Annotated in this window: 45 protein-coding genes (2 of these 45 cut by a window edge); 21 read left to right on the forward strand and 24 right to left on the reverse strand. The window is 40.5% G+C overall.

The window, feature by feature from the left end; all coding sequences use genetic code 11:
* Positions 1-1,210, reverse strand: the 5' portion of a protein-coding gene (gene tkt, locus HMPREF3216_RS01775) for a transketolase (RefSeq protein ID WP_060786666.1). The gene continues 890 nt to the left of window position 1, outside the view; the window shows 1,210 of its 2,100 coding nt (coding positions 1-1,210); it begins with the start codon at positions 1,208-1,210; its stop codon lies beyond the left edge, outside the window.
* Between the two features lie 324 nt (positions 1,211-1,534).
* On the opposite strand from tkt, the gene hrcA reads away from it, so the two are divergent.
* The 3 genes from hrcA to fmt all read left to right on the forward strand — a co-directional run bounded on the left by hrcA (position 1,535) and on the right by fmt (position 4,813).
* A complete protein-coding gene (gene hrcA / locus HMPREF3216_RS01780) occupies positions 1,535-2,551 on the forward strand; it encodes a heat-inducible transcriptional repressor HrcA (protein ID WP_060786667.1) in 1,017 nt (338 codons plus the stop codon).
* Between the two features lie 71 nt (positions 2,552-2,622).
* Positions 2,623-3,780 carry a DnaJ C-terminal domain-containing protein gene (locus HMPREF3216_RS01785; protein ID WP_060786668.1) on the forward strand — a complete coding sequence of 386 codons (1,158 nt, stop codon included), beginning with the start codon at positions 2,623-2,625 and terminating at the stop codon, positions 3,778-3,780.
* Positions 3,781-3,832: 52 nt separating this feature from the next.
* Positions 3,833-4,813: a methionyl-tRNA formyltransferase gene (gene fmt / locus HMPREF3216_RS01790; protein WP_060786669.1), complete on the forward strand. Its 981-nt coding sequence runs from the start codon at positions 3,833-3,835 to the stop codon at positions 4,811-4,813.
* Positions 4,814-4,830: 17 nt separating this feature from the next.
* On the opposite strand, the gene serB is transcribed toward fmt, so the two are convergent.
* Entirely contained in the window at positions 4,831-5,514 is a 684-nt protein-coding gene (gene serB, locus HMPREF3216_RS01795; RefSeq protein WP_060786670.1) for a phosphoserine phosphatase SerB, read from the reverse strand.
* 270 nt (positions 5,515-5,784) lie between these two features.
* Here serB and HMPREF3216_RS01800 point away from each other — a divergent pair, with 270 nt between their 5' ends.
* From HMPREF3216_RS01800 to HMPREF3216_RS01810, 3 genes are all read left to right on the forward strand, one after another.
* A complete protein-coding gene (locus HMPREF3216_RS01800; RefSeq protein ID WP_081090907.1) occupies positions 5,785-6,627 on the forward strand; it encodes an inositol monophosphatase family protein in 843 nt (280 codons plus the stop codon).
* A 180-nt stretch (positions 6,628-6,807) separates the two neighbouring features.
* Entirely contained in the window at positions 6,808-7,578 is a 771-nt protein-coding gene (ppgK, locus tag HMPREF3216_RS01805) for a polyphosphate--glucose phosphotransferase (RefSeq protein WP_060786671.1), read from the forward strand.
* Between the two features lie 135 nt (positions 7,579-7,713).
* Entirely contained in the window at positions 7,714-8,940 is a 1,227-nt protein-coding gene (locus HMPREF3216_RS01810) for a pyridoxal phosphate-dependent aminotransferase (protein ID WP_060786672.1), read from the forward strand.
* Positions 8,941-9,009: 69 nt separating this feature from the next.
* On the opposite strand, the gene HMPREF3216_RS01815 is transcribed toward HMPREF3216_RS01810, so the two are convergent.
* Both HMPREF3216_RS01815 and HMPREF3216_RS01820 read right to left on the reverse strand, forming a co-directional pair.
* Entirely contained in the window at positions 9,010-11,238 is a 2,229-nt protein-coding gene (locus HMPREF3216_RS01815) for a hypothetical protein (protein ID WP_060786673.1), read from the reverse strand.
* Between the two features lie 14 nt (positions 11,239-11,252).
* Entirely contained in the window at positions 11,253-12,854 is a 1,602-nt protein-coding gene (locus HMPREF3216_RS01820; protein WP_060786674.1) for an ABC-F family ATP-binding cassette domain-containing protein, read from the reverse strand.
* Between the two features lie 258 nt (positions 12,855-13,112).
* Between HMPREF3216_RS01820 and uvrA the strand changes: the two genes are divergently transcribed.
* From uvrA to HMPREF3216_RS01890, 14 genes are all read left to right on the forward strand, one after another.
* Entirely contained in the window at positions 13,113-16,031 is a 2,919-nt protein-coding gene (uvrA, locus tag HMPREF3216_RS01825; protein WP_060786675.1) for an excinuclease ABC subunit UvrA, read from the forward strand.
* Positions 16,032-16,115: 84 nt separating this feature from the next.
* Positions 16,116-18,398 carry an excinuclease ABC subunit UvrC gene (gene uvrC / locus HMPREF3216_RS01830; protein WP_060786676.1) on the forward strand — a complete coding sequence of 761 codons (2,283 nt, stop codon included), beginning with the start codon at positions 16,116-16,118 and terminating at the stop codon, positions 18,396-18,398.
* A 51-nt stretch (positions 18,399-18,449) separates the two neighbouring features.
* Positions 18,450-19,580 carry a GuaB3 family IMP dehydrogenase-related protein gene (locus HMPREF3216_RS01835; protein ID WP_060786677.1) on the forward strand — a complete coding sequence of 377 codons (1,131 nt, stop codon included), beginning with the start codon at positions 18,450-18,452 and terminating at the stop codon, positions 19,578-19,580.
* Positions 19,581-19,879: 299 nt separating this feature from the next.
* On the forward strand, positions 19,880-20,461 hold the full coding sequence (locus HMPREF3216_RS01840) for a hypothetical protein (RefSeq protein ID WP_060786678.1): 582 nt from the start codon (positions 19,880-19,882) through the stop codon (positions 20,459-20,461).
* A 218-nt stretch (positions 20,462-20,679) separates the two neighbouring features.
* Positions 20,680-22,734: an AMP-dependent synthetase/ligase gene (locus HMPREF3216_RS01845; protein WP_060786679.1), complete on the forward strand. Its 2,055-nt coding sequence runs from the start codon at positions 20,680-20,682 to the stop codon at positions 22,732-22,734.
* A gap of 124 nt (positions 22,735-22,858) precedes the next feature.
* Positions 22,859-23,347: a peptide deformylase gene (locus tag HMPREF3216_RS01850; protein ID WP_060786680.1), complete on the forward strand. Its 489-nt coding sequence runs from the start codon at positions 22,859-22,861 to the stop codon at positions 23,345-23,347.
* A gap of 295 nt (positions 23,348-23,642) precedes the next feature.
* The gene (rpsB, locus tag HMPREF3216_RS01855) at positions 23,643-24,443 is read left to right on the forward strand and encodes a 30S ribosomal protein S2 (RefSeq protein ID WP_060786681.1); all 801 of its coding nucleotides are present in this window, start codon (positions 23,643-23,645) and stop codon (positions 24,441-24,443) included.
* A 30-nt stretch (positions 24,444-24,473) separates the two neighbouring features.
* On the forward strand, positions 24,474-25,325 hold the full coding sequence (gene tsf / locus HMPREF3216_RS01860) for a translation elongation factor Ts (RefSeq protein WP_060786682.1): 852 nt from the start codon (positions 24,474-24,476) through the stop codon (positions 25,323-25,325).
* 154 nt (positions 25,326-25,479) lie between these two features.
* On the forward strand, positions 25,480-26,907 hold the full coding sequence (locus HMPREF3216_RS01865) for a UTP--glucose-1-phosphate uridylyltransferase (protein WP_060786683.1): 1,428 nt from the start codon (positions 25,480-25,482) through the stop codon (positions 26,905-26,907).
* A 285-nt stretch (positions 26,908-27,192) separates the two neighbouring features.
* The gene (locus tag HMPREF3216_RS01870) at positions 27,193-29,121 is read left to right on the forward strand and encodes a helix-turn-helix transcriptional regulator (protein WP_060786684.1); all 1,929 of its coding nucleotides are present in this window, start codon (positions 27,193-27,195) and stop codon (positions 29,119-29,121) included.
* A gap of 1 nt (position 29,122) precedes the next feature.
* Positions 29,123-29,485: a hypothetical protein gene (locus tag HMPREF3216_RS01875; RefSeq protein ID WP_060786685.1), complete on the forward strand. Its 363-nt coding sequence runs from the start codon at positions 29,123-29,125 to the stop codon at positions 29,483-29,485.
* A 3-nt stretch (positions 29,486-29,488) separates the two neighbouring features.
* Positions 29,489-32,071 carry a DEAD/DEAH box helicase gene (locus HMPREF3216_RS01880; RefSeq protein ID WP_230953848.1) on the forward strand — a complete coding sequence of 861 codons (2,583 nt, stop codon included), beginning with the start codon at positions 29,489-29,491 and terminating at the stop codon, positions 32,069-32,071.
* A gap of 74 nt (positions 32,072-32,145) precedes the next feature.
* Positions 32,146-32,493, forward strand: coding sequence for an RNA polymerase-binding protein RbpA (locus tag HMPREF3216_RS01885; protein ID WP_060786687.1), 348 nt, complete (start codon positions 32,146-32,148; stop codon positions 32,491-32,493).
* 63 nt (positions 32,494-32,556) lie between these two features.
* A complete protein-coding gene (locus tag HMPREF3216_RS01890; RefSeq protein ID WP_060786688.1) occupies positions 32,557-33,270 on the forward strand; it encodes an HAD hydrolase-like protein in 714 nt (237 codons plus the stop codon).
* A 109-nt stretch (positions 33,271-33,379) separates the two neighbouring features.
* On the opposite strand, the gene HMPREF3216_RS01895 is transcribed toward HMPREF3216_RS01890, so the two are convergent.
* The 17 genes from HMPREF3216_RS01895 to hisS all read right to left on the reverse strand — a co-directional run bounded on the left by HMPREF3216_RS01895 (position 33,380) and on the right by hisS (position 48,829).
* Positions 33,380-33,928 (reverse strand): MerR family transcriptional regulator, encoded by a 549-nt coding sequence (locus HMPREF3216_RS01895; protein ID WP_060786689.1) that lies wholly within the window; start codon positions 33,926-33,928, stop codon positions 33,380-33,382.
* 28 nt (positions 33,929-33,956) lie between these two features.
* Positions 33,957-34,397: an FHA domain-containing protein gene (locus HMPREF3216_RS01900; protein WP_060786690.1), complete on the reverse strand. Its 441-nt coding sequence runs from the start codon at positions 34,395-34,397 to the stop codon at positions 33,957-33,959.
* Between the two features lie 18 nt (positions 34,398-34,415).
* Positions 34,416-35,297: a DUF881 domain-containing protein gene (locus HMPREF3216_RS01905; RefSeq protein ID WP_081090908.1), complete on the reverse strand. Its 882-nt coding sequence runs from the start codon at positions 35,295-35,297 to the stop codon at positions 34,416-34,418.
* A 1-nt stretch (position 35,298) separates the two neighbouring features.
* A complete protein-coding gene (locus HMPREF3216_RS01910) occupies positions 35,299-35,631 on the reverse strand; it encodes a small basic family protein (protein ID WP_060786691.1) in 333 nt (110 codons plus the stop codon).
* Between the two features lie 19 nt (positions 35,632-35,650).
* Entirely contained in the window at positions 35,651-36,682 is a 1,032-nt protein-coding gene (locus tag HMPREF3216_RS01915; RefSeq protein WP_060786692.1) for a DUF881 domain-containing protein, read from the reverse strand.
* 42 nt (positions 36,683-36,724) lie between these two features.
* Positions 36,725-37,327 (reverse strand): CDP-alcohol phosphatidyltransferase family protein, encoded by a 603-nt coding sequence (locus HMPREF3216_RS01920; protein ID WP_060786693.1) that lies wholly within the window; start codon positions 37,325-37,327, stop codon positions 36,725-36,727.
* Positions 37,328-37,433: 106 nt separating this feature from the next.
* Positions 37,434-38,099: a ribulose-phosphate 3-epimerase gene (rpe, locus tag HMPREF3216_RS01925; protein ID WP_060786694.1), complete on the reverse strand. Its 666-nt coding sequence runs from the start codon at positions 38,097-38,099 to the stop codon at positions 37,434-37,436.
* 41 nt (positions 38,100-38,140) lie between these two features.
* Positions 38,141-39,100 carry a prolipoprotein diacylglyceryl transferase gene (lgt, locus tag HMPREF3216_RS01930; RefSeq protein WP_060786695.1) on the reverse strand — a complete coding sequence of 320 codons (960 nt, stop codon included), beginning with the start codon at positions 39,098-39,100 and terminating at the stop codon, positions 38,141-38,143.
* Between the two features lie 93 nt (positions 39,101-39,193).
* Complete coding sequence (locus HMPREF3216_RS01935; protein WP_060786696.1) at positions 39,194-40,135, reverse strand: phosphatidate cytidylyltransferase; 942 nt, start codon at positions 40,133-40,135, stop codon at positions 39,194-39,196.
* 4 nt (positions 40,136-40,139) lie between these two features.
* Positions 40,140-40,694, reverse strand: coding sequence for a ribosome recycling factor (gene frr, locus HMPREF3216_RS01940; protein WP_060786697.1), 555 nt, complete (start codon positions 40,692-40,694; stop codon positions 40,140-40,142).
* A 109-nt stretch (positions 40,695-40,803) separates the two neighbouring features.
* Positions 40,804-41,553, reverse strand: coding sequence for a UMP kinase (pyrH, locus tag HMPREF3216_RS01945; RefSeq protein WP_060786698.1), 750 nt, complete (start codon positions 41,551-41,553; stop codon positions 40,804-40,806).
* A 277-nt stretch (positions 41,554-41,830) separates the two neighbouring features.
* The gene (locus HMPREF3216_RS01950) at positions 41,831-42,934 is read right to left on the reverse strand and encodes an amino acid ABC transporter permease (RefSeq protein WP_060786699.1); all 1,104 of its coding nucleotides are present in this window, start codon (positions 42,932-42,934) and stop codon (positions 41,831-41,833) included.
* A gap of 5 nt (positions 42,935-42,939) precedes the next feature.
* Positions 42,940-43,617 (reverse strand): amino acid ABC transporter permease, encoded by a 678-nt coding sequence (locus tag HMPREF3216_RS01955; protein ID WP_060786700.1) that lies wholly within the window; start codon positions 43,615-43,617, stop codon positions 42,940-42,942.
* A 1-nt stretch (position 43,618) separates the two neighbouring features.
* Positions 43,619-44,491 carry a glutamate ABC transporter substrate-binding protein gene (locus tag HMPREF3216_RS01960; RefSeq protein ID WP_060786701.1) on the reverse strand — a complete coding sequence of 291 codons (873 nt, stop codon included), beginning with the start codon at positions 44,489-44,491 and terminating at the stop codon, positions 43,619-43,621.
* 43 nt (positions 44,492-44,534) lie between these two features.
* Entirely contained in the window at positions 44,535-45,305 is a 771-nt protein-coding gene (locus HMPREF3216_RS01965) for an amino acid ABC transporter ATP-binding protein (protein WP_060786702.1), read from the reverse strand.
* Positions 45,306-45,507: 202 nt separating this feature from the next.
* A complete protein-coding gene (gene aspS, locus HMPREF3216_RS01970; RefSeq protein WP_060786703.1) occupies positions 45,508-47,304 on the reverse strand; it encodes an aspartate--tRNA ligase in 1,797 nt (598 codons plus the stop codon).
* A 124-nt stretch (positions 47,305-47,428) separates the two neighbouring features.
* Complete coding sequence (gene hisS / locus HMPREF3216_RS01975) at positions 47,429-48,829, reverse strand: histidine--tRNA ligase (RefSeq protein WP_060786704.1); 1,401 nt, start codon at positions 48,827-48,829, stop codon at positions 47,429-47,431.
* Between the two features lie 96 nt (positions 48,830-48,925).
* Here hisS and HMPREF3216_RS01980 point away from each other — a divergent pair, with 96 nt between their 5' ends.
* Positions 48,926-50,293, forward strand: a complete 1,368-nt coding sequence (locus tag HMPREF3216_RS01980; protein WP_060786705.1) for a DUF349 domain-containing protein — start codon at positions 48,926-48,928, stop codon at positions 50,291-50,293.
* An 86-nt stretch (positions 50,294-50,379) separates the two neighbouring features.
* Here HMPREF3216_RS01980 and HMPREF3216_RS01985 read toward each other — a convergent pair whose 3' ends face one another.
* The 3 genes in view from HMPREF3216_RS01985 to HMPREF3216_RS01995 are tightly spaced (at most 57 nt apart) and all read right to left on the reverse strand, a layout consistent with a single transcriptional unit that may run on beyond the window.
* Positions 50,380-51,501: an Mrp/NBP35 family ATP-binding protein gene (locus HMPREF3216_RS01985; RefSeq protein ID WP_060786799.1), complete on the reverse strand. Its 1,122-nt coding sequence runs from the start codon at positions 51,499-51,501 to the stop codon at positions 50,380-50,382.
* 8 nt (positions 51,502-51,509) lie between these two features.
* Positions 51,510-54,359: an NAD-dependent DNA ligase LigA gene (gene ligA / locus HMPREF3216_RS01990; protein ID WP_060786706.1), complete on the reverse strand. Its 2,850-nt coding sequence runs from the start codon at positions 54,357-54,359 to the stop codon at positions 51,510-51,512.
* Positions 54,360-54,416: 57 nt separating this feature from the next.
* Positions 54,417-57,671, reverse strand: partial view of a tetratricopeptide repeat protein gene (locus HMPREF3216_RS01995; protein WP_060786707.1) — the 3' portion only. The gene runs 9 nt beyond the window's last position; the window shows 3,255 of its 3,264 coding nt (coding positions 10-3,264); its start codon lies beyond the right edge, outside the window; the stop codon is at positions 54,417-54,419.

Raw genomic sequence — 57,671 nt, forward strand, 5'->3', positions numbered from 1 at the left:
TGGAGCCGCCCAAATCAGCGGAACCGCCCCAAAGTTCTGGCATAACAGCAGCAATTGCGTTAAGAACTGCGCCAGAAGCCTTACGGGTAGCAACCTTGGATCCAACTTCGAAGCCAGCAACCAAGTCGTCAATGGCCTTGTCGAAGCCTTCTGGAAGCTTGCCAGCCTTAAGACGATCGTAGAGAGCAGCCTTATCTGGGTTTGCAGCAGCCCACTTTGCAAGAGCTTCATCCCAAGCCTTGTGAGCAGCCAAACCGCGCTCGGCAACCTTGCGAGCGTGAGCCAAAGCTTCTTCGTCGATTGGGAACGAAACTTCTGGATCGAAACCGCAAAGTTCCTTCAAGCCCTTAACAGCTTCTTCTCCAAGCTTAGAGCCGTGGGAAGCTTCGTTGTCGGTCTTACCTGGGGTTGGCCAAGCAATCAAAGTATTAACCTTAATGAAGTGAGGCTTATCGGTAACTTCCTGAGCCTTTTCAATAGCAGCAGCCAAAGCCTGAACGTCTTCCTTGTAGGAGCCGTCTGGCTGAATGAAGCTAACTTCATCGGTGTACCAACCGTATGCACGGTAGCGAGCAAGAATATCTTCAGAGAAGGTAAGCTTTGTATCGCCTTCAATCTGAATGTGGTTTGCATCGAAAATAACAGTCAAATTGCCAAGCTTCTGGTTTCCAGCCAAAGAAGCAGCTTCGGAAGAAACGCCTTCCTCAACGTCGCCTTCACCGCAAATAACCCAAACCTTGTGGTCAAATGGGGAAGTGCCAGCTGGAGCTTCTGGGTCAAGAAGACCGCGCTCAAAGCGCTGACCATAAGCAAAGCCAACAGCAGAAGCAAGACCCTGACCAAGTGGGCCAGTAGTCATTTCGATACCTGGAGTTAAGCCATATTCTGGGTGGCCTGGAGTACGCGTGTCTGCACCGCCACGGAAATACTTGAGATCGTCAAGAGTCAAGCCGTAACCAGAGAAGAACAATTGCACGTATTGCGTAAGCGAAGCGTGACCGCCAGAAAGAATAAAGCGATCGCGGCCAGCCCACTTTGGGTCGGCAGGATCGTGCTTAATAAAGTGCTGGTACAAGGTGTACGCAATTGGTGCCAATGAAACAGGGGAGCCAGGATGTCCGTGTCCTGCTCGCTCAACAGCATCAGCCGAGAGAACCTTCGCCATCTTTACGGCGCGCTCGTCTAATGCAGACCAGTTGAAATCGGTCATGTGATCTACTTTCCTTCCAATAATTCGGGTTTTTGCGCACAGCTTGCGCTGGCCATTACCCTCACATTGCCCTTTAATCCTATCTTTTATATCAGACGAACTTTTAACAAAGTGTGTCAAAAGTTAACAAAAGTTTATATTTATAGTTAGCTGTTGTTCTGTAAAAGTGACTTATTAAAAGTGACTGATTAAAAAATACTTAATAATACTTAATCACATATTATTTTGACATATATAATGGTTAGCAGTGAATTAATAAACGATTAGTGTTGTTTAATCGGGTTTAAAGGTTTTAATAAAGGAGAATCAATGCAATCACGGCGCATGATGATACTGCGTGCGGTTGTTGAAGATTATATTCGTTCACATGAGCCTGTTGGTTCTGCGTCTTTGGCTAAAAATCACAAATTGGGCGTCAGCTCTGCAACGATTCGCAACGATATGTCTCTTCTAGAAGAAGAAGGCTACTTGATTCAGCCGCATACTTCTGCTGGCAGGATTCCTACAGAAAAAGGATACAGGTATTTTGTTGATGGCCTAGCCGCACTAATTCCACTTTCTAATGCGCAAAGACGAGGGATTCGCACGTTTTTAAGTGGATCTGTTAGTTTACAAGACACTCTACAACGCTCAGCGCGACTTCTTGCAAGCATAACTGGTCAGGTTGCGCTAGTGGCATCTCCTGCGTTGTCGAAGTCAAAAGTAAAAAGAATTGAGATTGTTCAAGTATCGTCTTCAACTCTTCTAGTTGTTGTAATTACAGACGCTGGAGGCGTTGCGCAACATATAATTCAAGCGTCAAACATAAATTCAGATGATTTATTGCATCTAACTAATATGGTTAACGATGCTTGCATTGGATTATCTCTTCTTGATGCTGCAAAACGTGTTTATTCTCTAGCAAATCGCCAGGATTTGGCTTCTGCTTTGCAAATTATTAGTCAACTTGCTAACGCGTTAGAAGATATGCATAATGGCGAGCATTCTCACGATTTGTACATGGCTGGAGCTTCTCAACTTGCGCATAGACAAAATATTGGCGATTTTGCGTCTCTTTTCGATGCTCTAGAAGAGCAAGCTGTTATTATGCGACTTATGACTTCTCTAAGCGAAGAAGCAAACGATTGCGCAAGCGGCGTTAGTGTTGCAATAGGCTCGGAGACTCACACGCCTGGTCTTTTAAATGCTTCTGTTGTAACAAGCGCTTATGGCTACAATTCGGATTCCGATTCTGCGTTTATTGGGTCAATCGGCCCTACTCACATGGATTACGCGGCAACAATGACGGCTGTTAAAGCTGTAGCAAAGTATCTTAATGCGTTTATATCTGAAAATTCATAAAAACAAATTCATAAAAATTGGCTGGCTGTGCCTTATGCAAAAATGATTTTAGAACATAAAAGGGGAGTTAAGTGACTGACTATTACAAGATTTTAGGTGTTGACTCTAACGCTAGCGACGACGAGATTCGCAAGGCCTATAGAAAGTTAAGTAGAAAATATCATCCAGATATTGCAGGACCTGAGTTTGAAGACAAGTTTAAGGAAGTTAATGCTGCCTACGACGTTTTATCTAATCCAGAAAAACGCAAAATGGTAGATATGGGCGTGGATCCAAACAATCTATCGGCATCGGGCGCGGGTGCTGGCGCTGGCGCGTACGCCAATATGAATATGGATATGGGAGATATTCTAAACCAGTTCTTCTCTGGGTCTTTTGGTGCTAATGCTGGATCTCCTATTCCGCGCGTTAATCGTGGTGAAGATTCTCTAACAGAAGTTAAGGTTGATCTTAAAACTGTTGTTTTTGGCGGAAATGCTAAGGTTCATGTTGTTACTTTTGGTCTTTGCCAAGATTGTGCAGGAAAAGGTTCGGCAGATAAAACAGATCCTACACCTTGCCCAGAGTGTAAGGGCGCTGGCTTTGTACAGCGAGTTACGCACACAATGTTTGGTCAAATGATGTCTTCGGAGCCTTGCCGCGCGTGCGAAGGGCACGGAACAATCATTAAAAATGTTTGCCCAAATTGCCACGGTCACGGTCGCGTTCGTACTTCTAGAGAAGTTGGTATTAATATTCCTGCTGGAATTAAAGACAATTCTCGCTTGCGACTTGCATCTCAAGGAGCAATAGGCGAATGTGGCGGCCCTGCTGGCGATTTATATGTTGACGTTCGAGTTCGAAAAGATGAGCAATTTACCAGGGATCTGAACGATTTACACTGCTGGATTAATGTTCCTATGAGCTGGGCTTGCCTTGGCCACAATGTGGATATTGATACTTTTGACGGAAAAAAGAGCGTTGAAATTCCTGCTGGAACTCAAAACGAAGACACGATTCCTCTTTACGATTTGGGTGTTACTGTTTTTGGAAGCAAAGATCGCGGTAATCTTATTGTTCACGTTCTTGTTGATATTCCAACAAAGCTTAGCGAAGAAGAGCGTAGTTTGATTGAAAAGTTTGCAAACTTGCACGATGGAAAAGTTAGTGAAGTAAAGCAACATGCTATTGCAGAGTCAGCTAGTAATAAAAAAGGATTCTTTAGCAAACTAAAAGATGCTTTTTGCTAGGATTTTAAAGGTTGCTAGATTTTAGGATTTTAGGATTTTAAGGGGTTAGCTTATGGTATTGCCTATTTTATTTGCTGGAACTCCAGATGTTGCTGTTGCTCCGTTGCGCGCTTTGGCTCAAGACAAAGAGCATTTTGATGTTCGAGCTGTTTTAACGCGTCCAGACGCTCCAACTGGTAGAGGCAGAAAGCTTGTTCCTAGTGCTGTTAAAAAAGCTGCGATTGAGCTTGGTATTCCTGTTTTAGAGGTTAATCCTAGTAACGAGCAAGAATGCATTAGTGCCCTAAAAGCTACTGGCGCAAGGGTTGCGGCCGTTGTTGCTTATGGAAAGATTCTTCGCCAATCTGTTTTAGATGCTCTTGATCTTGGATGGTACAACTTGCATTTTTCGATTCTTCCGCAATGGCGAGGGGCTGCTCCTGTTCAGCGCGCAATATGGGCTGGAGATGACATTACTGGTGCTACGGTTTTTAAGATTACGCGCGGAATGGATGAAGGTCCTATTCTTGCACAAATGACTACCGAGATTGGCGAGCGCGAAACTGCTGGCGATTTGCTAACTAGATTAAGCAATGATGGTGCAAATCTTCTTTGTTCTGCTCTTATTGGAATGGAATCTGGCCAAATCGTTCCTGTTGAGCAAGATCCTACACCTTGCCAAATCGCGCAAAAAATCACCGTTGAAGATGCTCATATTCGTTTTGATATTCCAGCATTTGCAATCGATAGGCAGATTCGTGCTTGCACGCCAAATCCTGGAGCTTGGTGCAATCTTCATGTTGATTCTGACGATTTAAAAACAAGCAGTTTGCACGTTCTTTCTTGCGCATTAGCAAAAGATGAAGATATTGAATTGCATAGTCTAAATGAGCTTAAACCTGGGCAGATTCTTGCAAAAAAGCACAATGTTTGGGTTGGATGTTTAAGCGGAGCTATTGAGCTTTTAGAAGTTAAAGCGCAAGGTAAAAAAGCTATGAAGGCGGCGGACTGGGCAAGAGGAGCGCATTTAAATAGCGAATCCTACTTAAACTAAATGTTAGTGACTAAATGCTAGTTTAGTAAATCTAAAACTAGGCTTAGGTCTCGCGTATCTATACTAGCTTTAGCTTGACTTTTTAATAACTGTTTTGCGCAAAATGCAACACCTAGCCTTGCCGTTTTAATCATGTCAATGTCGTTAGCGCCGTCTCCGATTGCAACGCTTTGGCTAATGTCAATATTGTTTTTGTGTGCCCAATTAATTAATGCTTTTGCTTTATATTGACGATTTACTATTGGATCAATAACTTTTCCGCTTAGTTTAGAATCCACGATTTCTAGATTGTTTGCAACCCAAAAGTCTATGTTTAATTTTGGCAGAAAATCGTCTAAAACTTGCTTAAATCCGCCACTAACAGCTCCTACTTTCCACCCAAAAGAATGTAGTGTATCTATAAGTTTTTTAGCTCCATTTGTTGTGTGAATATTTTGCGCAACTTGTTTAACGCAAGAATAGTCAAGACCTTTAAGCATAGAAACTCTTAGCTTTAGGGAAGTGTTAAAGTCCATTTTTCCTTGCATTGCTCTAGACGTTATGTATGCTAAATCAGAGCCGACGCCAGCAATATCTCCTAATAAATCTATAACCTCTTCTTCTATAAGAGTTGCGTCTACATCTAAAACAAGAATCCCTGGTTTTTTTAGCAAAGGAGCGTTAATTACGTTTTGTTTTTTTAAGTCTGGTACTTTAGTCATGTTATAGTCTTCTAAGAGAGATGTTAGGTTTATTAATTAATTTTAAGGCTGGTTTAAGAATTTAGAAATTTGTTTTGCTATGCGTTTTTGCATGTGAATCTTTTCTATAAAACTTATATTAAATATTAAATGTGAAAGTTTATTGATTTTATTGGAATATTTCGTGTAGAAGTTTGGTTTAATTAGATTAGTTGAGTAAAATAGTTGCAGATTTTATGAATATGTTAAAGAACGTAAATACTGTGGAAAAAGCAAAGAGGTGAGAAAAGTATGGCAGGTATGAATTTACGCGATGTTGCTCTTGAAGTCGCTAGAATTTTGGAAGATGTTGGCAAGCACGCGTATCAAGACCAATTAAATCCTAGAGATATGGCAAGCATGATGGTTTTGGGGGATCCTAATCAGGCTGATTCAGGTTTTGGAGATAAACTTGTGCGATTCATTGAAAATCGTCTTACTTACATAAACCCCTTCCAAGGATTCTGGCGTAATCGTCCAGATGAATGTAATGTGGGAGACCGTTTTTGGTGCGTTGGCAATATTGACGGCGCTATTAACTTTAATAGAGATATGGCAGAGTGGACTCTAACTGTTTCGCTTTTTGAGTTTAACGATCAAGGCTCTGCAAGGCCAGTTCTTGGAGTTGTTCATGCTCCTGCTCTTGGCCTTACCTATTTGGCTGCTAAGGGTCAGGGTGCTATTCGTATTCGCAAAACTCCTAATGGAGAAAAGCGAGAGAAAATTACACCTTCTACAACATCAACTTTGCACGGTTCGGTTGTTTGCTATGGAATGTCTTATATTCCAGGCGAATCTAAAAGAGCTTTGGATGTTGTCTCTTCGCTCGAAGAAGAATGTCCAGCAGATATTAAGCGCATTGGACCAGCTTCTCTTGACTTGTGCAAGGTTGCGGATGGCACTTATGACGCTTATTTTGAGCCACATCTTCACGAGTGGGATATTCCAGGAGTTTCTGCTGGTGCTGTTGTTGTTAAAGAAGCTCAGGGTCATGTTCGTCAATGGAATGGTGATTCAATCCACTGGAGGCGTGAAAACGACGTTATTGCTTCAAATGGTTTAATAAACAAGGAGCTTCAAAACTATTTGCGATAGATTAGAGTTAAAAATCTTAGCAATTGTTTGCATGATTTTTAATATTAAAGCTTTAATTTTGAGAAAAACATTTATGCAATCGTTATCATTAAATAGTTAATATATAAGCGTGTCGCTTTAACAATATTGTAGAATGAACGTGATATCCCATTGTCCGACATTCAGAGGGGAGTGTTAACGATGATTGACACTGCACAAGCATTTGGCGTAGATATTGGTGGTTCTGGCATTAAAGCTGCACCAGTAAATTTGGAAAAAGGCGAATTTGCAGAACCTCGTTACAAGATTCTCACTCCAGCAGTTTCCACACCTCAAGCTGTTGCAGATATTGTTCGTCAGCAGCTCGAGCATTTTGAAGTGCCTGCAGATGTTCCTGTTGGCATTGCTTTCCCAGCTCCTATTAAGCCTGGCAAGAAGCTTGAGTTTATGGCAAATCTTGATCAGTCTTGGATTGGTGTGGATGTTACAGAAGTGTTCAGCGAAGCTTGCGGTCGCCCTGTTACCGTTGTTAACGATGCTGATGCTGCTGGTCTTGCGGAACAGCATTTTGGAGCCGCAAAAGATAAAGATGGTTTAGTTATTGCTACCACTCTTGGTACTGGAATTGGCACCGCGTTAATTTACAATGGCGTTCTTATTCCAAACACAGAACTTGGTCATATTCAGCTAGAAAAAGGCAAGGGAGACGCAGAAAAGTATGCTGCTTCTTCTGTGCGTGAAAAGTTGGATATGGGCTATAAAAAGTGGGCTAAGCGCTTAACTAAGTATTATGGCTTAATGGAAAAGTACTTTAACCCAGACTTGTTTGTTGTTGGCGGTGGCGTTAGTCGCGTTAGCGAGAAGTTCTTGCCGCATATCGACATTAAGACTCCTATTGTTGTTGCATCTTTGCATAACGAAGCTGGCATTATTGGTGCAGCATATTATGCAATGCAGCAAAAGAATAACTAAGATTTTATTCTGATTTGCGCTGGATGCTTTATTTGTATCCAGCGCTTTTCTATACCATTTACGAATTTTGTGCATATTTGTATGACTATTTGTTTATTGCTTTAGTTGGTTTATGCAATGCGCTAGTGTAGTCAAGTGCGATTTTCTTCTAGAGTTGATGTAAGTGAGCCAAATCCGATTATTCTGGCTCAGCGTGCCGCCGCATCTAAAGGCATTAAACTAACAAAACTTAACGATTCAAATCCAACTGTTCATGGGCTTGCTCCAAAATGTTTAAGCTCCAAATATACTGCGGATCCTAGAGGGTCAATCGAAGTTAGACGCATTCTTGCAAACTTTATAAATACTAGAGATAATCGAGTAAGTCAAAATATTGAAAGCCAGAATATAGCAAGCCAAAAATGCAATTCGGCTAATGCTCTTAATCCAAATAATCTATACGTATTATCGTCCACTTCTCAAGCATATGCATGGCTTATGATGCTAATGTGCGATTGTGGTGATTCTGTTTTAGCGCCTACTCCTGGGTATCCTCTTATTGAATCTATTGCAAGGCTTCAGGGCGTAAAATCAATACCTTATCCACTTGTTTACGACGGTTCTTGGACTATAGATGTTGCAAAGGTTAAAGAGCTTTTAGAGAACGCAGATAATCGCATTCGTGCTCTTGTTTTAATAAATCCAAATAATCCCACGGGCTCTTACATTAAGCCAGAAGAAAGAGTGCAATTGTTGAGTTTATGCAATAAAAACAACGTTGCGATTATTGCGGATGAGGTTTTCTACGACTACTCTTTAGAGCCTTTTAATGGAAATTCAAGGCTTGCTGGTGATTGCTCCACGCTTATTTTTGCTTTAGATGGATTCTCCAAAATGCTTGCAGCTCCACATGCAAAAGTTGGTTGGATTGAGGTTTCTGGACCAATCGAAGATGTGCAAGAAGCAATGAAACGACTTGACGTTATTGCAGATGATTTTCTTCCGATTGGTGCAACTGTTTCGGAAAGAATTCCAGAATTATTGCAATGCGCTAAAGAGCAAACTGCGATTGTTCAAAATAGAGTTAGGTCTAATCTTAAAACGCTTAGAAAAATGTTGGAAAACTATCCAAATTGTTGCGTTAGCGCATTGCGCGCAGAAGGCGGGTGGAATATTTTATTGCGCGTTCCGTCTTGCCTAGATGATGACTTGTTAGCTTTGCGCTTAATTAAAGACTATAAGCTTGTTTCGCAGCCTGGTTACTACTTTGATATGCCAAATAATGGCTATTTAGCGCTGTCTTTGCTTCCTAAAGAAGATCAGTTTAAAAATGGTGTTACTTTATTGCTTAACACTGTTCATAAGATGTTGGGTGAGATTTAATAATCTAACAATCTAACAGTTAACAGTTAACAGTTAACAGTTAACAGTATCAAGAGGCTTAAAGCTAAATTAGATTAGCATAAACCAGCATCTAACGTAATGCCACAGCCCCGGGTTGAATCGCAAAACTGAGTCTTCTCTTCCAGGAACGAACCATCCTAAGAATGCTATTGCAATAGAGAACAGTAGTAGAGCAAAGATTATAAATCGCAGTAAGTAACATATTGTTTTGGTTTTCCAAGAATCACAATTTGATATTATAGAGCATTTTTCTATCAAAACATTAAGTCCAACTATTGCACTTAGCGAAAATGCCCAACCAAAGTCAGCAATATAACGCCATCCAATCCCTGCTTTTAAGCTGTTAAAAACAACAACAATCATTGCAAGAATAAAGGCAAATAGTGCGAATCTTGCGGCGAATTTGCTCAGTTTTTTAAGCATTAGCAGAGAGCAAACTACACCAACAAATGCCAATGGAGAAAGAGTAAACATTCCTCCAATCATTGGCTCTGCGTATTGCCATTTGTCAAAAGCAATAGGCGTAATCGAAATCCAAGGGAAAACGTGTGTAAAACGTAGTGGAAGAGCTAAATAGCTTAAAATCGAAGGAATAATGTTTTGCAAAGGAAGACGCATAGTGGTCATGTCTGTAATCGTAATTTGATATTCATTACCAAAGTTAAAAGGAGACCCAAATCTTAGAGCGTTATACAATCCAATTGGTATTGCAACGATTACAAACGGAATAATCACACTTAAAACCAGTTTTATTATGTGCTTTAAGTCTTCTAATGGAATTTTTTTGCTAATGATTAAATACTTAAAATAAAAGTAAATGTAGTCATAAAAAAGTGGTATTGCAAATAAAAATGCGATTATAAATGTTGGTCTGCATCCAAGATTTAGCGATATAAACAAGGACCCTAAAGCAATATGCTTGGCAGATATTTTATGAATGGAATTGCAAGATTTATTGGATTCTTGCTCTGAATTTTCATCTTGCGCAATGCCATCTTTAACAGCGCCGAGATAAAACCATAATCCTAAAGACGTAAAGAACAGAGAAGCCGCCATTGGAACACTATAGAATGATGTTCTAAACCACAGGTAAACGGTGTTAGATGTAATAAAGAACAACGCTAAGCAAATCGATGCAAACGCAACAGATGCGCGTTTGTTTATTCGCTCAATAAGTCTAATCACTAAAAGAGAGCCAGAAATCAAAAATCCAACTAAACATATAAGAGTGGCAATTGTTGTTGGAAGCATTGCTCCGCCGTCAACCCATAAATTCGATATAAGCCTATATGGAATAAAGAATAAAACAGCTGGAATTACGCCAAAATATGAGTACCAATGACCGTTGTAGTACGCGTGATCCCAATAAATATTGCGTACATAATTAGAAAGAAGCTTGTTTCTTGCAATTGGGTCATACGGATTAGGTAGATTTTGCAGTTGCTTAGGCACTGGCAAGTCAAGATATGTTTTGCCCTTAAGAAGAGCGTCTGCAGTACGCGCATATTGATCAAAATCGTACGTGTAGTTTCCTGCAACATCAAAATGCATTGGAATAGCGTTAAAAACGTTCCAGATAATTGCAAAAACAGCAATTGCAATAAATGGAGTCCAAGATAAAACGAGTAAAAGCCTTTGACTTGTACTTTTTGAATTAAGCCTGATTTTCCACAGCTTAGACCAAGGATTCCATAATGCAATCAAAATCGAAACGATTATAAGAAGAAGAACTCGCCCCCAATTCCAGCTAAAAGGCGCTCTAACATTTGCTTTTGCGTCTTCAACATCTACAACATCTCCCTTGGGGTGCTGTATCCATAATCTAAGCGTGCTTTTAACACCAATTGCTTGATCTGGAACAGGAAGCATAGCAAAACTAATGGCTCTTGGGTTTGTATTTAAAGGCTTTCCAGCGATTTTATTAACATCAATGCGAACATGCACATCTGATTTAATAGGGTGTTTGCTAATTTTTTTTGGCTTAATTAGTGAAGGCTGGAGTTGAATGTATGGGGAAGACCCGTCGGAGTTAACTTCTAAGTAAGACTCTGAAGGATCCGTGATTAATAGGCCTCCAGAAGGAAGTCTTTTAATGCCAGGGCCCGTAATGTTATGAGCGAACATGCTATCTGTACTACCTGTAACACTATTCCAAAAAGGCATGTTACCAATAGTGCATTCAAACAATGTGATTAACAGCAAAATTGCTAAAGGTGCGCGAAGAACGCAAAAAATGCGTTGCAACGCGCTATTGGCAAAATTAGCTGTTTTTCTCATAGCAAACTAAAATCCTATTCTTCCGCAACCAAGTCAAGGTAGTCGTCGCTCCACAAGTCTTCGTCACCGTCTGGCATAAGAAGAACTCGTTCTGGGTTTAAAGCAAGAACTGCTCCTTCGTCGTGAGTAACCAGCACTATTGCACCTTCGTACTTAGAAATGGCCTTAAGAATTTCTTCGCGAGATGCTGGATCCAAGTTGTTAGTAGGCTCGTCGAGTAAAAGAACATTTGCTTTAGATGTAACAAGAGTTGCCAATGCTAGACGAGTTTTTTCGCCGCCAGAAAGAACTTTAGCAGGCTTCATTGCGTCGTCTCCAGAAAACAGAAAGCTTCCAAGCATTGATCTTGCTTGAGTGTCGTTTAATTCTGGCGCAACGTGTTGAAGATTTTCCAACACAGTTGCGTCTAAATCTAGTGTATCGTGTTCCTGAGCAAAATAGCCTATTTTGCAACCATGACCATATTCAACAACTCCAGTGTCTGCGCTTTCTTCGCCAGCAAGAATACGCAAAGTTGTGGTTTTTCCAGCGCCGTTGTACCCAAGAATAACAACTCTCGAACCTTTATCTATTGCTAAATTTATTCCAGCAAATACAATGTTTGACCCATATGCTTTTGAAATATCTTTAGCCATAATAGGTGTTCTGCCGCAAGGAGCAGGTTCTGGGAAGCGAATGTCTGCAACCTTTTCGCGGCTTTGAGCTTCGCTCGTTTCGCTCAAGAGGCGTTCGGCTCTACGCATCATGTTTTGAGCTGCTACCGCCTTAGTTGCTTTTGCGTGAAGTCGAATTCCCTGCTTCATAAGGCGTTCGGCCTTTTTCTCGGCAACTTCGCGCTCTCTTCGCCTACGTTCTTCGTCTACAACGCGCTGATGTAAGTATGCTTTCCAGCCCATTGAATACATGTCTATTTGAGCAAGCTGAGCATCTAAGTGCCACACTTTATTAACAACTTCGTCTAGTAGCTCTGTTGAGTGTGATATAACAAGGAATCCGCCTTCAAAGCGTTTTAAGTAATTGCGCAACCAGATTATAGAATCAGCGTCTAAGTGGTTTGTAGGCTCATCCAAAATAAGAGTATCTGCATTTGAAAAAAGTATTCTTGCAAGCTCGATTCGCCTGCGTTGGCCGCCAGAAAGTGTTCCTAATGCCTGCCTCATAACTTCTTGGGGGAGTCCCAGGCTGTTTGCCATTGATATTGCTTCAGACTGAACAGCGTATCCACCAGCTTTTTCAAAGTCTTCAATCGCTTTATCGTAGCGATTCATGGCTTTTGTCATAATGTCTGGATTAGGATCTGTCATCTCTTTTTCTGCTTTTCGTATTCTAGATACGATTGACGAGATATCGCGAGCGCTCATAATTCTATCTAATGCAGTTTGCTCTGGGTCTGCTGCATGAGTGTCTTGTGGAAGGTATCCTAAAAAGCCGCTGACTTTTACACTTCCACCAGCTGGCAGTGTTTCTCCAGTGATTACGCGCGTAAGCGTGGTTTTTCCAGCGCCATTCCTTCCAACTAAGCCAATTTTGTCGCCTTTTGTAACATGAAAATCTGTTGGGTTTAATAGCGTGCGCGCACCAATTTGTATAGTAAGTCCTTGTGCGTCAATAGCCATTGTTTACCCACCCCTTAAGTTTTATTCTTTCAAAATCGTAATTAAAGTATTAATTAAAATATGTTAACCAAACTCCCGATTATACCGTTAGGCTTGCATAGGATTAGCAACACGCAGCAAGTTACATATTTCGAACATGTGTTCTATAATAAATACTATTATAAGACAAGTAAGTAATCAAGATAAGTTTGTTAAAATTTTGATTCATAAAGTTGTTATTAAGCATAAAGTCATTATTGAGCATAATAGGGAGGCAGAATGCAAAAGCAATTTGATTCTTTGCGGGCTACAAATAATAATGGCAATTTAATATACGACTTATCTAACATTCCTTCCGACTTAAAAATAACTGTTCAAGGAGCAAGAGAGCATAATCTAAAGAACGTTAATATACAGCTTCCTAGAAATCGCATGATTGTTTTTACCGGGCTATCTGGTTCGGGTAAATCCTCTCTTGCATTCGACACTCTTTTTGCAGAAGGTCAAAGACGCTACGTTGAATCTTTAAGTTCTTATGCACGCCAATTCCTTGGAAGAATGGATAAGCCAGACGTAGATTTTATTGAAGGATTAAGCCCAGCAGTTTCGATTGACCAAAAAACCACTAATAGAAATCCTCGTTCTACTGTTGGCACAATTACAGAGGTTTATGATTACTTAAGACTTCTTTTTGCTCGTGTTGGAGTCCCGCATTGCCCACAATGCGGAATGCTTGTTAGTGCGCAAACGCCGCAGCAGATTACAGATTCTCTGCTTTCTTTGCCAGAACGAACAAGACTACAAATTCTAGCTCCTATTATTAGCGGAAGAAAAGGCGAGTTTAAAGACACTATTACTCTTCTTAGGTCAGATGGCTATTCTAGAGCGCTTATAGATGGCCAAATGCGCGAGCTTTCCGAAGATATTGTTTTAGAAAAACAAAAGAAACATACTATAGAAGTTATTGTAGATAGATTAGTTATAAAAGATGGTATACGTACTCGTATTACAGATTCTATAGAAACTGCATTAAAACTTTCTAAAGGCATTGTTATAGCTGATTTTGTAGATAGAGATAAAGATGCAAAAGATAGGCGTCAAAGTTTTTCAGCGCACAGGGCTTGCCCTAATAATCATCAGCTTAATCTAACAGAAATAGAGCCTAGAACATTCTCGTTTAATGCACCTTATGGCGCATGCCCAAGTTGTTCTGGAATTGGGTACAATCTAGAAATTGACCCAGCTCTTGTTGTTCCAAATACAGAAAAATCACTTAACGAAGGCGCTATCGAACCTTGGGCATTAAATAAAGCGGCTGGAGAATATTACAGGCATGTTCTAAAAGGCTTAAGCGTAGAACTTGGATTTAGTATGGATACGCCTTGGGAAAATCTTCCAAAAGATGTTCAAGATTCAATACTCTACGGGCACGATTTTGAAGTAAAAGTTTCTTATAAAAACCGTTGGGGTAGGCAGCGCGAATATTCAACTGGATTCGAAGGCGTCGTGCGCACACTTATGCGAAAGCATAACGAAACAGACTCAGATCAAATGCGCCAATACTACGAGTCGTATATGCGCGAAGTGCCTTGCCAAACTTGCAAGGGTAAACGATTGCGCCCAGAAGTATTAGCTGTTACAGTTTCACAATGCTCAATCGCAGATGTATGCGATATGCCGATTGAAAAAAGTCTTGAATGGATTAATGCTTTAAAGCTAGAAGGTTCAAGCAAAATAATTGCAAAAGAAATCGTAAAAGAAATCAAGTCAAGACTAGAATTTTTAAATGATGTTGGATTAAGCTACTTAACTCTTTCTAGAGCAGCAAAAACACTTTCTGGCGGAGAGGCACAAAGAATTAGACTTGCAACACAAATTGGATCAGGGTTAGTTGGAGTTATGTATGTTCTTGACGAACCATCTATTGGCTTGCATCAAAGAGACAACGAAAAGCTTATAGCAACATTGCATAATCTTAGAGACCTTGGAAATACTCTTATTGTTGTTGAACACGATGAAGAAACAATACGCAAATCCGATTGGCTTGTAGACATTGGCCCCGAGGCTGGAGAAAACGGCGGAGAAGTTGTGTATTGCGGCCCTGCAAAAAATATAACAGAGGCAAGGCGTTCGATTACAGGAGACTATATTGCAAAAAGACGTACAATAGATGTTCCTAAAAAGCGTCGTAAAATCAACAAAAAACATGTTCTAACTATTGTTGGAGCAAAAGAACATAATCTAAAAAACATAAATGTAGAAATACCGCTAGGAGTTTTTACATGCATAACAGGAGTATCTGGCTCTGGAAAATCAAGCCTCATCAACTCAATACTTTACCCCGTATTAGCCGATAAGCTAAACGGCGCTCGCATTGTTCCAGGTTTACATAAGCGCGTAGACGGTTTGGAAAATTGCGACAAGGTTGTTCATGTTGATCAAAATCCTATTGGAAGAACACCAAGGTCAAATCCAGCAACCTACACTGGAGTTTGGGATAAAATTCGTACTCTTTTTGCGCAAACTCCAGAGGCAAAAGTTAGAGGATATGGTCCTGGACGATTTTCCTTTAACGTAAAAGGAGGCAGATGTGAAGCATGTAGCGGAGATGGAACGCTTAAAATCGAGATGAATTTTTTGCCAGATGTTTACGTTCAATGCGAAGAATGCCACGGAAAAAGGTATAATCGAGACACGCTAGAAGTAACTTATAATGGCAAAACTGTTTCAGACGTATTAGATATGCCAATTTCCGAAGCAGCAGTATTCTTTAAAGCATATCCGTCTATTTCTAGATATTTGGACACCTTGGTTAAAGTTGGATTGGGTTATATTAGGCTTGGCCAAAGTGCACCAACATTATCTGGCGGAGAGTCGCAAAGAGTAAAGCTTGCTACGGAACTACAAAAACGTTCTACTGGAAAAACCGTTTATATTCTAGATGAACCTACTACAGGCTTGCATTTTGAAGATGTTCGTAAGCTTTTAAGTGTTCTTCAATCTTTGGTAGATAAAGGCAACAGCGTAATAGTTATCGAGCATAATCTTGATGTTATAAAGTGCGCGGATTGGATAATAGATTTAGGTCCAGAAGGAGGAAGCAAAGGCGGCGAAATCGTAGCAACCGGAGTTCCAGAAGACGTTGCAAATCAGCCAGAAAGCTGGACTGGAAGATTCCTAAAGCCAATGCTTAAATAGTAATAAAACGAGCAGTATCAAGCAAGAATTTTATGAAAAATTATCAAAAGATTTATGAAAATATCTATGAAAGGAGGTGAGATAATGAATATTTTAAATTCTAAAGACTCAAATATTGGAAAATCTAAAGAAAATAGAGATAATGAAGAAGTCAAAGAAGTCGAAGAAACCAGTAGGGGTGAATGGAAAAAAACTAGATTAAGTAAATCTAGCAAAAATAATTTTGGAGCTCCGCTTTTAGGAGATAGTCGTGATTTATTTAGACCAAAAACTTCCGATATTCCAAATCAGCCTGGAGTATACAAGTGGAGAGACGAACGCGGAAAAGTAATATACGTTGGAAAAGCTAAGAGCTTAAGAGATAGGCTAGTAAACTATTTTCAGCCTTTAAACCAGTTACATCCTAGAACTCAGTCAATGGTGTTAACTGCTAGAAGTTTAGAATGGACTGTTGTAAACACAGAGCTTGAGGCTTTAACACTTGAATATACGTGGATTAAAGAGTTTAATCCACGCTTTAATGTTGTTTTTAAAGACGATAAAACATACCCATACATTGCCGTGTCAGTAAATGACGATTTTCCAAGGGTGTGGATTACTAGAAATCGAAATTCAAAGTCAACGCGCTATTTTGGTCCATATGCAAAGGTGTGGCAGCTAAAACATAGTTTAGATTCCTTGCTTAAAACTTTTCCAGTTAGAACGTGCAGACAATCTGTTTTCAATAAAGCACATAAAACAGGAAGGCCTTGCTTACTTGCCTCTATAGGAAAATGCTCAGCACCTTGCGTGCAAAAAATAGATAGTAAAACACACAGAGATAACGTTGAGCAATTAGTTGGTATTTTAACTGGTGCCATCGGGGATTCTTATATTAACGATTTAACAAAGCAAATGAAGGATTTAAGCAATAATCTAGATTTTGAAGGTGCTGCAAAAATACGCGATAAAATCAACATTTTTAAAACTGTTATTCAACAAAATTCCGTTGTTTTTAACGATCAAGTAGAAGCAGATGTTTTTGGTTTTAGTGCGGATTCTCTAGAAGCATGTGTTCATGCATTTTTTGTTAGAGAAGGTTTACTTCGCGGAGAAAAAAACTGGCAAGTCGAAAGAAGCGAAGACATTAGTGATGCGGATATAATCGCAAATCTACTTGTTAAGGTTTATTGCGAATACAATCCTGCGGAGTCAAAAATAAGCTTTAGCAAATCCGAAGATGTTGAAAAATCTAATAGTTTGCAAATACAGCAATCAAGAAACGCTTTGCAAATAGATTATTCGAGTTATTCTAGCGGCTCAAATATAGACTCCTCATACCGAGCTAGAGAAACAAAAGAGCGCAAAAAGCGTCAAGAAACAACTGGAAGGGGAGATTTGCTTGACCCCATTTGCCCAATACCTAGGGAGATTATTGTTCCTATTGAACTAGAAAGAGTTCAGAAAGAAAATCTTGAAAACTGGCTTAGCGATTTAAGAGGCTCAAAAGTAACTATTAGAGTTGCAGAACGTGGTGATAAGCGTTCGCTTATGGATAAGGCCAACTTGAATGCAGCGCAATCTTTAAAGCAGATGAAAATAAGTAGGATTTCTACTTTAGAATCTAGAACTAATGCTATGAATCAGGTTGCTGCAGCACTTTCAATGAGCGAGTCTCCTTTACGAATTGAGTGTTACGATATCTCAAATTCTGCCGACGGAAAATATCAAGTGGCATCAATGGTTGTTTTTGAAGATGGTGTTGCAAATCCTAGTGAATATAGAAGATTCTCTATAAAAGGTAAAGATGGACTTGGCAAGCTCGACGATTTAAGTGCCTTGTATGAAACAATTTCTAGACGTTTTAAGCATAAGGATGACTCTATTAATTCTGGTGAAAATAATTCTGATGAAAACAATAAAAAAGCTGGTGTTAAAAAATTTGCTTATAAACCAAATCTTGTAATTGTTGATGGCGGCATTGAGCAGGCAAAAGCCGCTAAAAAAGCAATGATTGATAGCAATGTTAAAGGCATAACAGTATGCGGATTGTCTAAAAAATTGGAAGAAGTTTGGCTTCCAGATAATCAATATCCGATTATTCTAAAAAGAAGCTCCGAAGGCTTATATTTGCTGCAAAGAGCTAGGGATGAATCTCATCGTTTTGCTATTACATACCATAGGCAAAAACGCGCAAAAGCAATGCTGCACTCGTCTATTGACTCAATTCCTGGAGTTGGTGAATCTTATAAAAAACGCTTAATATCAAAGTTTGGCAGCGTTAAGAATATAAAAGAGGCTAGTGTAGAGGATTTGCAAAAAGTTCCAGGAATTGGCTTGTTAAAAGCTAAGACCATCTATAAGTTTTTGCACTCGCAATCAAGCTAAACAATTTTATGGCATGTTGATTAGTCATGATAAGCAACTAGCCTTATAAGTATGTCTCAAGAAATTGAAATAGGTTTGGGCAAAAAAGCCCGAGTTGCATACTCACTAGACGATATTGCTATACTTCCTTCTCGTCGTTCTCGCGACCCGCAAGCTGTTTCTACATCATGGCAAGTCGATGCTTATAGTTTTGACGTACCAATTATTGCCGCTCCAATGGATTCTGTTACAAGTCCAGATACGGCTATTGCAATGGGTCAAATGGGCGCTTTGGGTGTGCTGGATTTGGAAGGCGTGTGGACTAGATACGAAGACCCAGAGCCTCTTCTTAAAGAGATTGCTCAGCTTCCAAGCGAAAAAGCTACCAAGCGCATACAAGAGATTTATTCGGAACCAATTAAACCAGAACTTATTGTTAAGCGTTTGCGTACAATTCGAGACGCTGGAGTTACAGTAGCTGGTGCTCTTTCTCCGCAGCGCACTCAAGAGTTTTACTCAACGGTTCTAGAGGCAGGCGTTGATTTATTTGTGATTCGAGGAACTGCTGTTAGCGCAGAACACGTTTCTAAAGATCATGAGTCGCTTGATTTAAAGAAGTTTATTTACGATTTAGATGTTCCAGTTATTGTTGGCGGTTGCGCAGATTACACTTCCGCATTGCATTTAATGCGAACTGGTGCTGCTGGAATCCTTGTTGGATTTGGCGGCGGAGCTGTTTCTGCAACAATGAACACTCTAGGAGTTCAAGCTCCAATGGCAACTGCTATTGCAGACGTTGCAGAAGCTCGCAGAGATTATATGGATGAATCTGGTGGCCGATACGTTCAAATTATTGCAGACGGCGGAATGGGAACTTCTGGTAACTTTATTAAAGCGCTCGCCATGGGAGCAGATGCTGTAATGCTTGGCACTCCTTTGGCTCGAGCTACAGAAGCGCCAGGACGCGGAATGCATTGGGGAGCGGAGGCTCGTCATCCTTCTCTTCCAAGAGGCATACGTACAGATGCTGGAACTGTTGCTCCTTTGGAGAATATTTTATTTGGACCAAGCCATATGGCAGATGGAAAAACTAACTTTATCGGTGCTTTAAGGCGCACAATGGCATCTACAGGCTATGTTGATGTTAAAAGCTTCCAGCGCTGCAGTGTTGTTTTTAATCCATTCCATCAAGATATAAGATAATTATTAAATACTGTTAAGTTAGATTAGATTGCGCGCTCGAGTTAAAAATTTGAGCGCGCAATTCATTTTTGCAATGTGTATAACTTTAATCTAAATAATCCTTTATTTTTCAATAAAAATTTAGAGATCATCTATATTTTATCCACATATTAAATCAGCTCTTTTATTTTTTGAAATTAGCTGTATGCTTTATTTAAACCTCGAAAAACAAGGTCTAAAACAAAAAAATAAATAAATAAAACAAAATAAGGAATTAAACAATAAATGACTTAAACAATTAACTAGAGAAGAAGGAAAACATGAGAAATTTTTCTAATACCATGTTATTGGCAAACGATGATGATAATGAAACATTTTGGGAGGTTGTTAACAGCAACTTTCCAAATGAAAACATCCCTACACAATTCCAGCATGGCGAAAGAAAAACTTTGCCAGTATTTGAAGGATTAATACCCGTAGGCTCGTCTCGATCTATGGCAAGTTACCATGTCTCTTCGTGCTTTAATAGTAAGCACGGCGAAAAGATGTATTTGTATCTTGCAATGCAAATATGCAAAGTAGCATGCATAATTGGCGATGTTTCTCATGGTAGGCCAATATCGCCAGAAATGAAAAATGCTCTAACAAAAGATTGCTTATATAAACTTGAAAATATGTGGTATTTAATTAATGAATGCTACAAAGATAAGCATAATAAATCTAAAATTTCTGATTTAAGATCCAGCCCAACAATACCCAAGATGATAAATGGAATATTGGTATCTCCATCATGCTTAGAAGCAGTTGTGCTACTTTACATTGGTCCTAATGAATATTGGGCATCTTTAAAGCTTCAATTTAAAATGGGAAGGTGGATTTGCACATTAGCCGATATTGGGTAAGTCTGCTCTAAACTATAAAAGTTTGTTTTATAAGTCATGCTTTAAACGCCACTAGATTCAAATATTAGGGTGTTAAATTATTGGTATTAAGCCCTGGAGAATAACTTGCATTGCCTTGTTTGCATCCAGGGTCTTTTGTAAAAAACGCCAATTTTTTATAAAGATTTTTGTATCACTCTTGTTTTGAGTTGGCTTGCATATACCGTACAATTAAAAGCATGCTGCGAGAATTTTCTGTAGAAGACATTCACCCAACTAACGACGGTGACACAATTTATTCATTGCTTGCAAATAGAGCAATGCGAGATCCCCAAGGCGTAATTGCACAAGTGCAAGATGATAACACTCGCCAATGGCACGACGTTACTGCATCAGAAATGCTATCTAAAGTTCGTTCTACTGCAAGAGGCTTAATTGCTCTTGGCGTTAAGCAAGGAGATAAAGTCGTTATTTATTCTCCAACTTGCTACGAGTGGGGTGTAGTAGACTTTGCTTGCGCTTGCATTGGAGTAGTAACTATTCCTATTTACGAAACTGATTCTGCTTTGCAGGCTGCAGATATTATCTCGGAAGTAAAGCCAGTAATTGCTTTTGCTGGAGATGACGAGCATGCACAATGCTTGGAAAGAGTTCGCCAAGATAATAAGCGTATTTCTTTAAAAACAATTTTCAACTTTAAAGCAAATGGTATTGGAGCAGTTATTGACTTTGGAAAGTCAATAAGCGACGATGAGCTAAACAACGCTATTAATAAAATAAAAGCAGATGATTTAGCAACAATTGTTTACACATCTGGGTCTACTGGCAGGCCAAAGGGGGCAATGCTTTCTAACAGAAACTTTACTCATATTGTTTATGCAGCATACGATGTTTTAAACGATATGCTCTACAAGCCTAGTAGGATTTTATTGTTCCTTCCTTTAGCTCATTGCTTTGCAAGATATATTCAATATGTTGCAATTGGATCAAATGGCGTTATTGGCTATGTTCCAAACGCTAAGCACTTATTGGCAGATTTGCGTAGCTTTAAGCCTACGTATTTGCTTGGTGTTCCTAGAGTCTTTGAAAAAGTTTATAACGCAGCCTCTCAAAAGGCTGGTGCTGGAATTCGCGGTAGAATCTTCGCTAAAGCTGTTCAGCATTTTGTTCAATGGTCTAAAGACGAAGTTAAAGGTAAGTCGCATTCTGTTTATGCAAAATTGCAGCACGATTTTTATATGAAGACTGTTGGATCTTCTATTAGGTCTGCTTTAGGTCCTAATTTAGCATGGCTTGCATGCGGCGGGGCTCCAATCAACGCAGAGCTTGCTCATTTCTTTAATGGCTTTGATGGAATAACCTTTATTCAAGGCTATGGAATGACAGAAACCGCAGCTCCATGTGTTGTTAATTTTGAGCATGCAAATCAGGTTGGATCTGTTGGAAAGCCTGGTCCTGGAATCACTATTCGCATTGCACAAGATGGAGAAGTTCTTGTTAAAGGTCCTAACGTTTTTGTTGGATATTACGGAAAACCAGAGCTTACTGCAGAAGTTATTGATCAAGATGGTTGGCTTCATTCTGGCGATTTAGGCGAGATTGACGATGAAGGCTTCTTAACAATTACTGGTAGAAAGAAAGATATTATTATTACTGCTGGTGGAAAAAACATAAGCCCAGCTCCTCTTGAAACCATTATTTCAAAGTGTCCTCTTGTTTCGCACGCTGTTGTTGTTGGAGACGGAAAGCCATTTGTTTCTGCTCTTATTGAACTTGAGCCAGACATGGTTCATTCATGGCTTAAGAGTCAAGGCATGGACGAGAATCTTCCAATGAAGTCTATTGCAGAAAATGACGCAATAAGATCTGTTGTTCAGCAATTTATTGATCAGGCAAACAGCACTGTATCTAGAGCAGAATCTATTCGTAAGTTTGTTATTTTAGACGAAGAATTCTCTCAAGATGCTGGTACGTTAACACCAAGCATGAAGGTTGTGCGTCCAAAGGTTTTGAAGAGATATAGCGATATTATAGAAACTCATCTTTATGCTCCAAAACCTAATAGCAAGCCGCTTCCTGCAACAGTTAAGATTCTAGATAAAACAACGGAAACTGTTAAGCAAGCTCAAGAAACTGTTAAGCAGGCTCAAGAGGTTGTTACACCTAAAGTTAAGCAGGCAATTGATCAAGCTGCAACGCATCTAAAGCGTTTTGGCGAAGATTTGCCTTCGCAAGCTGAGTCTAAGGAATCTTATTCTACGGTTGAAGAAGGCAACAATACCGCTAACGAATAACGGTTTTACAAATAAACATAAAGGCTAGTTATATTGCAAATAGATTGCGCAAGTTGGTATTACGCTACGGCTTGTATAATTACTATTTGCGATTTTAATTAGCCTTTATTGTTTAAGGAGTGCTGTGACTATTAGACAAATCCGCGTTGTTCCAGACCCTGTTCTTAGAACGCCTTGCGATGAGATTCGTGAAATTACCCCATCTGTTAAAAGTCTCGTAGAAGATTTGTTGGAAACAGTAAATGACCCAGGGCGTGCAGGACTTAGTGCAAACCAAATTGGCGTTAGTCTTCGGGCATTTTCTTATAACATTGATGGAACAATAGGCTATATTCTAAACCCTGTTATTGAAGAGCTTAGTGGAGATCAATACGGTGATGAGGGCTGCTTATCGGTTCCAGGATTGTGGTACAAGACCCGCAGAGCGGATTACGCTAGAGCAAGAGGCATAGATTTAGACGGCAAAACTGTTGTTTTAGAGGGCAAAGGTTTAATGGCCCGCATGATTCAACATGAATGCGATCATCTTGATGGTCATGTATATCTTGATCGTCTAGAAAAAGATGTTAGAAAACAAGCTTTGCGTCAACTTCGCAATAGTTCTTCTAAGTAGATAATTCTAAGCAGATAATTCAATAAATGATTGCGATTTTTTGTAGCAATTTTTGTAGCAATTATTTGCAAAATTAGTATAAAGCTTCTGTTATAATTTGATTTTGCGTGTTCGCTTTGAGCATGAATATTGTCGCGTTATATGATTGCTCGCTTTTTTATTGTCTATAGAATGCGCATATACGCGCCATGTACGCGTCCGTTCGTGTCGGTCGGCTTGGATTTAGTCATATGCTAGCCAAGTTGCATGCGAACTGACATGGCCAGGCAAGAACCGACAAGAAAGGTATATAGATATGGCACAGATTACCATGAGCGAAATGCTGAAGGCTGGTTTGCACTTCGGCCACCAAACTCGCCGCTGGAACCCAAAGATGAAGCAGTTCATTCTTACTCAGCGCAATGGTATTCATATCATCAATTTGTTCAAGTCGCTCGACATGATCGACAAGGCTTATGACTTCATCAAGCAGACTGTTGCTCACAATGGTACTGTTTTGTTCGTGGGTACTAAGAAGCAGGCTCAAGAAGCTGTGCAGAATCAGGCTACTCGCGTAAACATGCCTTACGTAAGCGAGCGCTGGCTCGGCGGTATGCTCACCAACTTCCAGACTGTTTCTACTCGCGTTAAGCGCTTGAAGGAACTTGAGGAAATGGACTTTACCGATGTTCGCGGCTCTGGTTTAACCAAGAAGGAGCTTTTGCTTCTTGAGCGCGAAAAGGATAAGCTTTCCAAGCAGCTCGGCGGTATTCGTAACATGAACCGCACTCCTTCTGCAATGTTTGTTGTAGACGTTAACAAGGAAGCTTTGGCTGTTGAAGAAGCACACAAGCTCGGCATTCCAGTTGTGGCAATCGTTGACACCAACACCGATCCAGAATCTGTTGAGTATCCAATTCCAGCAAACGATGATGCAATCCGCGGCGTAGAGCTTCTTACAAGCTTGATGGCAGATGCTGTAGCCGAAGGCTTGCTCGACCATGCTGGCAAGGGCGCTAAGTCTGAAGACGCTGACGCTCAGCCAATGGCCGCATGGGAAAAGGAACTACTTACTAAGGAATCTGAACAGTCCGAAGACGAAGCCAAGGCTGAATAAGCCTGTTTGTCTGTTAATGAGGAGAACAAAATGGCAGCAATTACTGCAGCGTTGATTAAGCAGGTGCGCGAAGAAACTGGCGCAGGCATGATGGACGTTAAGAAGGCTCTTACCGAGGCCGAAGGCGATGTAGCCCGCGCTAAGGAAATTATCCGCGCCAAGGGCATTCAGGCCGCTGGCAAGCGCGAGGGTCGCAAGGCTCAAGAAGGAACCGTTGCTTCGAAGGTTGTTAAAACTGCAGAAGGTGAAACTGGTTACGCAGTTGAGTTGAATTCCGAAACCGACTTTGTTGCTAAGACTCCAAAGTTTGTTGAATTCTCCGAAACTGTGTTGAACAATGCTATTGAGGCCAATGCTTCTAACGCAGAAGAGCTTCTTGCAGCTAAGGCTGGAGATGCTACTGTTAAGGAAGAGGTTGAAGAAGCAGCAGCTTTGTTTGGCGAGCACGTTAAGGTTGGTCAGATTGCCAAGGTTAGCGGTCCTCACGTTGAGGTTTATGCTCACAAGAAGTCTGTTGAATTGCCTCCAAGCATTGTTTCTATGATTGCTACCGACGAAGCTGGTGCCAAGGTTGCTCACGAAGCTGCTTTGCAGATTTCTGCTATGGGTGCTCAGTGGCTCCGTCGCGAAGATGTTCCAGCAGATGTGTTGGACTCCGAGCGTCGTGTTGCTACCGAAAAGTCCTTGGCAGAAGGAAAGCCAGAAAAGATTGTTCCAAAGATTGTTGAAGGCCGTTTGAACGCCTTCTTTAAGGAAACCGTTCTTCTTGAGCAGTCTTATGTTAAGGATCCTTCCAAGACTATTGGCGATTTGTTCAAGGAAATCGGCGGTACTGCTTTGGCTTTCGCTCGTGTTGAGGTAGGCAAAGGCTCTGCTGAGTAATTTTCGCTGAGTTTCGTTAATTTTCTATTGCTGAAAATTATTTGAAACGTAAAAATGGACTTGCGTGTTTAACGCGTGAGTCCATTTTTGTTTGCAACATATTGTTTAAGCGGATAAACTAATAACCGTAATGCATACAGAAAGGCTGCGTTAAATGGACGACACTTTTGAATTGTCCGCCGCAAAGATGCGCGAACAAGGTATGAGCGAGGTTGCAATTAGTCAATTCGAGCGTCTTTACAAGGTTTGGAATGAAGATAAATCTGGGGGATTTATTCACGAAAACACAGTAGAGCCAATTAAAACTGTGCCTAATTTCCATGAGATTTATGAAACGATTGACCATGATAAAGCTGTTAATGCGTTTTCAAAAACAGCATTTATTAAGCTAAATGGCGGTCTTGGAACATCAATGGGCTTGTCTTGTGCAAAGTCGCTTTTGCCAGTTAGAAGGCATAAAGCTCGTCAGATGAGATTTATTGATATTATAATTGGCCAAGTTCTTACAGCCCGTCAGCGCTTAGGTGTGGATCTTCCGCTGATTTTTATGAACTCTTTCCGCACATCTAAAGATACTTTGCAAGTTTTAAAGCGCACAAAAAAGTTTTCTCAAGAAAATATTCCTGTTGAGATTATTCAGCATCAGGAGCCAAAGCTTTTAGAAGAAACGGGGGAGCCTGTTTCTTATGCAAAAGATAGTGATTTAGAATGGTGCCCTCCAGGCCATGGTGACATTTTCTCTACTATTTGGGAATCTGGATTATTGGATGTTCTAAAGAAAAATGGCATTAAGTATTTGTTTATTTCTAATTCCGACAATTTAGGCGCAAGACCATCTAGAACTCTTGCTCAGCACTTTGAAAATACTGGCGCTTCAATAATGATTGAGGTTGCTAAGCGTACTCAGGCAGACCGCAAAGGTGGTCATATTGTTAGAAGCCTTGAAACTGGCAGAATGATGCTTCGAGAAATGACACAGGTTGCCCCAGAAGATAGGCGAAGTGCACAGAGCATTAATAAACACCCATATTTTAACACCAACAATATTTGGATTCGAGTTGACGCTTTGCAGAAAATTCTTAAAAAATATAATGGCGTTCTTCCTCTTCCAGTTATTTGTAATCATAAGACTGTTGATCCAACTGATGAATCAAGCCAAAAAGTTGTTCAGCTTGAAACTGCTATGGGTTCTGCCGTATCACTTTTTGATGACGCAATTTGCGTTGAGGTTGACAGAATGCGATTTTTGCCAGTAAAAACAACTAACGATTTATTTATAATGCGTTCGGATCGCTTCCATCTTACAGACTCGTACGAGATGGAAGATGGAAATTACATATTCCCAGATATTGATTTAGACCCGCGTTATTACAAAAATATCAATGATTTTAATGAAAGATTCCCGTATTCTGTTCCTGCATTGGCTGCTGCAAAATCTGTTACAATACGAGGAGACTGGACTTTTGGAAACCAAGTTTCTATGTTTGCGGATGCAGTTTTAGAAGATACAGGCGAACCTAGCTATGTTCCAAATGGAGAATTTGTGGGGCCTCAGGGGATTGAACCCGATGAATGGGTGTGATTCTTAGAAAATCTTAGAAAATCTACGATATTCTGCGAAAACATAAGAAAAATGCGCATAAAATAAATTAACTCGGCGTGTCGTGTGGAAAATGGCATTATTTCAACGTTTTTATAGTGTTGTCTAATGTCATTTTAAGAAAATTAATGACTTTTTTTAAAAATGTCCACACGTATAGCAAAACACCATTAAAATAGTTAAGGTGTGTGTTGAAGATTTAGCAATTTTCTTGCAAATTTTCTTCGCGCAAAAGGAAACTACAAACGAAACGATACGTGAGGACCAATGGCAGAAGGAAGCAACGGAAGACGTCGTTTTTCTGATAAGTGGGGCAAACACGAGCTTGATGTGCTCGCCGTGTTGTCTTCCGCATTCCCACAATGGCTGACTTCGCGTCAGATTGCACAAAGAGTTAAGGCATATGCCGATTCTTATGGAGAGCTTGCTGATCAGGCTGCAAAGGCTGCTTTTGCAAAGCAGTTCCAAAGAGACCGCGCAAAGCTTGCAGCTATGGGTATTGCAATTGAATCTCGCCAGCCTGAATATTCTTCTAAGTCTGAAGGTCAAGATTTTGCATCTTACAGATTGCAGCTTGGGGATGAACCTCGCGTGCGTATTCGTTTTGAGCAAGAAGAGCTTCCAGTGCTTGCCGCAGCTAATTATTTGGCTCGCTCTATGTCGATTTCTTCTTCTGAATCTCATAAAGTAAATCAGCAACATTCTTCTGCGTCTCGTACTGCTCCTCGAGTTCCACAAACTCCTATTCCAGGCCTTGGATTAGATTCAATTGCTCCTGGTCTTGGAACACAAACCATTCCAGATGCTTTAGTCAAGGTTATTGATTCTAGAAGGTTTGCCGCAACAGTTGACGTTGACGGAGAACATTTAAACGTTGCATACACCGATTCAGACGATTTAGCAATGTTTGTTCTTGAACATCCTGGCTCTTGTGTTGTTAGCCCTCAAGAAGCTGTTGACGCTTTCCACCGTAGGCTTAATGCTGCAACAGAATTTGTTGCTTGCGATGAGAATTACGTTGACCAAAGCGATAAGTCTGTAGCAACTGGCGAAGAAGATAATCAAGATAGTGCAGAAAATGATTCAGACAAGTCTCGTCAAAAAAAGACTTCTTTCCAAACTGGAAGCGAAGTTGATCGTAGGCTTAGGCTAATGCTTTTCCTTTCTGCTCATCTTGGAGAAGAATTCCCTCTAAATGAGCTTGCTATGAGGTTTATTGGCAAGCCTAAGAACGACGACGAGCTTCGCAGATTTGTTGCGATTTTACATAAAGATATAAATACGCTTACTACGGTTTCCGACGATGGCGAAATGGCTGGCAGTCAGTTCTTTGACATCGATTGGTCTCTTTTGGAAGCAGAAGGCATTGTTTCCGCCACAAATTCCTTGGGTCTTGAGCGTTTAGCTGGCGTATCTCAACAGTATATGAGCATGCTCACTGCTTCTGTTAATTATCTTGCACATTCTCCGCTTTTGCCTCTTGAGCAAAGAGACCAAGCGAAGGCCTTGTATATGCGTTTGCGTAGGCATGTTAGCCCTGGAGATACTCCTTGGCTAAGTCTTACAGGCTACGAGGTGGAGCCTAGAAATTGCTCTATTGTTCGCAGTGCAATCAACTCTGGTTCCTTAATCGATATGGAATATACGGATGGCGCTGGTAGGACTCGTAGAAAAGTTGTTGCTCCTTCTAAGATTTTTGTTGATGAAGGCGTGTACTACGTTGCTGTTTGGACGGATGTTGAAAATCAAACTCCAGAAGATAAGCGCAGCCTTGTTGCAAAAGACACTTCGATTAACAAAGCAAATGGTTTGCCTAGAATTTGGCAGGTTTTGCGCGTTGCCAGAATTGAGCATGCAGAGGTTATTGCCCCTATTTGCCCTGTTGAAATTCCAGATGTTCCTGTAAGCGAACTTAGAAAGTGGAGCTTCGACAATGGCACGCAAACATGCTTTATTACAGATGAGCCAGATTTGAACTTCTTAAAGAGTCTTTCTGGAGCCACTGTTGAGCCTTGTGGAGCTGGTGTTAAGGTTCACTTAACGGTTTCTTCCGACTCTTGGTTTGTGGCATTTTGCATTGCTCATGCTCGTCATATTAAGGCTGTTTCTCCAGAAACTTTGCGCACTATGATTATTGCTAGAGCTCAAAGGGAGTTAAGTGTAAATCATAGCGATTCCCAGAACGCGGAGGCTTAAAATGCCATCGTGGATTTGGATTCCTATAACTCTTTTTTCGCTTAGCATGATTGCCCTTGGCTTATTTGTCATAATTAAGGGTGCATTGCGTATTTTTACCAATGTTTCCAATCTTTCCAGCAGCGTTATTAAGTGTTTTGACAAGCTGCAAAGCAGTGAAAATTCAGTAAAAAAGAATACCGATCCATTTTTTACGCGTCCTATTAGTGATGCTGCGCAAAGTGTGGAAGATGCTCGTGTTCAAGTTTTAAAGCGCCGCCAACAAGTGGGGGACTTGCACAGAACTGTTTGGCAGCATTGGAACGATATGTCACTGCGCAAAGAAGATATTGACAATCCTAATTTTACGGAATCTAAAGAATAGTTTATGACCACACTCCCTTTATCTCCCGCGCAACGATTTAGTGCGTTTCGCAAGACTTTGCAACATTCTAAGTCGATGGCAGCTAAATTTGAAAGTTCTTTAAGTTTTGACTTAGATGATTTTCAGGTTGAAGCTATTGATGCTCTCGAAAATGGCGATAATGTTCTTGTTGCAGCTCCTACAGGCGCTGGTAAAACTGTAGTAGCAGATTTTGCTGTTTTTTTGGGCGTTAATCGTGGTGTTAAAACGTTTTATACAACTCCAATCAAGGCTCTTAGCAACCAAAAATATCACGATTTTTGCGAAGTTTATGGATCTAATAGAGTTGGTCTTTTAACTGGAGATACATCTGTTAACAGCGAAGCAGATATTGTTGTTATGACAACAGAAGTCTTACGCAATATGCTTTATGAGCGTTCAATAACGCTTAATTCACTTGGATTTGTTGTTTTAGACGAAGTGCACTATTTAGCAGATAAATTCCGAGGCGCAGTTTGGGAAGAAGTTATTATTCATCTTCCACAAAACGTTAAAATTATTGGCCTTTCGGCTACGGTTTCTAATGTTGAAGATTTTAGTGCATGGATTTCTTCTGTTCGCGGAAATACGCATTTGATTGTTGATGAGCATAGACCTGTTCCTCTTGAACGCCATGTTATTATTCAAAAAGATGCTAGAACAGAGCCAGAGCTTATTAATCTTTACGATACAGACAAAAATGGCAATGTAACGAATCGCGTGAATCTTGCTTTAACTAGAAAATTAAGCCAGTGGGAAAACACTGCTTTACGCAAAAAATCTTCGTATTTAAGTAAAGACAAACGATTTTCTAAAAGTAGATTCTCTAGAAGAAAATCGCGCGAGCATTCTAGCGATTTGCCAAAAAACTCCAAGTCTTCTCTAGCTGTTCGCCACACTCCTAAAAGGTGGGCTGTTATTGACGAGCTTGATTATCTTAATATGCTTCCTGGGATTTACTTTATTTTCTCCCGTTCGGGCTGCGATCAGGCTGTTCAGCAATGTTTAAACGCTGGATTAGCTCTTACAAGTGACGAAGAAATGTACGAGATTCGTAGAATAGTCGATTCAATGATCTCGCAAAATAAGCTTTCTAAAAGTGACTTAAAAGCGCTTAGATTTGAACGCTTTAGATATGCTCTAGAACAAGGATTTGCAGCTCACCACGCAGGTATGATTGCAATTTTTAGGCATATTGTTGAGACTCTTTTTGAACGCGGACTTATTAAGATTATTTTTGCTACAGAAACTCTTGCTTTGGGCTTAAATATGCCTGCTCGAAGTGTTGTTGTAGAAAAGCTAGTTAAGTATGACGGCACAGGTCATGTTCCTCTTACTCCTGGCGAGTTTACTCAGCTTACTGGCAGAGCTGGAAGGCGTGGAATTGACGATATTGGCCATGCGGTTTTAATAGATAATCCTGATTTTGACCCAGCCAAAGCGGCTTCTCTTTCTAGTAAACGAGTTTATCCTCTTCACTCTAGCTTTGTTCCAACCTTTAACATGGCTGTTAATCTTCTTAATAACAGCGATGCTAAAACAGCTCGCATAACGCTTAGTAGTTCTTTTGCTCAGTGGGAAGCAAATGCTTCTGCAACGCGCCTTTTAAGCCGTATTAAAGAGCTGCAAGAGGCGATTAGTGGCTATGAGCAGGCTTTTAAATGCTCTAGTGGCGATTTTGCTGAATTTATGACGCTTAGAATGCGCCTTAAAGACGCTCAGCACGACCAGCGTAGAAAACTTAAGCACATGCTGTTTGCTAGCGATTTAGAGCGTTCTAATGCCTTTAAAGAGCTAGATAACACTATTGCTAGCTTGCGCAGCCAAGAAAGAAATCATCCTTGCGCAAATTGTCCAGATATTCAAAGTCACTTGCACTGGGGCTATTATTGGGCAATGGAAACAAAGGAGCTAAATCAAGTTAAAGAACGTTATAGCTCTAGAACTGGCTCTGTTGCAAGATGTTTTGACCGTATTTGCAACGTTCTCTGCAGCTTGGACTACTTAAAAGAAGCCGATAATACGTTTATTTTAACCAATAAAGGCCAGCTTCTTAGACGACTTTATAACGAACTCGATGTTGTTTTTGCGCAAGCCATTTGCGAAGGCATTTTTAATAATTTAACGCCTATTGAACTTTTGAGTTGCGTATCGTCTTTGGTCTATGAATCTAGAGGACCTGTGGGGTCTGAGCCAAGAAGATATCCTGGGGGATTGAACGGCGCTGTATTTAACACCGTTTCTAAAATGAAGGAATTGTTTATGCGCATAAGTTATATGTGTATAAACAATCATCTTGACGCATTGCGTCCGCTTGATTTTGGTGCTGTAGATCTTATCTACGATTGGGCGCAAGGAGCGGATTTGCTGGATATTTTGCAAAATACAGATATTACTGGCGGCGATTTTGTTCGTTTTGCTAAAAGACTTATAGACTTGCTTAATCAGCTTGCTGTTCTTGGTGATTATCTAAAGATTTTGCCTAATGTAGATGATTCTTTAGCTCATAATGCGTATGAGGCAGTTCAGATAATTAATCGTGGGGTAGTAGCCTATTGCGATGTTTAGTCTTTTGCACGTTTAGTCTTTATAGTCCGTGCAATTCGCTAGCTTTATAATGGAAACTAAAAGGAGAATATAATATGGCAGAACGCAGTTTACGAGGTATGAGCATTGGTGCTAAGTCGCTAGAATCCGACGATAATGTTGATTTTGCGGCTCGTAACGATGTTACCTATGTTTGCCCTAAAGGGCATAGGACTATTCTCCCGTTTGCTCAAGGTGCGGAAATTCCAGAAGAATGGGAATGCCGTTGCGGTGCATTAGCGCATAAAGAGGGCGATGCAGATAGGCCAGACGACGATTTTAATAAGCCTACTCGCACTCATTGGGATATGCTTTTAGAGCGTAGAAGCGAAGATGAGCTTAAGGCTTTACTGGATAAGCGTTTAAAGATGCATCACGAAGGTTGGATTCCTGATTACGAGTAATCTAATCTTTAGTTAGTTTTGCGTGATTTAATTAAATTCTTAAATCATTTTTAGGGAAACGCCATGAAAGTTGTTTTGCTTGATTTAGATGGCACTTTAACTCAATCGCATGCTGGAATTATTGCATGTGCTAAAAAGGCCATGAGTGACTTGGGTATGCAAATTCCAGACGAAGAAGAGATGCTTCGTTTTGTAGGCCCGTCTATTCTTGAATCTTTTCAAAGAAATGGCATGCCAGAAGATTTGCAATCCGAAGGTGTAAAGCTATATAGAAAGTATTATTCCGAAGTTGCAACTTTTGTAGATCCGCAAAATCCAAATGGTAGTAAAATTACGGGAAGTCTTTTAAACAAGGTTTATGAAGGAATCCCAGAACAATTAAAGAAACTACGTGAATCTGGATATTATCTTGCTACGGCGTCTTGCAAGCCAGAATATCAGGTTAAGCCTATTTGTGATTATTTTGGTTTAACAGATTTGATTGATGGAATTTATGGTGCAAGTACCGACATGTCTAGGATTAAAAAAGACCAAGTTATTCGCTACGTTTTAAAAAATATTGGTTTTGACTATTCGCTAGATAAGGCTTTAATGGTTGGTGACCGTTGGACAGATGTTGACGGCGCTTTAGCATGCTATATTGATTGTCTTGGTTGCGCTTGGGGTTATGCAGAGCCTGGTGAGCTTAAAAAGCATGGCGCTTATAGAATAATCGATAATGTTTGTGATTTAAGCAGTGCCGTAGACGAGTATTTTGAAGATACTTGCAATAGATAATATAAATAATATAGATAATATTTACCCGATAATGTACGTTATGTCAGATTAGGTATAAAACACACAAATCAAAAATCCTTGGCTACACGCACTACTTCGACTACTTTACCTATTTAAATGTGCTAATTGAAAAGATTCTAATCGAAGATTCTTTAGTTAAATCAGCTCGTACCTGCTTAACAATACATCCAACCGCAATTGCAAAAACCGCTGAACCGCCTTCAAGCATGTTAAACATGTCTTCTTGATTATTGTTGCATTCCATAACAGATTGACCGTTACAAATTATAGTCATATTTTCCAGATGACTAATGCTATAACAATTTAAAAAGACTATAGCGGTTGTAACGTTTGTAAGATTCACGCCAGCGTCCAAAAGACGCTTAGCTACCGCCATAATGGAAATGTCTTTAAAGGAATACAAACGCCTAGAGCCAGATCCATGAGAAGGATTAATCGAAGGCTCAATAATGTTCTTTCTAGCCCAATAATCAAGCTGCCTGTAGGTTATACCAGCAATCTTCATTGCAACGCTTCCACGGTATCCTACAGACTCCTCTCCATCGCTAGAAAAAGCAAACAACTCCCCTTGCACTGGCCGATTATTTTGAGGCGAATCAACCAGCGCATTCTTTTTAGAAGAGTTTTTTAACACCATTATTGTTTATTGATTGTTTATTGTTCGCTTATCGTTTACTAACAGCGCCTTGTGTAAAGAACATTAAGCGGTACTTGCCAATCATAATCTCATCGCCATTATTAAGAATTGCTTCATCAACTCGATTGCGATTAACATAAGTTCCGTTTAGGCTACCAGCATCTGCAATGCTAAAAACGTTCCCATTCCTTCTAAATACCGCATGCGCTCTAGAAACTGTAGAATCGTCAAGCATAATGTCTGCTCTAGAATCACGCCCAACCGACACAACATCCTCATCTAACAAATATCGAGACCCCGAAACTGCTCCACGCGTAGAAATAAGCAATGCAGTACCAGGAAGCAGCTTAGATATTGTATCTAAATCGTCCTTTTTTAGTGGACGATCTGCACTAGAGTTTACAGGAATAGTTATTGCTGGCATGCCAATAATGGTTGTTTCTCCAGCTGTAGGAATAGGTTCAGTCATAATTGCTATTCTACCTTCTTATTCGACTGGTTTTGCATATTGATATTGTTTTGGTTCGCGTGTTGAACGAATCTCAACCTCTTCAGGCGTTGAAACATATACGGAAGCGCCGAATTTAACCTTTAATCTAGATCCAACTCCACCAGCAATATTTACGGCGTTTTGCAAATTCTGAGCGTCACCAATTGCCTTAACAATATAAGGCGGATTAATATCAATCCCATCGCAAAGTAATCCATGCTTAGTGTCGGAAATATAAGTGGAGGTAACAATACGAATGTCGTTAATAGACATAACCTCCACTCCAGCGTTGCGAAGCTCCTCTATAAGCTGGAACATTGTTGCAGCATCTACGCGTTCCTTTTCTCCAGCGGTAATATGAATAATCACACCTTTTCCAACAGCTGGCAAACGCCCAGAAATCAAGCCATTTGTTTGTGAATTTTGCTTAGCAATTCTAGCAGCCTCTTCTTGTTTATTAACGGATGCTTTTAACGAATTAAGCTGACTTGTTAATTCAAACTTTCGCTGCTCAAGATTTTGGATTTGAGAATTAGTTTCCGTAATTAAACGAGTAAGCTCATCTTCGCTCATAGTTTGATAAACTAGAGTGCTTCGATTTACTTGAATCATATAAGCAAAACTAAGTAGTGCACAAAGAAGCATAACAAGCAAGCCTGTTAGAATGCGCGTTCGAGTAACATGACCTTGCAAAGAAGGCTTATTCTTTCGTTTAACAATTGGGAAAGAACCTGTTTGAGTGCGGTCGCTTTCTCGATCCCTAGCATGCTGGCGATGCAATTTTTTAACAATATTATCTACATTCTTATCAATGTTTTTATTGTTTAATAAATCATCGTCCATATTGTTTTTTGAAGTATTTGCAAATGGATGTTTCATATTATCCCCTGAATATAAAACGACGAATTGCAGAAACGTTAGAGAAGATTCGTATTCCCAGAACAACAATAACAGCAGTCTGCAGCTGAGCACCAACTCCAAGCTGGTTACCAAGCAAAACTAAGAGCGTTGCAGCAATAACATTCGAGAAGAACGAAATAACAAACACTTTATCGGAGAAGCTGCGCTCAAAATAAGCTCGAGCAGCGCCAAGAAGTGCATCTAGTGCAGCAAGCACCATGATTGGCAAATATGGTTGAATAATCACTGGAATATCAGGATGCACCACAATGCCAATAAGCGCTCCTAGAATCAAACCGAGAATAGCTGTCATAACCTATTTCCTATCTTTCCTATCTTCTACTCGATAATTCTTTTGCAAAATTGACTTCTCCCGTACCTGCTGCAGACAATTTTAAGTTGTTAGCAGACGAAATCTGCGGATTAATACCAGCATTGCTAAGAGACGTAAACCACGAGGAACGTCTTTGAGAATTTAGCTTTTCTATAAGACTTGAACTGTCCCCTATTGCCTCAATTGTATACGGACTTTGAGTTTGATTAACGCCAACAAGAATTGTTGATCCTGCAGTACGAATTGATGTTTGCGAGCCAATTCTGTAACCGTTAACCGATATTGCTTCTGCTCCAGCATCCCACAGAATTGAAACAAAAATCTGAATATCTCGGTCGCTAACAACCTTAATTCTAGCTCCTTTAGACATTTCTCTAGGAATAGAGCCATTTGAAACATCATTGCTAGCGGAAATAGGATTTGCAATAGTTAAAACAACACCAGGCCCATATACAGCGTGAGTGCCGTTAGTCATGTTATCGGATTTATCTACCTGATTTTCGTACGGAGTGTTAATTCTTTTAGACTCTCGATCTACGTTAGCTCGAAGCTTTGCTACTTCTTTAACAAGACTGTCAAACCTGTTTGCATGAGCAGTAAGCTCATTTGCAAGCGATACGCGTATAGCTTTACGAGAATCTGCATGTAGTTTACGCACAAATTGGCTTCCAACAGTGCCAACAGCAATACAAATAATAAAAACAATTATTCTTGTAATCCAAATGCTAAGCTTGCTAACATTTTGTTTGTTTAGCCTAGAATCCATAAAAAGCGGATCAACTGGCCTATTGCTTAAATCATCGATTAGTCTAAGAGAATAATCCTCAAGCCGCCTACGCCTATCTCTATGCGATGAAAAAGTGTCTGACGAATTAGTTACATGATGAGTGCCAAGCGAAAACACAGATTTTGAAAATACAGCTCTGCGTTTTGAAAACAGAACAACTGTTGGCGCAGGAAAAGACTTTGGAATAGTGCCATTGGAGGCAGAATCCCCATTTTGTTTTAGATTAGAAGTCTTTTGCACCATTATAAATCCGTTTTATTTAACCGCTTCTCAATAATTATAAGCTTATTTGCTCTTTTTTATTAGTAGCTTATACGCTTGTATGCAATATAATATTCCAGCAAACCAATAAAGCGTTATTCCCCAAATTGCGCATGCAATTGCCGCAGCATACAATATGAACATTGGCTCTGTTGCAATAGCGTAAACAATCATAAACAGTACAATAGTTACCATTAACAGTGCTGTTCCAGTTTTGCCCATAAAGTTTACAGGCAAAGGACCATAATCATATTGCGCAAGAATCACAATTAAAATGGCCATTATTACGTCGCGCAAAACAACTAAGCCCAAAGCCCACCACGGAATAATCTTTGCAAATGCTAAGGCTAATGTGCTGCAAACAATAAGAAGCCTATCTGCAATAGGATCCAAAATTTGCCCTAATTTGCTAACTTGATTAAAAGTTCTAGCAATATAACCGTCGGCACAATCCGAAAACGCAGATATTGCAAGAACAATTAGCGCAAGCCACATTTTGTTTTGTGCAATTAAAATAGCAAGATACGGTATTGAGCATATTCTTAAAAAGCTAATAACATTTGGCACGGTAAGAACACGATTAAGTGCTTCAGGGCTGTATTCTTTGCTAGAAACGAATTTAACCATACCAAATTCCCTTAAAAATCTTACTAAAATCTAAAGCTTTATGCGTTGGAATGTTGCCAATAATAAAACATTGGGGCATTTATATGCCCCAATAAAAACAACTTTTCTATGCGCGCCAAGCTTCTTGAGCAATATTACGAATAGAATCAATTGCTTGAGCTGGGCTACTTGCTCCGTAAACTGCAGAGCCAGCAACAAGAACATCTGCTCCAGCTTGTGCAACTGTGGCAGCAGTAGATGGGCTAACTCCACCATCAACCTGAATATGGGTGTTTAAGCCACGACGAGTAATCTCATCGCGTAAGCGGCGAACCTTATTCATTTGATTGCTTAAGAACTTTTGACCGCCAAAACCAGGCTCTACAGTCATAATAAGAACCATGTCAAACTCATCTAAAATATCGAAAATAGGTTCAACTGGTTCAGCTGGACGAACAGCAAAGCAAGCTTTGCAGCCCATGTCTCTAAGCTGACGAGCCAAGCGCACAGGAGCATGCGTTGCGCCCATGTGGAAGCTAACAGAACTTGCTCCAAGCTTTGCGTACTCTGGTGCCCAACGATCTGGATCTTCAATCATCAAATGAACATCAACTGGAAGATTTGTAACTTCGCAAATGCGCTTTACAATCGGCTCCCCCAAAGTTAGATTAGGTACAAAATGATGATCCATAACATCAACATGAACAAGATCAGCGTTGGAAATTGCTACAAGATCTCTTTCAAGATTGCAAAAATCCGCAGAAAGAATGCTAGGTGCTATTTGTATATTCATGTGTTCCATTCTAGGAAAAGCAAGCGACTAGAAAGCAAAAATTAACGATTCTGCTTAGAATCCTCTTTGGCTTCATTTCTTGCATTTACTTTTGCTTTGGATTGTAATTCGCGCTCGCGCTCGTCTGCAGTAATGTCAATTAAACGATTTACAAGATTTGTTCGCGATTTTTTACTGTTTTGCAAAATAACAAAAACAATAATCGAAGCAATAAAAATAGCAATCGATACCCAAACGTTAATTCTCACTCCAAGGAAAGTGTGTGAAAAATCAATGCGCAAAGCTTCAATCCACATTCTTCCAGCCGTGTACCACATTACGTAAAGAACGAACTGTGATCCAGACTTAAGCTTGCTTTTAAGAACTTTGCTAAAGCATATGAGTAAAGCTGCACCTGCAAAATTCCAAAGCATTTCGTACAAAAACGTTGGATGGAAGAGCGTACCTTCTGGACACGTAAGGCCATCGTAGCATCTTTCGCTATGGCCAATTGCATTGGATGCGGAATAATTAAGTTTTAATCCCCACGGAAGCGTTGTAGGAGCGCCATAAAGTTCTTGATTAAACCAATTGCCCAAGCGCCCTATACCTTGTGCAATAAGCAGAGCAGGAGCTACAGCATCGGCGAGTAGGCTTATTGGATATTTTCTGTACGCGCACAGTGCACTAGCAGCCAAGGAACCAAGTATTACTCCTCCCCAAATTCCAAGTCCACCATTCCAAATCCTAAATATTTCTAGAAAATCGCCATTTGCGCCAAAAAACTTTTCGGGAGTAGTAATAACATGATAAAGACGCGCGCCAATTATTCCAAAAGGAAGACTTACAAGAGCAAGGTCTAAAATTTGGTTAAAATCTCCGCCTTCTCGCTTCCAGCGCTTGTTAGTAATCCAAATTGCGACTAACGCTCCAGCAAGAATTGAAAGTGCATAAAATCTTAATGTAATCGGTCCAAATGTAATTTGAGAAATACTTGGACTAGGAATAGAGCAAATCGTCATATTCTTTACTTTCCTTTATTTAACCAAAACGTGACTGCTATTTTGCTAAGCATGTTCTAATAAATAATTAAGACCAAAAAGTACAGATAAAGATTAGAATCCAACCGCTTTAATTAGTGCCATTAAAACAGGCGCACACAGCAATATTGAATCTACTCTATCTAAAACACCGCCATGACCTTTAAGCAAATGACCCATGTCTTTGATTCCAATATCTCGCTTAAGCATTGAAGCGCATAAATCACCAAACGTTCCGACTATTCCAGACAAAACACCCATAACAGCAGGCATCCACCAGAATTTAATCCAGGATTGACCGTAGAAGCCGGCAACAATCGCATAAGCGCCAATCAAAGCAAAAAGCATAGACCCTACAAGGCCTTCAACTGACTTTTTTGGAGATATGCGTGGAGAAAGCTTATGTTTGCCTAGCCAAGCTCCAGAAAACAGCCCGCCAGTATCGCTTAATGCTGGCAAGAATATAAGCAACATTGCGTGTGCTATAGCTTGTTTAGAATCTGCTATAGATAAAATAATGCAAGAAGCGAGCAAAGGAATGTACAAAACCACAAACAACGAAACAGCTGTATTGGTAAAATTATTCGCCTTTGTGTTTTGAGAAGTTGGGTGTTGCAGCTTTTTTTCAACTGCGCGCAAAGTTCTTTTTGAAACAGTGCTATTTAAAGTTGCAAAAATAACAGTTAGCAACAAAGAGGCGGTTATTCCGCTTGCCATTGCAACTGCATGCCATTTTGCATAAAAAGTTGAAAAAATTGTAATAACTGAGCAAATAGACAGCACTGCAAAAGGAATTCTAAAACCTGCCGTTGCAAAATCAACATGCAATTCCCACAATGCAAGAAGCATAAAAACGGTTAGAAGAACCACAAAAGCATCTATGCTTATAAGAAGGCATGCCACAATTATTGCAATCAGAATAACTGCTGTTGCAATAGCCTGTGGCATGTTTCTGCCAGTTCTTTTGTTTATATCTGTTAAAGCTTCGTGGGTGTCGCTTGCAGCATTAGAATCCAAAGAATCAGACCTCCATAATTTCCTTCTGCTTGCCTTCCAGCAAGGTATCTAAGGAATCGGTAACCTGCTTAGTTACCTTATCTAGCTCTTTTTGCAAGCGATCGCCTTCGTCTTCGCCAATTTCGCCATCTTTTACAGACTTGTCAATGGTCTCCTTAGCTTTACGGCGAATGTTTCTAACAGCAACCTTGCCTTCTTCGGCCTTAGTCTTAGCAAGTTTTACGTATTCTTTGCGACGATCTTCTGTAAGCTCTGGCATTGTAATGCGAATAACATTGCCATCTCTATTTGGGCTAACACCTAAATCAGAATCGCGAATAGCCTTTTCTACTGCGTTTGCTTGCGATGCGTCAAAAGGAGTAACAGAAAGAGTTCTAGGCTCTGGAACACCAATGGATGCTACGGCCTTAATAGGAGTAGGAGCGCCATAGTAGTCAACCATAATGCCATTAAGAAGAGCAGGATTAGCTCGACCAGTCCTAATGCCCATAAAGTTTTCTTTTGTAGCTTCAACAGACTTGTTCATTTGTTCAAGAGCCTGATCAATAATAGCTGGCATATGTTCTCCTTTATTGGTATTAGTTTTGCCAATTAAAATTCTATTTATAAATTTTGTGTTTGTTAAATTATTACCTAATTTGCATTTTTTATTTATTATGTTTGATTAATTAAGCAAATGTAGGCTCTTCGTTGGAAACCAAAGTTCCTATTTGATCTCCCACTAATGCGCGAGTAACGTTTCCTTCTCCTTCGAGACCAAACACGCGAATCTTTTGGTTGTTATCTCGAGCCATAGAAAGCGCAGAAGCGTCCATAACTGCAAGACCATCAACAATCGCGCGATTGTAATTAAGAGTTAGGAATTTTTTAGCATTAGGGTCTTTACGAGGATCTGCGCTATAAACGCCATCAACGCCATTCTTTCCCATTAAAACTTCGTTACAATGAATCTCTAGAGAACGCTGAATAGAAACGGTATCGGTTGAGAAATAAGGCATTCCAGCACCAGCGCCAAAAATAACAACTCGGCCTTTTTCTAAATGGCGAATCGCCTTAAGTGGAATATAAGGCTCAGCCACCTGACCCATAGTAATAGCAGTTTGAACGCGAGTTGCCTGACCTGCTTGCTCAAGAAAATCTTGAAGAGCCAAGCAATTCATAACAGTTCCGAGCATTCCCATATAATCGCCGCGGCTACGGTCAATGCCTGCTTGCTGAAGTTCTGCTCCGCGGAAGAAGTTTCCGCCGCCAACAACAATTGCAACCTGTACCCCATTTTGTACAGCTTTTACAATTTCTCCAGCGATTCTACGAATAACATGAGTATCTATACCAACGGCGCCACCGCCAAATGCTTCTCCCGAGAGCTTTAACAAAACTCTACGAGACTTGCTTTCCTCCGCTTGTGCGATAGTCATAAAACTTTCCTCCAGTCATAACGGCGAACGCAAGCATATCTTTGTTATAATATCTTTCAATAACGACACAGCAAAACACGATTTTGCTAAGATTTTGTGCGATTTTTGTCTTGCAACGATTTGCAACGATTTATATACGATTTGTATACGATTTGTATACGATTTTCACATGTTTGTGTATACTAAGTCATATTTTGTTTAAAAGAATAAAAAATAGCGCAATAGGAGGAATCAACCTATTGCGCTATGGATTCATGAATTAATCTAAAAATTAAGATTAATCATGCTTTTTTATTGTTTTATCTTGGTTAGTATTTTGACTATCATCTAAATTCTCGTCACCAGTTTCTAAATGATGCTCATCGTATCCTTGCAAGTAACGAGTGCGACGCCAATGATGAATAGAAGCGTTTGTACCGCGGTGATGCACGTGGTACTTTCTAGGAGTTCCGCCATGTGGCAGCTCCTTAACTTCTTTTGCAACAGCAATCTGGTTCACGTTAGAAGGATCCATAATTGCAATTGGCGCAACAGGTTCTGGCTCAGTCGGAGCTGCAGTTCTGCTACTAAGCTTTGATGGAAGCCACTCGGCAAACCAAGAAAGCGCCCAGCAAATCAAAAAGTATACAACTGCCGCAACAGTCAAAGTTTGCAAAATGTTAAAGTACATTGATCCAAGTCGTCTAGACTCTTGAAGCAAATCAGTGTACATAATTATGGAACCTAATGCCGTATCTTTTAACACAACTACAAGCTGAGTTACAGCTGCTGGAAGCATTGCGATTATTGCTTGCGGCATTTCGATTTGAGTTAAGGACTGATATTGCGAGAGTCCAAGAGCTAAAGATGCTTCGCGCTGACCGTTAGGAAGATTTCCAACGCCAGAACGAACCAACTCTGCAACAACAGAACCGTTGTACAAAATCAAAGATAAAACAACAGCCCAATAAGAAGCTCCGCTTATTCCAGCAAATGCAAATCCTCGCCAAAGGAAAATCATAAGCAAAAGCACTGGAACAGCTCTACAAAACTCAACAACTATTGCAGATATGCTGCGAAGAATAAAGTTAGGCAACAACCTTAAAAGACCAAACAAAAGTCCAAAAAGTATTGAGCCAACAACAGCAAGAAGTGATGCTTTAAGAGTCATCCATAATCCTGGAAGATAAAAATCACTCCAGGCTTCCGATTCAACTGCAGGACTCCACAAAGCCCACGAAAGCTGATTCTCGCCTTCTGGCGGATTGCTAAGTCTTAAAAGCAAAGCCACAACAAAAAGCGCAAACACAACGCATGCAACAATATTTGCAATACGAATCTTCTTTAAAGCCTTTGGCCCAGGAGCGTCAAATAACAGAGATTTTTCTTGTTCTTTTGCCATTTTTATCACCTTCTAACCGCAAGCTTATTAGACAAATAAGTAGTGAGAATGCCGATTGGAATAATCAGCACAATGTATCCGCAAGCAAAAATCAAAAAGATTGGAACAATTAAATCTGCATGCCTCTCAATCATCTCACTCATAAGAGTAGATGTTTCGGTAGCAACAGATGCAGCTGCGGCAACAGTGGAATTTTTAAGCAAAGCAATAAAAGTGTTTCCAAGAGGAGCCACAGATCCGCAGAAAGTTTGCGGCAAAATAACATTAAAAGCCGATTGGAAGAAGTTAAGACCAAGTGCCCTACAAGCTTCCGCTTGACCCAAAGGTACTGTATTTAAACCAGATCTTAATGATTCGCAAACAAATGCAGCAGTGTAAAAACTCAAGCCAGCGATTGCAAGCCAGAAGAAGTTTACGCTAAAAATCGGCGAAAAACCAAGTTTTAGCTGAGCGTACACGCCTAGAACCATAAACACCATGATTATAGTTAGAGGCATATTCTTAAAGAACTCAACGTATGCCGTTGCAACAAATCGAAGCGAGTGTATTGGGCAAATCCTCATCATAACTAAAATCACACCAAGAACTGTGGAGAATAGAATGCTCCACAAGGTGATTTCAATATTTACCAAGAACGCTCCTGGAATATTGTATGAGGTAAATAATTGCACAAAGTCTTGCATTTTACTCCTCCCCTTCATTTGGTACTGGCGGATTATACTTTGCGTTTGGCTTAAAGCCAGTTCCGCGCATATTATCGTCTAAAGCCCTTTTCCATGAACCGTTTTTAATCATGTCTTTAAGAGCAGCATTAATTCGCTTAGCAAGCTTAGTATTGCCTTTTTTAATGCCAATACCATAGTGCTCTTCGGTAAATGGTTTGCTAACAAGCTTTAGCCTTCCGCGCGAAGCCGTAGCAAGACCAGCAAGAATAATGTCGTCTGTAGTAACAGCGTCTACAATTCCCGAGAATAATGCAGTTGCACACTCTGCGTAGCCTGGCTGCTGCATAAGTTGTACCTTTGAAGAGAACTTCTCTTTAACAACTATTGCAGATGTTGAACCAGTTACTGAGCATAAACGCTTTCCATCTAAATCATTTGGACCAGTTACCCTATGCTCATCTTTGCGAACCAATAAATCTTGACCTGCAATAAAGTATGGTCCTGCAAAAGAAACAGTGTTCTTTCTTGCGTCTGTTATGGAATACGTTGCAACAATCATATCTACGTCGCCATTTTGAAGCATTGCCTCGCGCTGTTTTGAAGGCGATTCCTTCCAAACAATTCTATCTTCGGAGTAACCAAGCTTTTTGGCAACGTACTTTGCAACATCTACATCAAAACCAACGTAGGTTCCAGACTTTTTAAAACCAAGACCAGGCTGATCAAACTTAATACCAATGCGTATTACATCGTTGCGACTATTTTGACTGCAAGCGCTAAGAGGGAGAACGCAACACAATGCGCAAATCATAGATAAAATTGCGCGATATGTATGCCTTAATCCCAGCTTGCAACGCTTACACTTAAGCGCAATATTGTGTAAATATTTCATAGCTACCTCTTAAAGATTTAAAAATCGATATTAATAATCTAAATTAATGAGTCAAAATCTTTGAAAGGAAGTCTTTTGCCCTGTCTGTCTTTGGATTTTCAAAGAACTCTTCTGGCGTATTTTGCTCAAGAATTCGGCCATCTGCCATAAACACGATTTTATCTGCTGCTTTACGAGCAAATCCCATTTCGTGCGTTACGCAAATCATGGTCATTCCCTCTTTAGCAAGCTCCACCATAACGTCTAGAACTTCGTTAACCATTTCTGGGTCTAGTGCAGATGTAGGCTCATCAAAAAGCATAACCTTTGGATGCATTGCAAGCGCGCGAGCAATTGCCACGCGCTGTTGCTGGCCGCCAGAAAGTTGAGATGGCATTTTATTTGCCTGATTATCAACGCCTACTCTAGCCAGAAGATCCATTGCTAAGCTTTCTGCTTCTTGCTGTTCCATATGGCGAACCTTAATAGGAGCAAGCGTAACGTTTTCTAGAATCGTTTTGTTTGCAAAAAGATTAAAGGACTGGAACACCATTCCAACTTCTGCACGCAATGCTGCAAGTTCTTTTCCCTCTTGAGGAAGCGGCTTGCCGTCAATGCGAATATCTCCAGAATCGATTGTTTCAAGACGATTAATCGTCCTGCACATTGTTGATTTACCAGAGCCAGAAGGCCCAATAATAACAAGCACTTCGCCTTTATTAACCGTTAAGTTAATATCTTTCAAAACGTGAAGCTTGCCATAATGTTTTTCAACATGGCTAAGTTCCACTAAAGGCTGTGCTGATTTTTTTGTATTGTTTACTTTAGTATCCATAAAAAGGATTTTAATGTTCTTGTGTTACATGCGTTTATCGTAATAGTTACTTTTAAACACCTCTAAAGTTACGAAAAACATTAAAAATGATACAAAAATGTTAATTTTACTTAAAAAAATGCCGTTAAGCCTTGATTTTGGTTTAATTAACCAAATTGCTTAACGGCATGTATGAATATTAATTCTTTTTTAACGCTTTAAACTACTCGTCTTCTTCTGGATCGTAGTCAACGCCAGTTTCAGCGCGCTGCTCAGCGGAGATTGGCGCTGGAGCACCCGTTAGAGGATCGCGACCGCCGCCAGCCTTAGGGAATGCGATTACGTCGCGAATCGAGCTTGCGCCTGCCAAAATTGCAGCAGTACGATCCCAGCCCAAAGCAATACCAGCGTGAGGTGGGGCGCCGTACTTAAAGGCCTCAAGCAAGAATCCAAACTTTTCTTCTGCTTCCGCTTTGTCGATTCCAAGAACGTCAAGCACGCGGTCTTGAATATCGTCGCGATGAATACGAACGGAGCCACCGCCCATCTCGTTACCGTTGCAAACAATGTCGTAAGAATCGCTCATTGCATGCTCTGGGTCTTTATCGAACTTGTCAATCCAATCAGCGGAAGGCATTGTAAATGGATGATGCATAGAAGTCCACTTAGAATGACCAACTGCAACATCATCATCGTCTGGATCATCTGTGCGCTTAAACAATGGGAAGTCAACAACCCAAGTAAAAGCAAACTCGTCTGGGTGAAGCAATCCTGCGCGGCTTGCAAGTTCTACGCGAACAGCACCGAGCAAAAGCTGGGAAGATTCACGGCCTCCTGCTGCAAAGAACACAGCGTCGCCATCTTGCGCTCCAACAGCTTCCTTAAGACCTGCGCGTTCTTCTTCGCTAAGATTCTTAGCAACAGGGCCTTTAAGCTCACCATCTTCACCAAAGACTACATAAGCCAATCCCTTAGCTCCGCGCTGCTTAGCCCAATCCTGCCATGCGTCAAACTGACGACGAGGCGTATCTGCACCGCCCTTAAATACCACAGCACCAACATAAGGAGCTTGGAACACGCGGAATGGAGTGTTCTTAAAGAAGTCAGTCAACTCAATAAGTGGGTTGCCAAAACGCAAATCTGGCTTATCGGAACCGTACTTATCCATGGCCTCTTGCCAAGTGATTCGAGGCAAAGGAAGAGTGATTTCGTGGCCTGCTTCCTTCCAAATAGCAGCAATAACGCGCTCTGCCATAGCCATAACATCTTCTTGGCTTGCAAAGCTCATTTCCATATCTAGCTGAGTGAACTCAGGCTGACGATCCGCGCGGAAGTCTTCATCGCGGTAGCAGCGAGCAAGCTGATAGTAGCGCTCAACACCAGAAACCATAAGCAACTGCTTTAAGAGCTGTGGAGACTGTGGGAGTGCGTACCAAGAGCCTGGAACCAAGCGTGCTGGCACAACAAAATCGCGAGCGCCTTCTGGAGTGGACTTAATAAATGTTGGTGTTTCTACCTCTGTAAAGTCCATATCTTCCAAAGCGTGACGAGCTGCCTTAGCCATATTGGAACGAAGCTTTAGATTGCGCTGCATAGATGGACGGCGCAAATCAAGGTAACGATACTTTAAACGAACGTCTTCGCTAGGTAGCTTATTTTCGGACTCGTTTTCCAAAGCTGTAGAAACCTGGAATGGAAGAGCATCGGACTTAGCGAGAATCGTTACATTATTTGCAACAATTTCGATTTTTCCAGTTGCAAGATGGTCATTTTCGTTGCCATCTGGGCGAAGGCGAACCTCTCCACTAACTTGCACAACAAATTCGCTACGCAATGGTCGCGCAACTTCTTCGTCGTAAATAACAACCTGCACTAAGCCTGTGTTGTCGCGAACGTCTACGAAGGCAACGCCGCCGTGATCACGACGACGATCAACCCAACCAGCAATGGTTACGTTTTGTCCAACTAAGGTCTCAGTCACTTCAACGGCATGGTGTGTGCGATACGCCGTCTGGCTCATAAGTCCACTTCCTCTGTTTTGAATAATTGTATTAATTTTTGTTTTGACTTTAATAGTTTACCGCATGAATCGCGCGTTCAAATATTTAAATTGCAAAAAGTAAATTGAAAAATTTAAATTGCAATTATTGAGCGCAAGAAACAGTCTGACGGGCATAAACAGTATCTGGTTGCCAAGACGTGGAGTCTGCAATCTCTTGATTGCCCGTAATTATGTTCTTTACTTCATCATGCGAAGAGCTGGAATCTGTACTATCTGCTGGGAACCAAACATAAGGAATACCCAACTTGTCTGCATACTTGATTTGCTTTCCAAGCTTTGCGGCAGTTGGAGAAACATCTGCTGCGATTCCTCTGGAGCGAAGATTTTGAGCAATTTGGTTGCATGCTGGTCTATCTTGCTCATTCCAAACTGCAACAAGCACGGCCGCAGGCGAAACGCGCGAAACCGTAGCGCCAGCCGTGTGAAGCATATAAGAAAGTAAGCGCGAAAGTCCTATAGAAAGACCTACTCCTGGATATTTTTTGTTTCCCTGAGAAACAAGATTGTCGTAGCGACCGCCAGAGCAGATTGATCCAAGGGATTCAGCACCGTCTAAGAACGTTTCGTAAACGGAGCCAGTGTAGTAATCCAAGCCACGCGCAATCTTTAAATCTGCAACAACAGAGCCTGGTCGAATTTTTGCAGCATCGTCCACAATCATCGCAAGCGTTTCTACGCCTTCGATTGCTAGAGAGTAAGAGTCATTGCTGCTTTCCATAGAAATATTGTGTTTTTCGCACAAATCGTTGAATCGAGCCTTTAACTCTTCGCCAGTATTTGCGCTAAGTTCCGCCAACTCTAGGCATGCTGCAGCTTGAGAATCTGTAGCTTTGCATTCCTTTACAAGAAGCTTTGCAACCTCTTGAGTGCCAATTTTGTCTAATTTATCGATTTCTCGAAGAACACCTTCAATATCGCTTAGGCCAATGCCCCTGTAAAAACCTTCGGAAAGCTTGCGATTATTCGCATGAACAGTGGCTTTAGGAAGACCAAATTCACGCAAACGCTCAAGAGCTTCTACCATAACAAGCGGAAGCTCTACCTCGTAGTGGGATGGCAAGTCGCCATTTCCTACAACGTCAATATCTGCTTGAACAAACTCACGGAATCTGCCTTCTTGTGGGCGCTCGCCACGCCAAACTTTTTGCATCTGCCAACGCTTGAATGGAAATGCTAAGTCGCCAGTATGTTCAACAACATATCTGCTAAGAGGAACTGTTAAATCAAAGTGCAGCCCAATGCGATTTTCAACTGGAGTGTCGCTTTCGTGACCAACTTCTTGCAGCCTAGACAAAAGATATATTTCTTTGCTAGTTTCGCCTTTTTTCAACAGGCTTGATCCCTGCTCAACAGCACGAGTTTCAATGCCTATAAAACCGTTTAATTCAAATACTTCCCTTAATGTGTCCATAACACGCTGCTCAACAGCGCGCTCACTTGGAAGCCACTCTGGAAAACCAGATATTGATGAGCCTTGTACCATGTCCACTATAATAGGTTATGTTACGGAAAAATCATGGCATACCGTCATACTTATTCGTAACACTATTACCGTGCATATGCTCTAAGGAGTCGTCCCGTGACCGAACAGACTAAACCTGTAGAAACTACTAAACAAACTACCCCAAAGCCGCATGCGCCGTCGCCTGCAAGTTTTGCAAATAAAGCTCGCGTTGTTGCTGCCGTGCCTGCTATTTCGTATAGCGAAGAAGATGTTAAAACCGCTAAAACCTTTGGGCGTGTTGATGAAAATGGAAATGTGTATGTTCGCACAGAAGAAGGCGAGCGAGAAGTAGGACAATACTCCACTGGCACTCAAGAAGACGCTTTGACTTTCTACGTTCATCGTTATCTTGACTTAAAAATTAAGCTTGATCTTTTTGAAAAAAGACTTGACTCTTCTAACGTTAGACCAAAGGAAATTGATGAGACTTTGGCTACTTTAGACGCAGAACTTAAGGAGCCATCAGTTGTTGGCGATCTTGCTGCTTTGAATGCACGACACGCCGAGCTGAAGACTAAGGCTGCTGCTAAGAAAGAAGAACTTGCTAAGGCTCGTAAAGATGAGCTTGAGAAGGCTCTTAAGGATCGTACAGTTATTGTTGAGCAGGCAGAAGCACTTGTTGCACAAATGGGCGATTCTACAAATTGGCGCTCGCTTTCCGATAAGCTCCGCTCCTTGTTCGATAAGTGGCAGCAGCATCAGCGCACAACAATTCATTTAAATAAGGCAGATGCCGATGCTCTTTGGCAGCGTTTTTCTAAGGCTCGCTCCGCATTCTCGCAGGCTCGCTCCGCTTGGGTAAAGGCACGAGATAATGAGCGAAATAGCGCTAAAGAAATTAAGGAAGAAATTATAAAAGAAGCGGAAAGCCTAAAGGAATCTACTCAATGGCGCGAAACTTCAATGAAGTTTAACGCTTTGATGGATCGTTGGAAGAAGGCTGGAAACGCTGGACGTCAGCACGACGACGAGTTGTGGGCTAAGTTCCGCGAGGCTGCAGATGCGTTCTATCATGCTCGTCAAGAAGATAGAGAAAAGATGAACGCTGGCGAAAAAGAGAATCTTAGCAAGAAGGAAGCTTTGCTCGCTAAGGCAGAAGCTCTTCTTCCTGTTAAAGATGAAGAAGCTGCTAAGAGCGCTAGGGCTGCACTTTCTGCAATTCAAGAAGAATGGGACAAAATCGGCTTTGTTCCGCGCGAAGATATGCGCAGAATTGAAGCTCGCCTAAACGATGTAGATAAAAAGATTAAGGCTGTTGAAGATGCTGCTTGGAAGGATGCAGACCCAGAAGCAGATGCACGTAAGTCTAGTTTTGCTACACAATTAAAGGCTCAGCTCGAAGAGCTTGACTCTAAGATTGCAAGCGAAAAAGATGCAAAGCGCAAGGCTAAGCTCCAGGCAGAAAAGGCCACTAAGGAACAGTGGCTTAATGCTATTAAATAATCAGCAATTTAACTGATTTAGCAATTTAACTGATTTGAGGCCGCTTGATAAAAAGTCAAGTGGCCTCATTTTTATGGATTCTACGCTTATTTAATCAAATCTTTAGCGAGCTTAACAAAAGTGCTAGCAAGTTGAGTTTTAGATAATTTACCATCTTCATCTAAAACAGCTGGCCTTCCACTTTCACCTATCTCCCTAATGCTTGTATCTAATGGAATTTGAGCTAGAAGAGGAATATTTGCGTTTAATGCTTTGCAAAGCTGATTACTCACTCGCTTTCCGCCGCCTGAACCAAAGATTTCTAAGCGTGTTCCGTTGTTTTCAAACCAACTCATGTTTTCTACAACACCACGCACATTAACTGGAATTTGTAACGCCATAAGCCCAGCCCTAACTGCAACATCTGAAGCACTAGGTTGAGGGGTTGTAACAACAACAAGCTCCACATTTGGCAATGATTGCGCAACAGCTAAGGCCATATCTCCTGTTCCTGGAGCCAAATCTAAAAGAAGAACATCGGGGTCTGCCCACCAAACGTCGCAAAGAAATTGTTCCAAAGAACGCTGCAAACGAGGCCCTCTCCACAAAATCGCACGATCCGTTCCAGCAAACATGCCAATGGAAATTAGTTTTACTCCCCATGCTTCAACAGGCATAAGCATGCCGTTTAAATTAGTAGGCTGAGTTGTAACGCCAAACATTTTAGGTATTGAAAACCCATAAACGTCTGCATCTATTACGGCTGTTTTGTAGCCTAGAGAAGCAAAAGCCGCAGCTAAATTAGCGGTTATAGAAGATTTTCCAACTCCGCCCTTTCCCGATGCAATAGCAAAAATCCTTGTTTTAACGCCATTTTTGTTAAATGGATTTTCTTTACGCTCTTCTTTTAAATCCGAAACAAGCTTTGCGAGCTTATCTTTACTCATTGCTTTTACGTTTACGGTTGGAATAAGCTTTGCGTTTGGATATTTTTCTACAGCATTCTGAACTCTTTGCGTAATAACCTGGGCTAATGGGCAGTCTGGAACAGTAAGCTCAATATCAATAGAAACATTGTAAATTGGGTTACTATTTGATTTGATTTCTTGCTTAACTGCGTGCACTCCAGTTACCATGTTTAGTTCGGTAACAGATTTGCCCAATTCTGGGTCAATCACACTCCCCAATAAATCGTAAATACGCGTTTCGAGTTCAGTAACGTTACACATTTTATGATTCACTTTAAATCAAGCTGAGTTTTACTGTTTAAAGCTGCATCAACGCTACCAGTATTTAGCAAAATCTTAAATTGATTTTCATCTAGCATAGGCAACCCCAAATCCTTGGCTTTAGTTGCTTTAGATCCAGCGTTTAATCCAACAACAACGCAATACGTATTCTTGCTAACAGAAGAAGCTGCTTTCCCTCCTCTAGATATTATTGCTTCTTTAGCGGAATCTCTTGTAAAGTCTTCTAAAGATCCCGTAACAACAACGGTTTTCCCTACAAGCGTTTGCTCAAGATTGATTGTAGAAGAATTAGAATTGCCAACAACTCCAGCTTCTTTCCATTTTCTTAAAACCTCACTACGCCAATCTTGAGGATCTTTTGATTTTTTAAACCAATCGTAAACAGCTTGAGCAATCTCTGGTCCAACTCCGTCAATCATAGTTAAATCTTCAATAGTCGCGTTTGAAATATTCTCAATAGAACCAAAGCTTGATGCTATTGCGCGCGCAGTTGGAGGGCCGAGCCTACGAATAGAAAGAGCAACTAAAACGCGCCAAAGCTCTGCCGATTTACCTTTTTGAGATATCTCTTCTAGCATGCTTCTAGTTGTTTCACTTGGACGCGTATATTCGGGAACACTTATTGTTGCAAAAACGTCATTCTTATGAATTTTCTTTTCGACTAACTTTGTTACACAAGCATCTATTGGAACCTCAAACATTGGGTAGTCGGGATTTAAAGACTCATTAAGCTCTTTGCTGTTAGATTCATCATTTGACTTTCGCTTAGTAGCTTCTAAAGGTCTAGTCCAAAACGCGGAAACTTGTTTCCAAAGTCCGCTCCCGCCAATCTTTTTAGTTTTTTTCTTTAATTTACCGTCTTTGCCTTTTTCTTTCCATTCTTCAACAAGAGGAATTTCCTTCCAAACTTTAACGTTTTGCAAATCTTTAGCACTAATGCTAAAAATATCCGCTTCGCTTGTAAGAACAGGTGTTTGGGGTTGAGGAAGATTGTAATTGGGCTCTGAAACAATCTCTGGAATTGAACATCCTTTCTCAACAACAATCTTATCGGTATATGGTCTATACACTTTAGATGTTACTGGCCTAGAATCTTCTGGGTTTGTAAGAGCAAGCGCAGATGCTTCTCCAAGATTTTCAATGTCGAAAGCATGCCTTGAAGCCAAGTTAATTATGCGCTCAGTTAGCTGAGCTGGGCAATTTTCTACATTAGGGCATCGAATGTCTTTATCGCCTTCTTTTGCTGGAGCTAGCTTCGTTCCGCACGACGGGCAATATTCTGGCATAACAAACTTGCGCAATTGCTGCTCTTTACCGCTTCTAGCTTTAATAACTGGGCCTACCAATTCTGGAATAACATCTCCAGCTTTTCTAACAATTACAGTGTCTCCTATTAGAACGCCTTTATGTTCAACTTCGTAAGGATTGTGTAGCGTTGTACGAGATATTGTAGAACCAGCAACTGTTACAGGTTCCAACACGGCCACAGGAGTAACTCTACCCGTTCTTCCAACTTGAACAACAATATCTTTTAGAAGAGTGTTAACTTCTTCTGGAGGATATTTGTAGGCAATCGCCCAGCGAGGAGCTCTAGAAGTTGCTCCTAGTTTTCTTTGCAAAGCGCGATCGTCTACTTTTACTACAATTCCATCTAATGCGTGAATAATATCGTTTCTATGCTCGCCATAATAGTCAATCATCTCTTGTATTTGATTAAAAGACTCGACTTTACGCGTGTATGGAGAAACAGGTATTCCCCATTTTTTGTATAGATTATATGCGTCGGACTGGTTGAAGGACGTTTGATCATGCAGGTTAGATTCGTCATTGCTTTTGGCTAAATCCTTCCACCTTAGTTCTCCCAACCCATGCGCTATAAAACTCAAACGCCTTGTAGCTGTAATTCTAGGATCTTTTTGCCTTAAAGAGCCAGCAGCTGCGTTTCTTGGGTTTGCAAAAGGTGCTTTACCTAAATCTTCTTGCTCAATGTTTAGTTTTCTAAAATCCGCCCACTTCATAAATACTTCGCCGCGGATTTCAACAAATTCTGGAATGTCATCCAAATTCTCGCACGTAAGCTGAGTTGGAATTTCGTCAATCGTTCTTACGTTTAGCGATATATCTTCTCCAGTAACGCCGTCTCCCCTAGTTAAGCCTTGTTCAAGAGTGCCATTTCGGTAAATAAGGTTTAGTGCAAGACCGTCGATTTTTACTTCGCAAGTCATTGGTAACGGCTTATTTTCTGGCCATTGTAAATCGCGAATAATTCCTTCGTACCAAGATTTTAATTCATCAATTGAAAAAACATCATCCAAGCTCATCATTCTTGAAGGATGACGAACTGGCGCAAAATCGTTGGAGAAAGTGCCGCCAACTCTATGTGTTGGCGATTGCGGAGTATCTAAAACTGGAAACGCTGCTTCAAGAGCGCTTAGAACCCGCATTCTTGCGTCATAAGCCGCATCGGAGCTTGTTGGAGAATCGTCAACATAATATGCAATTTGATCGGATTGAGCCCATGCTGCCAATTTAGCCCATAATCTTGCAGCTTGTTCGGTTGTTAAAAGCGAAGGATCTAGTTTAGATAATTGTATTGCATCTGCATCGGAAGGCTCTAGTTTAGTAATCCAATTGTTAAAATCTGTGTTTGAATTGAAGCCAGCTAAAACGCTAGTTTTACTAGTGTTGACGGTGTTGCTAGTGTTATTTAATTGATCTTCACTTGAACTTGAACTTGAACTTGAATTGCTTGAATTGTTCAAATTGTCAAAATCGTCAAAAAGAGACAGTTGAGCGCCATTTGAGCCTTGTGTCAAATCGCTACTAGATGCAGTCATTAGTGTTCCCTTCAAAGCGTTTTAATCCATTTTATAGTCTATTTAGCAAGAATCTAATCAAGCGTTAAGAGATCGCAAAAATTGCATTTGAACAACACTTTCGGCAGAACCATTTCTAAACAACATTCTTGCTCTCGCTACAGAAAGCGTTCGAGCAATAACAAACATTCCCTCATTAACCGTAATTTTTGCAGCATCATCAATAATTCCATAAGCCTTAATATCTGGCCATTTTGCCACATTGTTGATTCTTAGCACTTCTTCTACCTGTTGCATGTCTTTTGGTACAGCAATGCACTGGGATTGCATACGACTTAGAAGCTCTGAAAGTTCAAATTCAAGCGATTCATTTTTTTCGCTAAACAGGCTATCAGCAATTTTGTACGCCGCAACAGCAAGAGGAAAATTGTCTTGCATCCACTCGGCGTAAGCCAGCTTGTAGTAGATAAATGCAGCGTCTTCCCTATCAAAACACACTTGTAAAGCGTTTAAGCATACAGCCTCTACCGAAGGCCAATCTTCTTGATTAGATAATTGAGAAGCCAGCTTTAAATGAGAGATAACATACGTAGGAGCATAAGAAACCATTGTGTTCAAATGCTTTAACGCTTCTTTATGTCTTCCTAGCTGTTCAAGCAAATCAGCTATTTCCATATGAGCATAAAAAAGTCCATCTGGTATAAGACGCATTTGCTCATTTTGTGTTGCAAATAAACGATTATAAACAACACGCTCCGCATAAGAGTTAAAGTATCTTGGAACAACATCTCCAGAAGCAAAAATCTCATCAAAATGCTTTATGTTGTTCTCGTATTCTTCGATTGCGCTATTTAAATCTTCGCTCACAAATTGTTCGTGTGCATGCATACGCATGTTGTAAATATCTTTTGACGCCTTAAACGATATTTCTGGTATTTCTTTTTCGTCTATTAAAGCGCTTATTACAAGGTTGGACTGATCGTTTAGCTCTGGATCATTAATGCTTTCAATAACATCCATTGCCATTCGAGCTTTTTCTGCATTCGTTAATATTTCTTTAGACGCTATGTGATTAAAATCTGCAACAGCTTGCTGTAGAACATCTTCACGCTGAATTGAAAGACCTTTTGCATCTTGAGTTGCCAATATTTCTTGCGATTTTGCGTCGAAAATTACATCGGAAAATTCTGGCTCTTCTTGAGCACCATGCGGAGCAAAGCAGCTGTCTCGTAAATCAAAGTTTGGATTAATCTGATTTAACGCGCCATTTTCGTCAATTTTAAATGTTGCATTGAATTTTTTATATGCTTCAATAGGATTGTTTAAGCCGTTTGCACGTATGTGTTTTAAGAACGACTTTCTAGTAAAAGTAACAGTCAGCAAAGGTATAATCGAAGGGGATTTACTAAACGCTTCCAGCGGATCTTCGTTTTTATTGTCTGGAGCATTGTCGAAAGCATTGGCTGAAGTATTATCGGCATTATTATCCGCGCTATTAACAGAATTATTATCCGCGCTAATATCTGCGTTAGATCCTAAATTAGAAAAATTACTATTAACGTCTCCATGAATATCCCCATCTTTTGGGTCACCTTTTGACCTTGCTGCATTCTTATTCATATGATTTAAAGCGTTAATTGTTTGGCTTAACATACGGTTCATTGCAACATCTTGTGCTGCAATCATTTCTTCTAAGCCAATTGAATCTAAGCGTATAGAAACATTCTGCACTTCTTCGCTAGCGCCAAAAGCAAGAGTTGCCATTATTAATCCAAGACGAAGATTGTAGTTAGTTGTCATCTTAGATTTATTTTTTTCGCTTACTGAAACAAAGTCTTTTTTAATAGAATCATAGGCTCTAGAAGGCATCATTGAGCTACCAGTGGCCATAAACGCAAGCGCAACGTTTCCATCTTCTAGATTCGATCTAAAATCTGCATCAAACCTAAAAGGCAAGTAAAGGCTTCGAATTAGTTCGGAAAGTCTTTGTCTGTAAGACCATTCGCAATCAGAAGATCCACTTGCCTTGTAGACAAATAAGTCATTAGATTTTCTAGCACGATTAAGCAAATGCATAAGTGGACGAACATTATCATCTTGCAAAGGATTGCCAAAAGAATTCATGTCGATTTCGCCACTTGCGCAAAATGCCGGATTGTTTATAAACGCAAAATCCATTGCGCAAACCTGATTGCACGTTACGCTATTTTCTATTAGATTACCGCCATTAGCGCAGTTTTCTTCTAAGCAGTTGCTAATAGACTGAAACCTGTTTATTGCTCCTTCTATGCGTAAAGCTCTTAAAGCAGACTTTGCTTCTAGAGAGTCTTCCCAAAGAAGAAAGTTTGAGTCTGAGCACTTAGATTTTTGCAAATGAAGCCGTTCGGCTCCGTGCACAGCTTCTAAAGCACCAGCGTTTTCTAATGCTCCAGCGTCTGCCATTAGATATTCAAAATATTCTTCCATTGCAGAAACTCGTAAGCCAGCGTTTTTGGCAGCCTTAGAATCGCAAATACTTCGCCTAATGGCTCCAAGTGGCGCTTCTTTTGTAAGACGTCTAAAAATGTTTCCAGAACCAAATCCGCTAAAGGCTAGCAAAATATCTGGAACAAAGAATGATGCAAAGAAAGATATAGCAATTGCATCAAAATAAGTAAGATTGCAACGCAGATTATTTGGCAGTTCTACACGCGTTTCTTCTAGGGTATATGTTTCTTCTTTACTGTTTGCTTTACGAATCCAAGAAGATACCCATTGAATTCCGTCATCTTGAGAAAGTTGAACAACAACATCTCCCTTAATAACAACTAGATTGCCACTTGCTTTATTTTTTAAGCTATTTTTTGCAACATGGCTTGGACTGTGACTTGCGTGAATCGTTTTTTTATTGTTAAAACCGTAGAATCTATTAGAGTCAATAAGAGTCATTGAATTTTGCTCAATAAAAGACAATTCTGGTATGTTTTCTATTGCATCTTCAATAGTTATAGTGTTTCCCCCGTAAACTCTACCTTCTAAATCTGCAACAGCAAGTTGGCGAAAACGCTTGCAATCCCTGCTAAACATTCCAATAGCAATGCCTTGTTTTTTGCCAGAAATCTTAATCCAACCTAATTTTGTTGAACAAGGAATAAGAGGAAAATTGTTAAAAATATGCTTTTTTGAAAATGCTTTAACTTTGATTGACTTTCCTTCTTGCCACAAAGCATCAATAGTATGTAGCACAATCTGCACGCGAGTATTTGCACTATCTGCGTAATTTTCTGCGCTACTTTCTGCGCTATTATCTGTGTTATTATTCGCAGAATCTGCACTACCGCTGGATTGCACTTT

Source organism: Gardnerella vaginalis (assembly GCF_001546455.1).
Taxonomy (GTDB): domain Bacteria; phylum Actinomycetota; class Actinomycetes; order Actinomycetales; family Bifidobacteriaceae; genus Bifidobacterium; species Bifidobacterium vaginale_B.

Bases quoted from the DNA above. Each gene is read 5' to 3' on its own strand.
- hrcA (WP_060786667.1), top strand. From the start codon at position 1,535: ATGATGATACTGCGTGCGGTTGTTGAAGATTATATTCGTTCACATGAG.
- fmt (WP_060786669.1), top strand. From the start codon at position 3,833: ATGGTATTGCCTATTTTATTTGCTGGAACTCCAGATGTTGCTGTTGCT.
- serB (WP_060786670.1), bottom strand. From the start codon at position 5,514: ATGACTAAAGTACCAGACTTAAAAAAACAAAACGTAATTAACGCTCCT.
- HMPREF3216_RS01800 (WP_081090907.1), top strand. From the start codon at position 5,785: ATGGCAGGTATGAATTTACGCGATGTTGCTCTTGAAGTCGCTAGAATT.
- ppgK (WP_060786671.1), top strand. From the start codon at position 6,808: ATGATTGACACTGCACAAGCATTTGGCGTAGATATTGGTGGTTCTGGC.
- HMPREF3216_RS01815 (WP_060786673.1), bottom strand. From the start codon at position 11,238: ATGAGAAAAACAGCTAATTTTGCCAATAGCGCGTTGCAACGCATTTTT.
- HMPREF3216_RS01820 (WP_060786674.1), bottom strand. From the start codon at position 12,854: ATGGCTATTGACGCACAAGGACTTACTATACAAATTGGTGCGCGCACG.
- uvrA (WP_060786675.1), top strand. From the start codon at position 13,113: ATGCAAAAGCAATTTGATTCTTTGCGGGCTACAAATAATAATGGCAAT.
- uvrC (WP_060786676.1), top strand. From the start codon at position 16,116: ATGAATATTTTAAATTCTAAAGACTCAAATATTGGAAAATCTAAAGAA.
- HMPREF3216_RS01835 (WP_060786677.1), top strand. From the start codon at position 18,450: ATGTCTCAAGAAATTGAAATAGGTTTGGGCAAAAAAGCCCGAGTTGCA.
- HMPREF3216_RS01840 (WP_060786678.1), top strand. From the start codon at position 19,880: ATGAGAAATTTTTCTAATACCATGTTATTGGCAAACGATGATGATAAT.
- HMPREF3216_RS01845 (WP_060786679.1), top strand. From the start codon at position 20,680: ATGCTGCGAGAATTTTCTGTAGAAGACATTCACCCAACTAACGACGGT.
- rpsB (WP_060786681.1), top strand. From the start codon at position 23,643: ATGGCACAGATTACCATGAGCGAAATGCTGAAGGCTGGTTTGCACTTC.
- tsf (WP_060786682.1), top strand. From the start codon at position 24,474: ATGGCAGCAATTACTGCAGCGTTGATTAAGCAGGTGCGCGAAGAAACT.
- HMPREF3216_RS01865 (WP_060786683.1), top strand. From the start codon at position 25,480: ATGGACGACACTTTTGAATTGTCCGCCGCAAAGATGCGCGAACAAGGT.
- HMPREF3216_RS01870 (WP_060786684.1), top strand. From the start codon at position 27,193: ATGGCAGAAGGAAGCAACGGAAGACGTCGTTTTTCTGATAAGTGGGGC.
- HMPREF3216_RS01875 (WP_060786685.1), top strand. From the start codon at position 29,123: ATGCCATCGTGGATTTGGATTCCTATAACTCTTTTTTCGCTTAGCATG.
- HMPREF3216_RS01880 (WP_230953848.1), top strand. From the start codon at position 29,489: ATGACCACACTCCCTTTATCTCCCGCGCAACGATTTAGTGCGTTTCGC.
- HMPREF3216_RS01885 (WP_060786687.1), top strand. From the start codon at position 32,146: ATGGCAGAACGCAGTTTACGAGGTATGAGCATTGGTGCTAAGTCGCTA.
- HMPREF3216_RS01890 (WP_060786688.1), top strand. From the start codon at position 32,557: ATGAAAGTTGTTTTGCTTGATTTAGATGGCACTTTAACTCAATCGCAT.
- HMPREF3216_RS01895 (WP_060786689.1), bottom strand. From the start codon at position 33,928: ATGGTGTTAAAAAACTCTTCTAAAAAGAATGCGCTGGTTGATTCGCCT.
- HMPREF3216_RS01900 (WP_060786690.1), bottom strand. From the start codon at position 34,397: ATGACTGAACCTATTCCTACAGCTGGAGAAACAACCATTATTGGCATG.
- HMPREF3216_RS01905 (WP_081090908.1), bottom strand. From the start codon at position 35,297: ATGAAACATCCATTTGCAAATACTTCAAAAAACAATATGGACGATGAT.
- HMPREF3216_RS01910 (WP_060786691.1), bottom strand. From the start codon at position 35,631: ATGACAGCTATTCTCGGTTTGATTCTAGGAGCGCTTATTGGCATTGTG.
- HMPREF3216_RS01915 (WP_060786692.1), bottom strand. From the start codon at position 36,682: ATGGTGCAAAAGACTTCTAATCTAAAACAAAATGGGGATTCTGCCTCC.
- HMPREF3216_RS01920 (WP_060786693.1), bottom strand. From the start codon at position 37,327: ATGGTTAAATTCGTTTCTAGCAAAGAATACAGCCCTGAAGCACTTAAT.
- rpe (WP_060786694.1), bottom strand. From the start codon at position 38,099: ATGAATATACAAATAGCACCTAGCATTCTTTCTGCGGATTTTTGCAAT.
- lgt (WP_060786695.1), bottom strand. From the start codon at position 39,100: ATGACGATTTGCTCTATTCCTAGTCCAAGTATTTCTCAAATTACATTT.
- frr (WP_060786697.1), bottom strand. From the start codon at position 40,694: ATGCCAGCTATTATTGATCAGGCTCTTGAACAAATGAACAAGTCTGTT.
- pyrH (WP_060786698.1), bottom strand. From the start codon at position 41,553: ATGACTATCGCACAAGCGGAGGAAAGCAAGTCTCGTAGAGTTTTGTTA.
- HMPREF3216_RS01950 (WP_060786699.1), bottom strand. From the start codon at position 42,934: ATGGCAAAAGAACAAGAAAAATCTCTGTTATTTGACGCTCCTGGGCCA.
- HMPREF3216_RS01955 (WP_060786700.1), bottom strand. From the start codon at position 43,617: ATGCAAGACTTTGTGCAATTATTTACCTCATACAATATTCCAGGAGCG.
- HMPREF3216_RS01960 (WP_060786701.1), bottom strand. From the start codon at position 44,491: ATGAAATATTTACACAATATTGCGCTTAAGTGTAAGCGTTGCAAGCTG.
- HMPREF3216_RS01965 (WP_060786702.1), bottom strand. From the start codon at position 45,305: ATGGATACTAAAGTAAACAATACAAAAAAATCAGCACAGCCTTTAGTG.
- aspS (WP_060786703.1), bottom strand. From the start codon at position 47,304: ATGAGCCAGACGGCGTATCGCACACACCATGCCGTTGAAGTGACTGAG.
- hisS (WP_060786704.1), bottom strand. From the start codon at position 48,829: ATGGTACAAGGCTCATCAATATCTGGTTTTCCAGAGTGGCTTCCAAGT.
- HMPREF3216_RS01985 (WP_060786799.1), bottom strand. From the start codon at position 51,501: ATGTGTAACGTTACTGAACTCGAAACGCGTATTTACGATTTATTGGGG.
- ligA (WP_060786706.1), bottom strand. From the start codon at position 54,359: ATGACTGCATCTAGTAGCGATTTGACACAAGGCTCAAATGGCGCTCAA.